Source organism: Vandammella animalimorsus (genome assembly GCF_002288875.1).
GTDB lineage: Bacteria > Pseudomonadota > Gammaproteobacteria > Burkholderiales > Burkholderiaceae_C > Lampropedia > Lampropedia animalimorsus.
In genome coordinates this window covers 858,588-916,258 of sequence record NZ_NTBH01000001.1, presented here as the reverse complement: position 1 = coordinate 916,258, position 57,671 = coordinate 858,588, and the positions used below count along the sequence as shown (strand labels likewise).

Here is a 57,671-nt window from a genome sequence, read left to right as displayed (position 1 = left end):
TTTCGTTGGGCAGCATCATCGAGCGAGGGGGAAACAGAGGCTGGCCGGAGCTTTCGCAGCCTTTCTTGTTGCACGGGATATGACACCAGCCATCCGAAAAGCCCTGGACAAACTCGGCCTGCAGCGTGATGTGGATCTGGTGCTGCACCTGCCGCTGCGCTATGAGGACGAGACGCGCATCGTGCCCATTGCCCAGGCCCGACAAGGGCAGGCGGTGCTGATCGAGGGCACGGTGCTGGCCTGTGAGGTGCAGCTGCAGCCGCGCCGCCAGCTGGTGGTGGCGATTGAGGACGCCAGCGGCAGCTGCCAGTTGCGCTTTTTGCATTTCTACCCTTCGCAGCACAAGGCCATGGCGCCGGGCAAGCGCCTGCGCGTGCATGGCGAGATGCGTGGCGGTTTCTGGGGGCGCGAGATGGTGCATCCCCAGTTGCGCAAGAGTGACGCGCCGCTGCCGCAGGCGCTCACGCCGGTCTACCCCGTTGGCAAGGGGCTGCCGCAGGCCTATTTGCGCCGCATGATCGCCACGGCGCTGCACCGCATGACGCTGGATGAAACCTTGCCTGCAGAGGTGTTTGCCGCGCTGGGGCCGCCGCCGGTGGCCGGCGGGCAGTGGTGGCTGCTGCGCCAGGCGCTGCAGTTTCTGCATCATCCTTCGCCCGACGTGGCCTTGCAGACATTGGAGGATCGCCACCATCCGGCCTGGCAGCGCCTGAAGGTTGAGGAGTTGCTGGCGCAGCAGCTCTCGCAATGCCGCATTCGCCAGGCGCGGGCGCAGCGCCTGGCGCCGCCGCTGCGGCCTGAGCCGGGCGGTGAGGGCGGCGAGGCCAAGGCCACATTGGCGCAGCAGCTGCTGGCGCAAATCCCGTTTGCGCTGACGGCGGCGCAGCAGCGCGTGGTGCGGGAGATTGCGCAGGACCTGGCCCGCAGCACCCCCATGCACCGCCTGCTGCAGGGCGATGTGGGCTCGGGCAAGACGGTAGTGGCGGCGCTGGCGGCCTGTGTGTGCATCGATGCCGGCTGGCAATGCGCGCTGGTGGCTCCCACGGAAATCCTGGCCGAGCAGCACTTTCGCAAGCTGGCCGATTGGCTCACGCCGCTGTTGGCCGCGCGCGGCCTGAGCGTGGCCTGGTTGGCGGGCACGCAAAAGAAAAAACAGCGCGAGCACATGCTGCAGACCATCGCCAGCGGTCAGGCAGCATTGGTGGTGGGCACGCATGCCGTGCTGCAGGAGCATGTGAGCTTTCAGCGACTGGGGCTGGTGCTGATCGACGAGCAGCACCGCTTTGGTGTGCAGCAGCGCCTGAGCCTGCGGCTGCGCAACCGCATCCCGGCAGGCGATCTGGCCGCCGCCCCAGCGGCCGCTGGGGCCCGGGGGACACCGGCGGGCCAAGCGCAACCCGTGCTGGAGCCGCACATGCTGATGATGTCGGCCACGCCCATCCCGCGCACGCTGGCCATGACGTACTACGCCGATCTGAGCGTCTCCACCATCGACGAGCTGCCGCCCGGGCGCAGCCCGGTGCTGACGCGGCTGATTGTCGAAGGGCGGCGCGAAGAGCTGATCGAGCGCCTGGCCCGCCAGCTGGCCCAGGGACGGCAGGCCTACTGGGTTTGCCCGCTGATCGAGGAAAGCGAGGCGCTGGATTTATCCAATGCCACGGCCACGTATGAGGATTTGCAGGCGGCCATGCCGGGCGTGGCCGTGGGCCTGCTGCACTCGCGCATGGCGGCGGCCGACAAGCAAGCGGTGATGGCGCGCTTTGCCGCGGGCGAGATTGCGCTGCTGGTGGCCACGACAGTGATCGAGGTTGGCGTGGACGTGCCCAATGCCTCGCTGATGGTGGTCGAGCATGCCGAGCGCTTCGGCCTGTCGCAGCTGCACCAGCTGCGTGGCCGCGTTGGGCGCGGCAGCACGCAATCGGCCTGCATCTTGCTGTATGCGACGGGCGAGAGCGGCCAGCTCAGCGACACCGCCAAGGAGCGCCTGCGCGCCATGGCCGAGACCAATGACGGTTTCGAGATCGCACGGCGCGACCTGCAAATTCGCGGCCCGGGCGAATTCATGGGCGCACGCCAATCCGGCGCGGCGCTGCTGCGCTTTGCTGACTTGGACAGCGATGGCCACTTGCTCGAATGGGCGCGCCAACTGGCGCCGCTGATGCTGACGCAGCACCCGCAACTGGCCGAGCGCCACATGCAGCGCTGGCTGGGCGGCAAGTGGGATTACCTGCACGCCTGAGCCCTTGCGGCAAGCGGCAACAAAGCGAAAGAAGAAGGAAGTGAGAGAGTGGGAAAAAAAGCCTGGCTAGTGCGCGCCGGGCAGGGCCTGGGCGCTTGGCTGGCAAAAACGACCTGAATGGCTTTGTCAAAAGCCTGGTCGCCCCACGATGACTGGTGGCGCCTGTCCCTTCAAAAGCAAGGGACGAGGGCAGGGGTTTCATCAAAAAAAGCCTGGCTACCAGATGCGCATGTCTGCGCGCCCTTGGCTGGCAAAAACGACCTGTTTGAGTCCTGAGTGTTGAACTCTTGGTCGCCCCACGATGAAACGGTTGGTGTTTGGGTTGGTGCTTGAGAATGCTGCAGTGCACTGACCAGTGCAAGGCGGTCGGCTGCAGTTTGTCTTACTTGGTCAAGATGAGCTTGCCCAGCTTGGTGGCTTGCAAGCGATAGATGGAGCCGTTGTGCTGAATGGCGACGGATTTCTGTCCCTTGAGAAGTTCCAGGCTGTCCAGCGCGGCGGCGGGCACGTGGCGTGCTGCTTGGCTGGCGGATTCGTTCGAGGGCTTCATGGCGACTGAGGTCATGGGAAAGGGTTCCGTTCAAGGCGCTGGGCCTGGCCGCCGGGTAAGACCCAGGAAGCCGCAGCGACAGAACATTCGTCTTGCTGTCAATGAGGCTAATGATAATAATTTTTATTAAGAATGCAAGAAGAAGTCCAAAAACCCCATTCAAATCTCGGGAATTTCCGGAGTGGCTGCGCACGGCCTTGACGCCGTTGGCCTGCCTGCCACGAGGCAGCGTGACTGACCAGGGGCGATGCTTTGCCGGGTGATGCTGGCTGATGGGGGCAAGGGCGCTGCTCAAACAAGCTCGTCCTGGCCCAGATAGCGCCACTGGCCCGGCGGCAGCTGGCCCAGCGTCAATCGGCCGATACGCACTCGCTTGAGGGCGCTGACCTGCAGGCCGACCTGCTCGCACATGCGCCGGATCTGGCGCTTCCTGCCCTCGCGCAGCACGAAGCGCAGTTGCTCCGGGTTTTGCCACTCGACCTGGGCCGGCTGCAATGCCACGCCGTCGAGCTCTAGGCCGTGGCGCAGCCGCTGCAACGCGGCCTCAGGCACGTGGGCCTGCACATTGCTGTCAATGCCTTGCCCATCGGGGCCGATGCAGCGCACCCGCACCAGGTATTCCTTGTCCACCGTGCTGTGCTCGCCAATGATGTGCCGCGCCAGGCGGCCATCCTGGGTCAGGATCAGCAGGCCGGTGGAGTCGATGTCCAGCCGCCCGGCCGGGGCAAAGCCCTTGAGGCTGCGTGGCGCACGCTGGCGGTGTTGCGGGTCTTGCTCCCAATGGTTGGCATCGGTGATCAGGCTCAGTGCGGGCAGATACCCGTCCTCGGCCTGGCCGCTGACGTAGCCCACAGGCTTGTGCAGCGCAATGCTGAGTTGCTGCGCTTGGTGGCGGCGTGCGGCCGGCGCTACATCGACTTGGTCGCCAGGCTGCACGCGCTGGCCCATGTGCGCCACCTGGCCATTGATGCGCACCCAGCCGCGTTCGATCCAGGCATCGGCCTCACGCCGTGAGCAGCATTGCGCATCGGCCAGGTATTTATTCAAGCGCGTGCCGTTGACGCCGTTGGCGGCGTTGGCCGGTGCTGCAGCCTGCTGCGGCGCTGGCGAAGTTGCAGGGCGGCTGGTGGGCGCAGGACGCCGCTGAGCTTGAGTTGGGGCGCTGGTGGAGGGCGCGCGCGTGGTCGGGCTGTTTTTGAGGCTGGCCTTGCGCGTTGCGGGCCTTGCGCTGGTTTGGGCGGAGCGAGGGCGGGATGGCTGCGCGGTATCAGGGCGCGCGCCGGGCTGGGCATTGGCCTTGGCGCGGGCGTGTGTGCCTGGGCGGGCGTCTGGGCGGGCGTCTGGGCGGGGGGCCGGCCGGGCTTGGGGCCGTGCGCCAGCGCGTGTCGTGGCGTCGGAGCGTGTGCCTGGCCGTGCACCGGTGTGTGCAGTGCGGTGCGCTTTTGCATTCGGCTTTGCATTGGCCATGCGCGCATCGGGCCGCGCTGCGGGGGCATTGCGTTCGGGCTGGCGTGGCTGGCGCTGCGCATTGGCGGCGGCGGGCGCGCTGCCTGCAGCGCGCCAGACGTTGCCTGCCGCTTTGCGCGCTGCGGCGCTGCGTGGCTTGTTGGCGCCTTGGCGGCCTGGGCCAGGCTGGCGGTTGGTCTGGGTGGGCTTGCGCTTGGGCGTTGCAGCGGTGGGCTGGCCAGGCAGGGACAGCGTGCGGCGGGCAGGGGCGTCGGACATAGGCAAAGCAAAGTGCTGGAAGATGGGCGGCGCGGCACGCGCTGGCCCTGAAAATTGGCTCGCACTGTAGCGGAGTTCTGCCGCGCAGACGCTGACGCGAAAGATTGAAAAAGGCGCTGCCATGGGCGGCAGAGTTGGCTGCAGCTTCGCTGCCACGGCTGGGGCTGCTTGGCTGGCAAATGCCGTTATGCTTGCGCGCTGCTCAGCTGACAGCTGTATTTCAGGCCCAAGCCCTGCCGCGGCAATCTTTTGCTTGTGTGCCCACTGCCCTCACCACGCCATGTCCCCCACTGCCCAGAAACCCCGCATTGCCTTGATCGCCGCCGTTGCGGCCAATGGCACCATCGGTCGCGATGGCGGCATGCCCTGGCACCTGCCCGAAGACCTGCGTCATTTCAAGCGCCAGACCATGGGGCGGCGCATCATCATGGGGCGCCGCACCTGGGAGTCGCTGCCGGGCCTGCTGCCTGGGCGCGAGCACATCGTCATCGCCCGTCAGCCGCTGGCCTTGCCGGCGGGCGCTTTCTGGGCTGGCAGCGTGCAGGAGGCGCTGGCCCTGCCGTTGCCGCAGCCGGGCCCTGGCGCATCTGGGCCGGGCAGCGCGGCGCACGGCCAGGCCGAGCCAGAGCGCGCCACGGTGTTCGTCGTCGGCGGCGCGCAAATCTATGCCCAGACCCTGGCGCTGGCCGATGATTTGTACCTGACCGAGATCGACGCCGACATCGAAGGCGATACGCACTTTCCCGACTGGGAGAGGAGCGCCTTCGAGGAGCAATCGCGCCAATGGCACGAAGCTCCGCTGCAGTCTGGTGGCGTGCCAGTGCGCTACGCCTTCGTGCACTACCGCCGCCGCCCGGCGGCTCAGGCAGCGACGGCCTTGTGATCAAGGGAAGGCGCGCGGCGCGCCCGTTTTTCTTGCTCAGAAAGGAAAGTCCATGTCTCAGCCTCCGTCCATCCTGGCGGTGTTCCCCGGTACCTTTGACCCCATCACCCGTGGCCATGAGGAGATGATCCGCCGCGCCGCGCGCCTGTTCGATCGTTTCATCGTGGCCGTGGCCGCCGGGCACCACAAGAAAACCCTGTTCACGCTGCAGGAGCGCATGGACATGGTGAGAGGTGTCTTTGCCGATGTGCCGCAGCTGAGTGTGCACAGCTTCTCCGGGCTGATGCGTGACTTTGTCGTTGAACAAGGCGCGCAAGTGATGGTGCGCGGCGTGCGCGGCGTGACCGACTTCGATTACGAGGTGCAGCTGGCGGGCATGAACCGCAAGCTCATGCCGGATGTGGAAACCCTGTTCATGGCCCCTGGCGAGCAATACCAGCATGTGAGCAGCACCTATGTGCGCGAGATCGCCACGCTCGGCGGCGATGTGCAGGCGCTGGTCTCGCCGCTGGTGTATGAGCGGCTGATGCAGCGCGTGCAGCAGCGCCGCAGCGAAGCGCTCTGAAGGCCAAACGCCAAACGCCGAGCCGAGCCGAGCGCCAAGAGGGATGGGCGCTCAAGCTGCCGCCTGGGCTGCAGTAGTTGATGGCGAAGGCGAAGGGGGCAGCGGCTCGCCCAGGTTGCGCAGCACGTCGCGCACCATTTGCACGCGGTCCTTGAGGGCGGGCAATTCGCGCTCGATGCGCAGCCGGTCGTTGCCGGCCAGCTTGATGTGGCGGTTTTTCTGGATCAGCTCGATGATGCGCAGCGGCTGCACCGGCGGGTTGGGGCGGAAGCTGATGACGATGGCCGCGGGCGAGGCATCGACTTTCTGCACGCCATAGGGCTCGCAGAGGATGCGCAGGCGGTGCGTGTCGATCAGCGCCTGCACCTGCTCGGGCGGCTTGCCGAAACGATCGACGATTTCTTCGAGCAGGCCGTCCACGGCTTCCAGGCTGCCGGCGGTGGCCAGGCGCTTGTAGAACGACAGGCGCAGATGCACGTCGCCACAATAATCGTTGGGCAGCAGCGCGGGCACGTGCAGGTTGATCTCGGTGGCCGCCTGCATGGGGGCCAGCAAGTCGGGCTCCTTGCCGCTCTTGAGTGCTTTGACGGCGTCGGCCAGCATCTCGTTGTAGAGCTGAAAGCCGATCTCCAGGATGTTGCCGCTTTGGTTTTCGCCCAGCACTTCGCCAGCGCCGCGGATTTCCAGATCGTGCATGGCCAGGTAAAAGCCGCTGCCCAGCTCCTCCATGTCCTGGATGGCGTCCAGGCGTTGCTGGGCCTGGCGGGTCAGGCTTTGTACGTCGGGCACCATCAGGTAGGCATAGGCCTGGTGGTGGCTGCGGCCTACGCGGCCGCGCAGCTGGTGCAGCTGGGCCAGGCCGAACTTGTCGGCCCGGCTGATGACGATGGTGTTGGCCGTGGGCACGTCGATGCCGGTTTCGATGATGGTCGAGCACAGCAGCAGGTTGTGGCGCTGGGCGACGAAGTCGCGCATGACGCGCTCGAGCTCGCGCTCGGGCATTTGGCCGTGGGCCACGGCGATGCGCGCCTCGGGCAGCAGCTCCTGCAGGCGCTCGCGACGGTTCTCGATGGTTTCGACCTCGTTGTGCAGGAAGTACACCTGCCCGCCGCGCTTGAGCTCGCGCAGCACGGCCTCGCGGATCACGCCCTGACTCTCGCTGCGCACGAAGGTCTTGATGGCCAGGCGCTTTTGCGGCGCAGTGGCGATGACCGAGAGCTCGCGCAGCCCCTCCAGCGCCATGCCCAGGGTGCGCGGGATGGGCGTAGCCGTCAGCGTCAGCACGTCCACCTCGGCGCGCAGCGCCTTCATGGCCTCTTTGTGGCGCACGCCAAAGCGGTGCTCCTCGTCGATGATGAGCAGGCCCAGGTTCTTGAAGTCGATGGAGGAGGACAGCAGCTTGTGCGTGCCCACGACGATGTCCACCGAGCCATCGGCCAGCCCTTTGGCGGCGGCGTTGATTTCGCGCGTGGTGCGAAAGCGGCTCATCTCCGCCACCTTGACGGGCCATTTGGCAAAGCGGTCGGCCAGCGTCTGGTAGTGCTGCTCGGCCAGCAGCGTGGTGGGGGCCAGAAAGGCCACCTGCTTGCCGCCGAGCACGGCCACGAAGGCCGCGCGCAGCGCGACCTCGGTCTTGCCAAAACCCACGTCGCCGCACACCAGGCGATCCATGGGCCGGGGGCTGAGCATGTCGCCGATCACGGCGTCGATGGCGGCTTTCTGGTCGGGCGTTTCCTCAAAGCCAAAGTCCTTGGCAAAAGTGGCGTACTCGGCCGCGTCCAGGCGGAAGGCATGGCCTTCGCGCGCGGCGCGGCGCGCGTAGATGTTGAGCAGCTCGGCGGCGGTGTCGCGCACCTGCTCAGCAGCCTTGCGCTTGGCTTTTTCCCACTGGCCGGAGCCGAGCTTGTGCAGCGGCGCCTCGTCGGCGGCCACGCCGCTGTAGCGGCTGATTTGCTGCAGCTGGCTCACGGGCACGTAGAGCACGGCCTGGCCGGCGTATTCCAGATGCAAAAACTCCTGCAGCGCAGCGCTGCCGTCGGGGTTTTTCTGGCCCATGTCCATGTTCACCAGGCCGCGGTAGCGGCCGATGCCGTGCTGGGCATGGACCACAGGGTCGCCGACTTTCAGCTCGGCCAGGTCGCGCACCATGTGCTCGACGCTGCTGGCCTGCTCGTGGCGTCTGCGGCGGCGCGTGGTGGGCGGGGCGTTGAACAGCTCGGTCTCGGTGACGAAGTCGATGCAGCCTTCACCCCAGCCGAAGCCGCGCTGCAGCGCGCTGGTGGCAATGCCGATTTTTTCGTCGCTGGCCTGGAATTCGTCCAGCGAATCGAAGGCCGGCGCCGGCAGCTGGCTGGCGCGCAGAAAGTCCGCCAGGCTTTCGCGCCGCCCGGCGCTTTCGGCCAGCACCAGCACGCGCTGGGGCGTGGTCCGCAGGTGTGACTGCAGGCGCATCAGTGGGTCGGCTGCGCCGCGCACGGCGGCAATGTCGGGCAGGGCGCTGAAGTCCGTGCGGTGGCGCTGCGCGCTGTCCTCGCTGGCTTGGTCAGCGGCTGGGCGCAGCGCCAGTTGCGCCAGTGGCTTGCACAGCGTGAAGAATTGCTCGCTGGAGAGAAACAGCGCCGCAGGCGGCAGCGCCGGGCGCTCCTCGTCCAGAGCCAGCAGACGGTGGCGCTCTTGCGTGTCCTGCCAGAAGACCTGCAGCGCATCGTCCAGCGCGCCGTGCAGCGCCAGCGTGGTGTGCTCGCCCAGGTAGTCGAATACGGTGGCGGTCTCTTCGAAGAACAGCGGCAGGTAGTACTCGATGCCGGCCGTGGCCACGCCGTTGCCCATGTCCTTGTAGACGCGGCTCTTGGTCGGGTCGCCCTCCATCAGCTCGCGCCAGCGGCTGCGAAAGCGTTGGCGCGCAGGCTCGTCCATCGGGAACTCGCGCCCGGGCAGCAGGCGGATGGCTTCGACCGGCTGCAGGCTGCGCTGGCTTTCGGGGTCGAAGGTGCGGATGGAGTCGATCTCGTCATCGAACAGGTCGATGCGGTAGGGCAGGGTCGCGCCGTTGGGGAATAGGTCAATCAGGCTGCCGCGCACGGCGTACTCGCCCGGCCCCACGACCTGGCCCACATGCTGGTAGCCGGCCATGGTCAGCTGGGCCTTGAGCTTGGACTCATCCAGGCGCTGGCCAGTCTGGAACTGGAAGGTGTAGCCAGCCAGGAAGGACGGCGGCGCCAGCCGGTACAGCGCTGTGGTGGCCGGGATCAGCAGCACATCGGCCTGGCCCTGCTGGATGCTCCACAGCGTGGCCAGGCGCTCGCTGATGAGATCCTGGTGCGGCGAGAAGCTGTCGTAGGGCAAGGTCTCCCAATCGGGGAACAGCACCAGCGCCAGCGATGGGTCGAAGAACGCCATCTCGCGCAGCAGGCGCAGCGCATCGCGCGCATCGGCAGTGATGACGGCCGTGCGCCGGCCCTGGGCCTTTTCGCGCGCGGCCAGCTGGCACAGCAGCAGTGCGTCGGCAGAGCCCACGGGCATGGGCATGGTGTAGCGGCGGCCGGGGCTGAGGCGGGGCAAGGTCATGGCTTGTGGGAATTGGGCGGCTGGCAGGTCTCACGCGGGAGGGCGGGCATTTTAGGCGGGCCTGCGGCGCAGCCCCGCCGCGCGCCGCGCCGCAGGCTGCAAGCGGCCCACAGTAATTTGTGAACAGGCCCTAGATGTCGTTTTCCAATAATTGGCTTGGATTCAAGCCCGATAGCGCCTCATCTACGCCATTGGCCGGCGCTTGAGTTCGCCGGGAAGTATTCCGAACTGTTTCTGGAACGCTGCGCCAAAATGGCTCAGGTTGGTGTATCCGACTTGTCGGCCTGCCTCTGCTGCACTGGTTTTGCCGGACTCGATGAGTTGCCATGCATGATGCATGCGTTCTTGCTGATAAAGCGCATGCACGGACATGCCGAACATGCGCTTGAAGTCTTGTTTGAGCTGGAATGTGTTCATGCCGCAGGCGCGGGCCAGCTCGGCAATGGTGGGGGCGCAGTCGATACGCGCCAATAGCAGGGCGCGCGCCAGTTCCAGGCGCTCGCGCTGGACGCGGGTAAAGACGTTGCGCCTGTCATCGATGGCGCTGTCGATCAGCAGGGCCAGCAATTCAAGACTCTTGGCTTCGCGCAGCAGGGCGCTGCTTGCCGTGGAAGTCAGGATGCCATCGAGCTCATGGGCGGCGCGCAACACCTTGGCATGTGCGGACTCGACACGCAGATTGCTGGCGCGGCGCAATCGCTCGGCGAACAGAAAACCCTGTTCACCCGCCAGCTCCGGCAGCGAGTCCAGGGGCAACAGCAGTCCAACCTGATGCGCACGGCCGCGCCACTGGGTTTTCCAGGGCACATCCGGCAAATAGCCGACCACGGTTTGGCGGCCAGATACGCTGAATTGGCGGCCATCAAGGTTGATGTCCGGCCCATCGCGCAGCCACACCGACAGATGCAGGCGGTTCTCGGAGTCCGTCACCGTGAGGCGCACGGGCTCCCGGTATTCGCTGCGACTGGCGAATGCAGACAAGCCGTACCGGGTGACATGGGCGCCGCTTTGTTGTGGCCCAGCCGGCCAAGCGTCAATCGATGGCTTGCTGGCGGAAGGCAGGTAGCTCGCCACGTCGATGAATGAGTTGAGCGACATAAAAAACTCCCGCTGCGGGTATGAAGGCTGCCTTTGAGGGTACGCAGATGCGGATGAGAATCACTAAATTTGAAGAGGTATAGATCAACTCTTCTCGGGTTTTCATCATGACATCCAACAAACGCACACCGCTCGCCTTATCGTTGTCGCTATCCCTTTTTGCTTCGCAGAGCGCCTGGGCGCAAACCGGCGATGCCAATGGGGAGTCGGAGGCCACCACGCTACCGGCTGTCACCGTCACGGCCACCAAGCGGGGAACCACCGCGTTCGACACGCCTGCCAGCGTGAGTGTGATTGATGGCGATGCGGTCGAGCGCGAAGACCTGCAACACCTGAACGATGCGGCGCAGCAACTGCCCAACGTCTATTTCACCGATTTCGTTGGCGGGCTGGGCACCATCATTATCCGGGGCATGGGCAATGGCGACGAAGAGTCGGATGTCGCCAGCATCGGGGTGCAAATCGACGGCGTACCGCTGCCGCTGACCGGCGTGATCGGAAACCTGTTCGATCTGGAGCAGGTTGAAATCCTCCGCGGCCCGCAGAGCCTGCTGCACGGTCAGGGCAATATCGGCGGCCTGATCGCTATTCGCAGCCGGGATCCCGGCATGACGTTCGCCGGTTCTGCACAGCTCAACTTCGGGACTGCCAACCGGCGGCGCGCCGGTCTGGGGCTGGATGTGCCGCTCGGGGAGCGGACTGCGGTACGCATCACGGCCGGGCGCGATGAAAGTGATGGCCATGTCAGAAACGTGACGCTGAACCGCAAGGACACAAGCGGCTGGGGCAGCAATTTCGCGCGCCTGAAGCTGTTGCACCATGATGATGCGGGCGGCGAGCTTCGGTTGGGTCTGCATCATTTGGACCGCAACGGCGGCAGCGACTTTTTCCTCAGGCAGGCGGGCGCCGGACAGCGGGAGTCGGTCGAAGGCGATAGCGGAACCAACGACATCAGCTACACCTTGTTCAGCGGCGAGTACACCCGCCCGCTGGATGCCGATACGCGCCTGACCGTGGCTGTTGGCGCCAGCGATGCCCGGTGGAGCTACTGGACGCCGGTCTCCTTGCTCGGAGCCACCAACGGCTTCGATCTCAAGCTGAAGGGTTACAACGCCGAAGCCCGCATCCAGCGCAAGGCCACGGCACAAAGCCCGTTCGACTGGATGGCTGGCTTTCATGCCTCGCGTACCGACATGAATCGCCCCTACTTGTACGACTACGCGCCGTTCTTCCGCAGCGCCACCGCCTCACAGGTGGACGGCACGACGGTGGCGCTGTTTGGCGAAGCTGGCTGGCATTTCGCGCCGAGCTGGCGCCTGGGCGCCGGGCTGCGCTTGACGCGAGACCGCCGTGAAATGGACTGGAGCAGCAACCAGAACGGCTCGGTCGAAAGTCTGGAACGCAAGGTCAGCAACACGGTGTGGTTGCCGCAGCTCGCGCTGGAATACCGCCCCGACGAGCAACAGTTTGCGTGGTTCAAGATGTCGCGCGGCTACAAGGCCGCAGGTTTCAACGTCTATGCGACCCAATCCGCAGCGGCCGGCAACCCCTACGAACCCGAGTACGCCCATCACGCCGAGATCGGTTATCGGGTCAAGGATGCCAAGCATCGCTGGGAATTTGGTGCGGCGGCTTTCTACTCCCGCCTGCGCAATCAGCAAGTCGTGATCGAGGGGCTGGGCGGCGCCACGATGACGGATAACGCAGGACGCTCGCACATTCAGGGCATTGAACTGGATGCCGCCTGGCGGCCAGCACGCGCGCTGGAACTGCGCGGCCACTTGGGTTACGCCAAGGCGGTTTATGACGACTATGTGCGTGGCGGCACTGACTACGCGGGTCGGCAGTTCTCGGCAACGCCGCGCACCAGCTTTGGCGCGTCCGCCGTTTGGCGGCCTGCCGAAAACTGGGAACTGGGCGTTGCCGCCCGCCGGATCGGCAAGGTCTATCTGCAAGCCAACGATCAGGCGGACAAGGCCTACACGCTGGTGGATGCGCACCTGTCCTGGTATCGCGGCAACTGGACGATGGGCCTGTACGGTAAGAACCTGACCGACGCGAAATACCTCACCCGGGCGATTGGCGATGGCCGGGGCGGCACTTTGGTGACTGCCGGTGCGCCGCGTACCGTGGGGGTTCGCTTGGCCTATGACTTCTGAGGAAGAACGCGGGCCAGCGGCGCTGGCGGCCGTGCGCGCCAGCGAGTACCGGGCGCTGGCGCTGATGTACATCACCCAGGGCCTGCCAGCGGGGCTGGCTTTTTATGCACTGGGGACGCTCATCCGCGCTGGCGGCTACAGCGTGGCGCATGTGGGTCTGGTCGGCCTGACCATTCTGCCCTGGGCGCTCAAGTTCCTGTGGGCGAGCTGGATTGACAATGCCTGCATCCGTTGGCGTTATCCGCGGGTGATCTTCATCGGCCAGACGGCTGCGGCGCTGACTTGCCTGGCATTGATGCCGCTGTCGATCGGCGCGCACCTTGGCTTGGCGCTGGCTGGCCTGGTTGCGCTCAACTTCATCAGCGCCACGCAGGATATCGCCACCAATGCCTATGCCGTATCGCGCCTGCAAGGCAAGGCCGCTGGCGTGGCCAATGCGATCCAGATCGCAGGCTTCATCGTCGGCATGCTGCTGGGTGGCGGCGGATTGTTGATCGTTCACGATCATTTGGGCTGGAGCGCCACGATGGCGATTCTGGCCGGTCTGATTGCCTTGATCGGTGTGCTGCTTTGGCTGGACAAACGCTGGCAGGCGCCGCTGGCCAGCGCCGAATCAAGTGGCCGCTCATGTGTCGATTCAAGCGCCGGTGCAGCCGCCAAGGTTCGGCTGCGCGATCTGCTGCGCCATCGTGATCTTGGGTGGGCGCTGGCGCTGGTTTTGCTGTTCAAGTTTCCCAGTACGGCCGTCAGCACCCTGATCCAGCCCTGGCTGGTGGATCGGGGGCTGGGTCTGGATGCCATCGGGTATATCCAGATGGCCGTGATGCTGGCGACCGCATGCGGGGGCGTCGTTCTGGGCATTCCGCTGGTGCAGCGGCTGGGCAATCGGCGTGCGGTGCTGGCGAGCTTTGCCATGGCGGCGCTGATGCTCGGGATGGCCTGGGGGCTGGAGTGGTGCGGCGTTCATGCCCAATGGGCTTACTACCTGGCTTTTTGCACGCAAGGGGTCTTCGAGGGCGCGCTGTTCGTGTCGGTCTGGGCAGTGTTCATGAACTGGTCTTCGCCACACTCGCCAGGAACGGATTTCACGGCCATGCAATGTGGTGAAAACATTGCCAACGCCATGGCGATCGGCGCCATTGGCGGGCTGGGCCAGATGCTGGGCTACGCCAACGCTTTTGCACTGGTGTGGGGCGCAGCGGGCCTTGTGCTGGTCCTGATCGCCCTGTGTCTGCCGCGTCTGGTTCTCCAGACCGAGGGGCGGGCATGAAGCCATCGATCACGGAATCGCCAGGTCCAAAATCCATTCCTGCGCCCGTGCGCTTTGGTAGCCTGATGCGCGTGGCGCCGTGGCTGCTCGGATCGGCGGTCATCACTGCCGTCGCTTCGGCGGCACTGAGCATCGCGCCGTTCTGGTTCATCTACCGCATCAGCGTCGAATTGTTCGGCGCGCAACCCGACATCGCCACGGTGCGGCGGCTGGCCTGGTGGGCCATGGGGTTGTTGCTGTTGCGCTGGGCGCTGATGGCGGTCAGCCATGTGTTCGCGCACACCGGCGCTTTCGCCATCCAGCACCGGCTGCGCATGGCGATGGCGCGGCGTCTTGGAGAAGTGCCGCTGTCGTTCTTTGCCGCGCGCGGCTCGGGCAGCATGCGCCGCACGCTGACCGATGATGTGAACAGCATGGAGGGCTTTTTCGCCCATATGGTGCCCGACGCGGTAGCCGCCGCTGCCGTGCCACTGGCGGCGGCCGTGCTGCTGTTCGTGGCCGACTGGCGCATGGCGCTGGCCGCGCTCAGCCCGCTGCCGGTGGTTCTGCTGGTGCAGTGGGGGTCGATGCGTGGCATGGGCGAGCGCATGCGCGAGTGGAGCGCCTTGCAAGAACGCATTGCCAACCAGGTGGGGGAGTACGTGCGCGGCGTGCATGTGGTCAAGAGCTTCGGGCTTGCGGCGCGCTCGTTCGGCGAGCTGTCCGATGCCGTGCGTGGCGCGGTGCGCTGGGTGGAAGACTATGTCCGGGGGAGCGCGCGCGGATGGGTGTGGTTCACCGGATTGCTGTCCGCCAATCTGGTGGTGGTGGCGCCTTTCGGCGCTTGGCTGCATGCGCGCGGCAGCCTCGACGCTCCCACCTATGTGCTGTTTTTGCTGGTGGCCCCGGCTGTCCTCGCGCCATTGCTGCGTTTGACCTTCGCCATGGGCGAGCAGATGCAGCGCGCCGAAGCGATGCGCCGTATCAGCGACGTGCTGGCTGCGCCGCCGCTGGACCAATCCCGTGCGGCGAAAGCGCCCGATGGCGCACTGGACATCCGCTTCGAGAAGCTGTGCCACCGCTACGGCCAGCGGCTGGCGCTCGATGAGGTGAGCTTCGAGGCCAAGGCCGGGCAATTGACCGCGCTGGTGGGGGCAAGCGGCTCCGGCAAGAGTACGCTGGTGCGGTTGGTGGCGCGGCTGTATGAGTTCGACTCCGGCAGCCTGCGTGTGGGCGGCGCGGATGTGCGCGAATGGCCGCTCGATGCGCTGCTGGCGAAGCTGGCCATCGTGTTCCAGGACGTGTTCCTGTTTCACGGCACGGTGCGCGACAACCTGAAGATCGCGCGGCCCGAAGCCAGCGACGCGGCCATCGAGGCCGCCGCCCGTGCCGCCTGCGCGCACGACTTCATCATGGCCTTGCCACAGGGCTATGACACGCCGCTGGGCGAGCGTGGCGCGCGCCTTTCGGGGGGCGAGCGCCAGCGGCTGTCGATTGCCCGCGCCTTGCTCAAGGACGCGCCCGTTCTTTTGCTGGACGAAGCAACCGCCAGCGTCGACGCCGAGAACGAAGCCTTGATCCAGCAAGCGCTGGATGCGCTGTGTGCGAATCGCACGGTGCTGATGATCGGCCATCGACTGCACACGATCATGCATGCCGACCACATCGTCGTGATGGAGGCCGGCCGCGTGGCAGGCCAGGGCAGGCACGAAACCTTGCTGCGCGAATGCAGCGCTTACCAGCGCCTGTGGCGCGACCATGAACAGGTCAGGGAATGGTCGCTGGCAATGCCCACGGATGCGGCGCAGCGGGAGGCCGGAACATGATCCGGGAACTGGTCCAGTCGGGCTTTCGCCTCTCGGGCACGCGTGATCCGCGCCTGATGCGCGGCCTGCGCTGGTCGGTCGTGGAAGGACTGTTCGCCGCCGCGCCATATCCATTGCTCTATCTGCTGCTGCACGCGGTGTTTACCGGCCGCATCACATCGGCGACTGCGCTGGGGTACGGGGCGGCGATGGCTGCCTGCCTGCTGGCGCGCATTGCCGCTGGCGCAGTCGGCATGCCGCTGGTGTTCAGCGGCGCCTACGCGATGATGGGCGAGGCGCGGCTGCGTGTTGCCGATCACCTGCGCCGCCTGCCCATGGGCTGGTTCGGCAAGCAGCGGGGCGGCGACCTGAGCGCGCGACTGACTTCCGATCTGGCGCTGGTCGAGAACCTGTGGTCGCACTTTCTTGGCGTGTTCGTTTCGGGCCTGGCGATGCCCGCTTTTTTGATGCTGTTTCTGCTGTGGCTGGACTGGCGGCTGGCCCTGATCGCGCTGGCTGGCATACCGTTGGCGCTGTTGGCGCTGGCCTGGACACAGCACGTTGCGGCGCGCACTGGCCAGCGTCTGATGGCGGCCAACGCCGCAGCGCAGTCGGCCTTGCTGGAGTATGTGCAAGGCATCGCCGTCGTGCGTGGTTACGGCCGCTTCGGCGATGCATGGCAACGCCTTGAAGCCGCGCTGGAGGAACATCACGCGGCCCTGCTGGCAGCCGAAACCAAACCCGCGCCGTGGCTGGTGGCCTACGGCTTTCTGCTGGAAACGGGGTATGTCAGTCTGGTGCTGGCTGGCGCGTGGTGGCTTGCGGGCGGCACGCTCTCGCCCGAGGTGCTGATTGCCTTTCTGGTGCTGGCGCTGCCGGTGTACCGCCAATTGTTCGAGGTGGGGCTGTCCGCCATGCTGCTGCGCTTTGCGCGGCGCGCTCTGGCGCGTATCGAAAACGTGCTGGCCGAGCAGGCTTTGGCCGAACCGGCACAGGCGGCCGTCCCGCAAGGCCATGACATCGTGTTCGACAAGGTGCGCTTCGCATATGAGCATCGCCAAGGCGGCGCGGCCGTTCTTGACAATGTGTCATGCGAGATTGCGGCCAACTGCCTGACGGCAATCGTTGGCCCGAGCGGCGCTGGCAAGAGCACGCTGGTGCATCTGATCGCCCGGCTGTGGGACGTGGATGCGGGCGCGATTCGGCTCGGCGGCGCTGATCTGCGCGAGATCGGCACCGACGCGCTGCATCGCCACGTGGCGATGGTTTTCCAGGACGTCCTGCTGTTCTCCGGTTCGGTGCTCGACAACCTGCGCATCGGTCGGCCCGACGCCAGCCGGGAAGAAGTCATCGCCGCCGCGCGGCGCGCTCAGGCGCATGACTTCATCAGTGCATTGCCCGATGGGTACGACACGGTGCTCGGCGAAGGCGGCGCGTCGCTGTCCGGCGGCGAACGCCAGCGCATCTCCATCGCCCGCGCCCTGCTCAAGGACGCGCCGGTGCTGCTGCTGGACGAGGCCACGGCCAGCGTCGATCCGTCGGCCGAAGCGCAGCTCCAGCGCGCCATTGCCGAACTGGCGCAAGGCCGGACAGTGGTCGTGATTGCACACCGGCTCAAAAGCGTGCGCCACGCCGACTGCATTCTGGTGATGGATCACGGACGCGTGGTGGAGCAGGGGCGGCATGACGAACTGCTGGCGCTGGGCGGCCTGTATGCGCGTCTGTGGTCACGGCAGCAGGTGGCGCAGGACTGGCGCGTTGGCACGGCGCAGCGCTCTTCTTGAAAAATCTCCCTCCCCAATCCCCCCCAAGACGCCGATGCGGTTTATGTGCTGCACGCCTTCCAGAAGAAGACGCAGAAGACAGCCCAGTACGATCTCGACCTAGCCGCCAGGCGTTACAAAACGATAGGAGTGTGAGCCATGAAAAAAACACAAGACGCCCGCTGGGAGGATGCCAGCCGCACACAGGGTAGCGGCAATGTGTTTCTCGACTTGGGCTTCAAGCCGGCCGAGGCGGAGGTGATGCGCCTGCGCGCAGAGGTGATGATTCTGACCGCTCAGCACCTCAAGGACAAAGGCTGGACGCAGGCCGAAGCGGCTCGCCATTTGGGCATCACGCAGCCCAGGGTTTCGCGCCTGATCAAGGGCAAGGTGGAGGATTTCAGCCTGGACATACTGGTGACGCTGGCTGCGCGCGCGGGGCTACGACCCCAGTTGCACTTGGGCTGATGGCTGTATCAGACGGCTCCATCATATTGGCGTGCACAGTATGGATTGGGGCGATGGTTTGGCCTGCCCATTGATGGTGGTCTGTGCCTCCGTGCAGGCTCTGCGCCAAGTCTCTGAGATTATCCTCATGGGCCTTCTTGCGCTGCGCTCATTCTCAGGCGAGGGCAGCCCACAGTAACCTGGGGGACAGCGCCCTAGGGCTTGCCCTTATGCCTGCATTGCCACGTGACGCTAATACTGTGTGCATTCCCATGGATGCCATGGGCTTCACACAACGACGGAGGTATTTGCCATGAACAACACGCTTCGCACCGCTACTTTGGCCGCGGCTCTGGCCTGTAGCGCGCCGCTTCTGGCTCAGCAAGGAGAGACGGTGAAGATCGCCTGGATCGACCCGCTCTCCGGTCTGATGGCAGCGGTGGGCAACAACCAGATCAAGAGCTTTCAGTACGTGGCCGAATACTTCAACAGCCACCCTGAGCTCAATCCGGCGGGCGTGAAGTTTGAGGTGCAGGGCTTTGACAACAAGCTCAGCCCGCAGGAGACGGCCAGTTTGCTCAAGGCGGCCATCGATCAGGGCTTCCGGTATGTGGTGCAGGGCAATGGCTCGGGGGCTTCGCTGGCCATCATCGAGGCGCTGGAGCGCCACAACGCGCGCAATCCGGGCAAGGAGGTGCTGTTCATCAACTATGCAGGCGTGGATCCAGACCTGACCAATGCCAAGTGCAGTTACTGGCATTTCCGTTTGGATGCGGACACCTCGATGAAGATGAAGGCCATGACCGATTTCATCCAGGCCCAGCCCGAGGTGAAGAAGGTGTTTCTGATCAACCAGAACTACGCGCATGGCCACCAGGTGGCCAAGTACGCCAAGGATTTGCTCAAGCAAAAGCGCCCGGACATCGAGATCGTTGGCGAGGATTTGCACCCGCTGGCGCAGGTGCGCGACTTTGCGCCCTATGTGGCCAAAATCCGCGCCTCGGGGGCCGATGCAGTGGTCACGGGCAATTGGGGCTCGGATCTGGCCTTGCTGATCAAGGCGGCCAATGATGCAGGGTTGGAGAACGTCAAGTTCTTCACTTATTACGCTGGCGTGACCGGCTCGCCCACGGCCATGGGGGCGGGAGCTGAGGGCAAGGTCTATGTCGTGAGCACCAGCCACATGAATTTGCCGGGGGCGGTGGGCGAGATCGTCAAAGGCTTTCAGGAGCGCACCGGCGGCGACATGTACACCGGCAGCGTCTACAACGCCTATGCGCTGCTCTCCGGGGCCATGGCCAAGGCGCAATCGACCGACCCGGTCAAGGTGGCGGCGGCCTTGGAGGGGTTGCGCGTCAAGGGCTTCGATCAGGAAATCGAAATGCGCCGCGACGACCACCAACTGCAGCAGGGCCTGTATCTGGCACGCTGGAGCAAGGCCACGCCGCAGGCGCCGTATTCGATGGAAAAAACCGGCTACTCTTCGCACCCGGTCAAGTACTTCAGCCTGCAGGAGACCAGCACGCCCACGACCTGCCAGATGAAGCGCCCAGGGGGCTGATTGGCCCGCTGCCTGGATTGCTGCTGTGCCGTCCCCAGTACCGCCGCGCGCCACTCTGGCGCGCGGTTTGTCGTTGTTTCACCATCGTTTGCCGCGCGCCCGCCCATGACTTCTTCTTCCGTCTCGCAGCCCAGCGCCAGCGCCGCCCCTGGCGCGCAGTTCGATCTCATCGTCATTGGTGCGGGCACGGCCGGCTCGTTGCTGGCCAACCGCCTCAGCCGAAACGGCCAGCGGCGCGTGTTGTTGCTGGAGGCTGGCGGGCGCGACGACTACCACTGGATCCACATCCCAGTGGGCTATCTGCACTGCATTGGCAACCCGCGCACCGATTGGCTCTACCACACCGAGCCCGATCCAGGGCTGAACGGTCGCGTGCTGCGCTACCCGCGCGGCAAGGTGCTGGGCGGCTGCTCCAGCATCAACGGCATGATCTATATGCGCGGCCAGGCGCGCGACTATGAGCAATGGGCGCAGCTGACGGGCGATGATTCCTGGCGCTGGCAGGCTGTGCTGCCGCACTTCATGCAGCATGAAGACCATTACCGGCTTGATGCCGCAGCGCCGCAGGCGCCAGCCAGCTTTGCGAGCAGCCACGGCGGCCAGCGCCACCCCCAGGCAGCGCAGCTCGGGCGCGAGTGGCGCGTGGAAAAGCAGCGCCTGCGCTGGCCCATCCTGGATGCCTTTGCTCAGGCTTGCGTGCAGGCGGGCATTGCGCGCAGCGAGGATTTCAACCAGGGCGATAACGAAGGCGTGGGCTATTTCGAGGTCAACCAACGCAGCGGCTGGCGCTGGAATGCCGCCAAGGCCTTTTTGCGCCCGGTGCGCCAGCGGCGCAACCTCAGCATCTGGACGGGCGCGCAGGTGCAACGCCTGCTGCTGGAGCGTCAGCCCGATGGCAGCCTGCGCTGCAGTGGCGTGCAGGTGCTGCGCGGTGGCCAGAGCCTGGCCTTGCAGGCGCGCGCCGTGGTGCTCAGCGCTGGCAGCATTGGCTCGCCGCAGATCCTGCAGCTCTCGGGCCTGGGCCCGGGCGAGCTGCTGCAGCGCCACGGCATCGCCGTGCAGGCCGACCTGCCCGGCGTGGGCGCCAATCTGCAGGACCATCTGCAAATCCGCTCCATCTACCAGGTGCAGGGCGCGCGCACCCTCAACAGCCGCGCGCGCCATTGGTGGGGCAAGGGCCTGATCGGGCTGGAATATGCGTTGCGCCGCAGCGGGCCCATGAGCATGGCGCCCTCGCAGCTGGGCGCGTTCACGCGCTCATCGCCGCAGTACGCGCACGCCAACATCCAGTACCACGTGCAGCCGCTGAGCCTGGACGCCTTTGGCGAGCCGCTGCATCGCTTTGACGCGCTCACGGCCAGCGTTTGCAACCTCAACCCCAGCTCACGCGGCAGCGTGCGCATCCAGTCGGCCGACTACCGCCAGCCGCCGGCCATTGCGCCCAACTACCTCAGCACAGAGGAAGACCGCCAGGTCGCTGCCGACAGCCTGCGCGTGACGCGGCGCATCGTCGCCCAGCCGGCCCTGGCGCCATACCGCCCGCACGAGTACAAGCCTGGCGCGCAGTACCAGAGCGACGAAGAGCTGGCGCGCCTGGCCGGCGATATCGCCACCACCATCTTCCACCCCGTGGGCACTTGCAAGATGGGCCGCGACGGCGACCCTCTGGCCGTGCTCGACCCCCAGCTGCGCCTGCGCGATGACCGGGGCGGCCGCGTGCATGGCCTGCACGTGGTGGACGCCAGCGTCATGCCCACCATCACCAGCGGCAATACCAACAGCCCCACGCTGATGATTGCCGAAAAAGCCGCCGCCCAAATCGAAGCCCAGCTGGGCTGAGCGCTGCTGAGCGCCTGGTGCAAGGCCAGCCGCAACGGCTGACCGCACCTGAGGAGGGTGATTCGGAAACAATCAGCAGGCCCTTCCCTTGCCCCTGCAAAAGCCAGCTTGCTGTGCCTTGGCGCGCCTTACCGTGTTCGGCGCAATCAGGGTTCTTGCCTATGTGCCCAGGCATGTTACGGGTTTGGGCTGTGGTTCAATCGCGCACTGTTTCGACGAGCAGACCTTCCCCGGGCCGTCTGTGGCCGTGAAGGCTGTCGTTTCCCCCTAAACACAGGCGAGGTTTTTTGATGCCAATCGAACGCGAATACGGAAAAGAACATCCTTACTGGCCCTTGGGGCCGTTCAAGGTCAGGCTGCCTTTCATTCATTACCGCTGGGAATTCCCGGAGATGATCCAGGCCTTCCTGATGTTCGTGGTCAGCCTGGGCATGATCCCGCTGCTGCAGCAGTACCTGGGCCTGCCCTACGAGGCGGCGCTGGCTGGCGTGGTGATTTGCGGCATCGGCTTTATGCTGCCGGCGCTGCTGGGCGTGCCGCTGGTGCCCGGCTGGATCACGCCGGCCATTCCCGTGGTGCTGCTGTATCTGCAGAACTTCCAGCCGGGGCCGGAGGCCGTCAAGGCCATGGTGGCGCTGCAGATCGAGGTGTTTTTGATCTTCCTGATCCTGGGCATCACCGGGCTGGGCAACAAGCTGGTGACGCTGATCCCCAACTCGCTCAAGTGCGGCATCATCATTGGCGCTGGCATTGCCGCCATGATGGGCGAGCTCAAAGCCGGCGGCCGGGTTTCCAACGCGCCCGTGTCCATTCTGATTGGCGCCATGATCGCCGCCTACATCCTGTTCTCGCTCTCGTTCAAGAGCGTGGTGCTGCGCAACCGTCTGGCCAAGATCATCTCCAACTTCGGCATGGTGCCTGGCATCGTAGTCGCCATGCTGATCGGCTGGGCCATCAAGGAGTTTCCGTTGCCCAACATCGAGTGGGGCATCACCAAGCCGAACTTCGGCCTGCTGTTCGATCACCTGGCCTTCAACGTCGGTTGGCCCACTTGGGATATGTTCCTGCTGGCCGCGCCCACGGCCGTCATCGCCTATGTGATTGCCTTTGGCGACATTCTGGTGGGCTTCACGCTGGTCAAGCGCGCCGACCACCAGCGCCCCGACGAGGTGATCGAGACCAACGTCACGCGCGTGCACCTGGTCACGGCCATCCGCAACGGCATGCACGCCATCTTCGCCCCCTGGCCCGGCCTGGCCGGCCCGCTGTGGACGCCCATCCAGGCCACCACCGCCGAGCGCTACGCCCTGGGCCGCAAGGCCATGGACAGCATCTACAGCGGCCAGGGCACGTTCTGGATCTCGGGTTTTCTGGCGCTGTTCGCGCTGCCGCTGGTGAGCATGTTCAAGCCCGTGCTGCCGCTGGCGCTGTCGCTGACGCTGATCCTGACGGCCTACATCTGCATCATGGTGGGCATGGAAGAGTTGAAGGACTCGGCCGAGCGCGGCGTGGCCGGCATCGTGGCCGTGACGCTGGCCATGCCTGACCCCAAGGCCACCATTTACGCCATCGCCGTGGGCTTGGTGCTGTATTTCCTGATCGAGCGCCAGAACGCCGCCGAGCGCCAGCGCGACGACCTGTCCATCATCACCGACGACACCGCCGCCATCGAAGCCGGCAGCGAACGCGGCAAGGCCAACCCGGACGTCGCGCCGCGCTGAAATCCTCGCAGCGCAGAGGCCGCCCTCGCGGGCCGTCCGCCAAGGCCTTGAAAGGCGGGCCTCAACTGAACAAAGCCAGATGCGGCAGATTGCTGCGTCTGGCTTTTTGCTTGTTTGATTGCGACTTCCAACTTCTGCGGCGTCATTGCCGCTTACGGGATGATGTTTGGCGATGCATGTAGGCGCGCGCATGAGCCGTCGCAGGCAAAGCGCTGAATGTCATCAAGAACATCGCTGCAAATGGTGATGAGGGGCGGCGCATCAAGCTGTCCACTAGTCACCCCGGTGGAGCCATAGATCGCTTGGCAGTGGTGGAAGTGTTTGGCTTGTTGGCAAACTCAATGTATCGAAAGAAGAGTTTTGCAAGACTCCAGTGCGGTATGCACACTTTCCATGGCGCAGCATGCATGGATTTTGTTCCTTGCTGGCGTCACATGATTGAGCACCAGCTCATTGGGGGAACAACCTCTTTGTCGCGGATTGCCTAACGCCCCAGCCCAAGGCTGAGATTCGGTCCTCTTAAACAACTGCCATGTATATCACCGCATTAACTTCGCGCGCTTCTCGCCAGTACAGATTGAAGGCAGGATTTACTCTGGTTGAGTTACTGACTGTCATCGCCGTACTTGCGGTGCTTGTCGCCATTGCTGCGCCCAATTTCACGCCGATGATAGAGCGCTGGCGAGTGCGTCAAGCCAGCGAACTCCTGCAATCGAGCGTGTATTTTGCGCGCTCCGAAGCTATTAAACGCGGTGGCGCTGTAATCACAAGCTTGACTGGTGGAGCGTGCAGTGGCTGGAATTGCGGCTGGCAGGTTTGTGCAGATACAAATACTGACGGCGCCTGCGACACCGGCGAGCCTATCCTGCAACGCTACGATGCGCCCAACAGGCTCACCATTTCGCGTGTCGCTGGCACTGGGGAAATCAGAGTCGATTCCAGAGGATTCTTCAATAGTGCAGCGAGTTTCAGTGTGGTGCCCACAGGCAAAACCCTTGCCGACTGGGCGGCCCTGGGGGTTTGCGTCAACGCCAGTGGGATTGTGCGTGTCGTTACTCCCCAATCGGGCGGAATTTCTTGCAGTTGAGTAATGCCATGAAGCAGCCTATTCCAAATTCTCCAACTTCTTTTTCGCGCCAAAGCGGCGTTTCGTTGATCGAAGCGCTGGTGGCCGTGCTGGTCACAGCCTTGGGTATTCTGGGTATTTTGGGTATGCAGATGCGCACCATGGTCAACACCCAGACCGCCGTGCGGCAAGCCCAGGCCATTCGCCTGATTGAAAACCTGAGCGAGCGCATGCGCATGAACCCCAATTCGTTTGCGCAGGGCACGGCGAGTAATTACGTCATCGGTTGGGATCAGGACGGCACAGCGGTTGATTGTTCTGCTGGATGTGGCTCTGCCGATTTGGCGCGATCCGACATCGAAAAATGGAAAAGCGATGTTCGCGCCGCTTTGCCATTGGCCAATGCCAATGTGTTTTTGGTCAACGATGAAGCCAGTGTCAGCGCCGGCAACCGTCGTCAGATTGGCGTCATGATCTCCTGGCGGGAGAGCCAATCTGCAGAAAACGCCAGCGATACAGCCTTCAATCGGTACTTCCAGCTCAGCAGCAGGAATGCGGCTGGGGAAACCATCACTTGCCCGGCTGGCCGCACCTGCCACTTGCAATTCATTCAATTGTCTGCACGCTGCACCGCAAACACCAATTCGGGCACGGCCCGCCCATATTGTGGCGACGGCAGCGTAAAAAGAATCTGAAGCTGGTTTTTTGACATCTGCATTGGATTGGATATGTTGCAAAACTCTTTGAATCTCGCAGGGGGCCAAGTGCAGCGTTGGCCTGCCCCCGGGCTGCGCCAGCAGGGTGTGACCCTTGTGGAACTGATGGTGGGCGTCACCATCGGTATGTTGGTCGTGGCCGTGGCCATGGGGGCTGTGTTTATCTCGCGCGGGGCCTCCACCACAGTCAGCGAGGCTGCGCAGCTGCAGCAGCAGGCCTCCTACGCCTTTCGTGTATTGGGCCAGCAAATTCGCCAGGCAGGCTCGCTGGAGCTTGATCTGGATGCCGAGACCAATCAGGGCACAAGCACAACCTTGTCGGCTGGCACCAAAGTGGCCTTTCTGGAGGACTACGACCAATGGAGCGAAATCATCAATGGCGTGGAAACGCCAAACAGCACGCAATTTGCACTGACTGTGGGCCACCAGAACTATGCCGAACTTTTGGGCAATACCGCGGGCGATGTTGGCAGCCAGTTTCGGGATTGCCTCGGTGCCGGTGGGACGCCGACAGGGGGCGCTTACCCCAGCATCATCAGCCGTTTCTCTGTGCGCAATGGGGAGCTGGTTTGCAGTGGCACGGCAGGGCAGGGCCAGCCCGTCATCCAGAACGTGGCCGATTTTCAGGTCCGGTATTTCATCCAGTCGGGCGCAGCAACTGGCAACCCTCAAATTGCTCGCGTTGCAGCCTCTGCCGTGACCGATTGGGCCGATGTGGTGGCTGTGGAGGTGTGCCTGGATATGGTGGGCACGCAGGTTTCCGATGTGCCTAACGAATCCCGTTACCGCAACTGTCAGGATCAATCGGCGCCTTACGGCGACCGCATCCATCAGGTGTATCGCAACGTTTTTCAGCTGCGCAGTCAAGGCGTGCTGGGCAGTTGAAAGCCCTAGGCTGGAATCACTTCATTCGCTGTAGCCATGACGACTATTCATCATCACATCGTTTCTCGTCCGGCAGTGCGCCAGCGCGGCGTTGCGCTGTTCATCGTACTGGTGATGGTTTTGCTGGGCATGCTGCTGGCCCTGTGGGCTTCGCGCTCGGCGCTGTTCAATCAGATGGTGGTGGGCAACGATGCCGATTACCAGCGTGCATTTGCTGCCGCCCAGGCCATGCTGCAGGATGCAGAACTCGACATTCTGCGCGAAAGCCCCGATGGCTCAATCTGCACGAAAGATGCCAGCGTGCCTCAACGCTGCCGGGCCGGCGCTACCCTGTACCCCCCACAAGGGGCGGAGGAGATCACCCCGCTGCTGGCCCAGCTCAGCGGCGCGGGCGCTTCGCAATGCATGCACGGCCTGTGCACCAAGCGCGGCACTACCGCATACAAAGGCCAGAACTTTTGGAGCGACGCCACCTTGCTGGCCGCCATGCAGCAAGCCAATGTGGGGGCGCGCTATGGCCAATTCACCGGCGCCACTGCGGGCAGCAACACCGATGAGATTGGCGCTGCCGGCAGCGCCATCCTCAACCAGAGGGGCGATGGCAATGTCGGCGCCTGGTACTGGATCGAGGTGCTGCCCTATACCGATGCGGCCCAGAGCGCAGGCCTGATCGTGGGCGGGGCGGCCAACCTGGTGCCCTTGAGCGTCGATCCGCTGGTGGTGTACCGCGTCACTGCCATTGCCTACGGCCGAAAAAATGGCACCCGCGTCGTGCTGCAGCAGACTTTTGTGCCTCAAAAACTCAAAGATTAATTTCCCGTAGTGGAGGATTCTCATGTTTAAGAAAACCGCCCTTTATCAAGCAGTTCTTTCTCTGCTGGCTGTGACAGGCGCGTCGCAGTTGATGGCCGCGCCTTTGGAGCTGGCTGATACGCCCCCCGGTACGGGTTTTAAACCGCCTAAGCCTAATGTGATTTTGTCCTTGGATAATTCAGGGAGTATGTCTTGGGATATTGATGGATGTCGAACGGTAGACTCAATCCCAATTTATGGTGGAGGGGTCGTTTATAATGGCGTTGTTTATGTGCGAAATAACGCTGGGGAGTCCCAGTGTCGCTATGAACTAAACTCTGGCGGTTATGCAACAAGGAATCAAGTTGGTAGTTGGGGGCGGTTTAGGTTGTATACCTTGCCCGGTCAGGGGTCTCAGAGATTTTTCAAGGCAGATCCTGGTCAATCGCGCATTCGCACGTTGAAAAGTTCGCTTGCAACGGCGATGACCAATGTAGTGGCAGATGGCTCCATCCGAATGGCATGGCAGTCCATGCACAACAATGGTGAAACCTTTGATGCCAGGAGCCTGACGCAAGGCTCTCTGAATTCTATGAAGCTGTTTGAAGGTACACATCGCAGTACATTCCAAGCTTATCTAAACTCGTTGAGGCCGAGTAGTGGTACACCTTCGCACCGTATGATGCAACAGGCGCATAACTATATGTCCAGTGCGCAAGGGGTCAATAGCCCATGGGCAAAAAATCCTGGTGTGGCTGCTGAGCCTTATTTGGGATGCCGTCGTGCCTATCACATTTTTTTGACCGATGGTTCATGGAATAGTCAGTGGCCAGCGATTTTGCCTACGGGTAATTTGGATAATGACGGTGTGTCTAATATTGGGGGGACGCCCGAAAGCTACAATCCCAATGCTGGCTATGCAAAGGTATTTCGCGGTGAAGAGTCGGGTACGTTGGCTGACTGGGCTTTCAAAAGCTGGATTACTGATTTGCAGCCCTCAATAAGAAATGAGGTGGCGCTTTTGCCAGATTATCTGAACGCGCCCTCTGAAACTACGGTGGGCAGTGTTGTGGTGCCCAGATTCTGGAATCCGCGTTACAACCCAGCGACTTGGCAGCATTTGATCACTTTCTCTATTGGCTACAGTAGGTCTGCCTATGAGTGGGCGCCATTTCCGCAATTTGACCAGTCTTGGGTCACGGCGGACCCTACCGTCCTGGCCGACAATTACGGTGGTGATTTCAACCGGTTGTATACAACTACGCAGAGTTGGCCTGTGCTTGAGGTAGGTGTGACGGCAGATCGATCTTCGACGCGTCCCTCCGACTTGTGGCATATGGCGCTGAACAGCCGGGGCAAGTTCTATCCTGTTGATAGCGGAGAGCGCCTGACAGCGGCCTTTACCGAAATCTTTAAGCGCATCAGCGCCGATACCCAGCCCGGTACCACAGCCACGGCGGCCAGCGGCAGCAACAACGTGTTCACCGATGTGGGCCTGTTCACATCCACTTTTGACTCGGCCAGGGCCTGGAAGGGTTATGTCGAGGCTTGGACTTTGAACACCGAAGGCCAGCGCAGCCCCAACATGACGTGGGGCATGAATGGCACCAATCCGCGCAATACGGCCGACATGTTGGATGATTTGACCGAGGATCAAATCAAACAGCGCTTGATTCTCACCACCAACGATGCGACTGGGCAAGGCGTGCCCTTTGTCTGGCGTACTGCGAGTGGCAGCCAGCCGCTCAGTCAGGCGCAGCGCGACGCTTTGTCGGGCGGGGCAGGGGCGGCCGACCCTGATGAGGGCAAAAAACGCATCGACTTTTTGCGTGGCAGCCGCACGCTGGAGACAGATGCCAACTACCGCACGCGCCAGTCGCGCCAGGGCGATATTGTCAATTCCAGCATTTGGTACGTGGGCAAGCCCGCCAGCGGCTATGGCGATGCCAGCTACCTGCAATTTGCCAAGAACAACCGCCAAAGCGCCGATGACGCCATGATTTACGTGGGCGGCAACGATGGCATGTTGCATGGCTTCTCGGCCAAGGATGGCAGGGAGCGCATTGCCTATATACCCAAGGGCATTGTGCCGGGCCTGCGTGAGCTGACCTTGCCCAGCTATACGCACAAGTTCTATGTCGATGGTTCGCCGTTTGCGGGCGATGCCAAAATTGGTGGCTCTTGGAGAACCGTGCTGGTGGGCACCCTGGGCGCGGGCGGGCGCGGCTACTTTGTGCTGGATGTGACCAAGCCCGACGATTTTTCTGCCAACAACGCTGCCAGCCTGGTGCTGCTCGATGCCACGGAAATCCCGCGCAATTTGACGGGCGCGCCCGACCCCACAGGCGTGGATGCGGACCTGGGCCATATTTTCAGCGCGCCAGTCGCGCACGAAACCTACCCCATGCGCGCCGCGCAAGTGGCACAGATGAACAACGGTCGTTGGGCCGTCGTGCTGGGCAATGGCTACAACAGCGCCAATGAGCAGCCGGTGCTCTACATCCAGTATTTGGATGGCGACAAGAGTGTGCGCAAGATCGAGGCCATCACCAGCTCAGCCACAGCCACGGTTGAAAACAAGAGCGAGAATGGCCTGTCTGCCCCGCGCCTGGTGGACATCAATGGCGACGATAGGCCCGATGTCATCTACGCTGGCGACCTCAAGGGCAACCTGTGGAAATTCGATGTGAGCAGCGATTCGCCCAGCGACTGGGGCGTGGCCTTTGGCGGCCAGCCCTTGTTCACGGCCTGCAAACGCACGGACGCTGGCCAGGTCAGCAACCCCTGCGTGCGCCAGCCCATCACGGCCGCGCCCACAGTGCGCGCTCACCCCAAAGGCGCTGGCATGATGGTGGCGTTTGGCACGGGCCGCAATCTGACCATGGAGGACCGATCCGCCACTGAAACACAGGCCATTTATTCGGTGCTGGACAACACCCGTTACAAGCCGCGCACCTCTGCCTCTGCCAAGCTGCTGCAAGTGCATCCGGGCGGGACTGAGGGTGGCGCCACCATTCCTGCGCCGCAGGCTTTGCCGGCCGCGACAGCGCTGGTTGCCCAGAAGGTGGCAAGCGCTACGACACACTCGGGCGTGGGCGTCAGCGCCGGCACCGACTTCTGGGCCACCAGTGGGAATGAGGTGGATTGGAATAACCCAGCGACCAAGGGCTGGTTCCTCAACCTGCCCGCCAGCGGCGAGCGCCTGTTGCAAACCATGCCCTTCTACGACGGCAGCAACATCCTGGCCGTGAATACCCAGGTTCCGGCGCGGGGCTCGGGCGATCTGGAGGATGAGACCTGCTCGGCCGTGCCTGAGGCGGGCAAGCGCTACCTCACCATGCTCAACATCATGACGGGCAAGCCGCCTTCGGTGCAGCTGATGGATTTGAATGGCGATGGCTTCTACAACGGAGATGACAACAACGTCTCGCGCATGTCCCTGTTGCCCGACAGCATGACGGCCATCAAAACCGATCGGAACACCGTGGTCACCAGCTCTGGTGGTGGCCAGCCAACACCCCAGGAAAACAAGCTGGCCTTGATGCCCATTCAGGCCTTGCGCCCCAGCTGGCGCCAGCTCCAATAACGCCGCACATCACGGAGGCTTGCATGGCATTCATACAGACTTCTTTGCGCGCATCGCGCCAATCGGCACCCATGAAATCTCAGGGCTTTACCTTGATTGAATTGATGATCGTCGTGGCGGTGGTGGCCATTCTCTCGGCCATCGCCTATCCCAGTTATCAAGAGTACGTGCGCCGTGGCCACCGGGCCGAGGCCAGGGCAGGCTTGCTGCAAGCCGCCCAGTGGATGGAGCGCGCCGCCACGGCACAGGGTACGTACCCGCGGACGGGGCAGTTCCCGGCAGGACTTCGGGCTGTGCCCAATGGGCGCTACACCATCGCATTGAACTCCACCGATGGGGCCAGCTTCACGCTGACGGCCACGCCTCAAGGCGCTCAGTCGGGGGACAGGTGCGGCGCCTATACCTTGAGCAATACGGGCTTGCGTGGCGCCAATGGAAGCACCAGCGGCGCGATCGTGACCGAGTGTTGGGGGAAGTGATCGCGCGCCAACGCGCCTTCTTGTTCCAGAGCAAAAAGCCGGCGTGATGCCGGCTTTTTGCATGCCTGCATGAGCGTCAGGGCGGCGGCGGCTGGGCTTGAGCAGCAATCTTCAAGCCTCCATGGCTGCGGCACGCTGTATTCAGTCCTCGGAGGAGTGGGCCTGGATGTCCGCCCAGCTCAGCCCGAAGCGGGCCAGGTATTTGCGCAGGCGGTCGCTGTCGTTGGCGGTGCTGCGCCGGGTGCGCGAGTGGTTGAAGAGCTGGCGGCCGGCGTCTGCCAGGTTGGCGCTGCGCTGGCACAAGGCGATGACGGCGCGCAGTTGCAGGCGGTCGAACAGGTCCAGCGCGGCCAGCCGTTCGGGCCCGAGCAGGGCGTGCAGCAGTGCGTCTTCGTCGTGGCCGTGGTTGGCGGCAGTGCCATCGGCGTCATTGCCAGCGGGCGCGGCATCGGCACCGGCTTCGGCCTTGCCGTGCCACAGCCATTCGAGGCGGGCGATTTCGGCTTCGACCAGGGCGCTGCCGATGCGGCCGCCTTCGGCCAGGGTGGCCAGGCGGGTGATGCTGGCGGCCAGGTCGCGGAAGTTGCCGCGCCAGGGCGCCCTGGGCGATTGGGCAAAGGCGAGATAGCGCGCCCGCGCCTCGCTGCTCAAGCGCGCCAGGTGGCCGTCTTCGCTGGCGTGGCGCGCGAGCAGGTGGTCGATGTTGGGCTCGATGTCCTCGGGCCGCTCGGCCAGGCCGGGCAGGTGGTAGGTCCAGAGGTTGATGCGCGCGAACAGGTCTTCGCGGAAGCGCCCGGCGGCTACCTCGGCGCGCAGGTCGCGGTGGGTGCCGGCGATGAGCTGGAAGTCGCTTTCCACCTCCTGGTCGCTGCCCATGGGGTAGAAGCGTTTTTCTTCCACGGCCTTGAGCAGCATGGCCTGTTCGTCCAGGCCCAGCTCGCCGATCTCGTCCAGAAACAGCACCCCGCCATCGGCGCTGCGCAGCAGCCCGGCGCGGTCGGCGGCGGCGCCGGTGAAGGCGCCGCGCTTGTGGCCAAACAGGGTGGAGGCGGCGCCATCGCCGCGCAGGGTGGCGCAGTTGACCTCGACAAAAGCGCCCTGCACCTGGTGGCGGGCCTTTTTCAGTTCGTACATGCGCCGCGCCAAGTGCGATTTGCCCGCGCCGGTGGGGCCAACCAGCAGGATGGGCGCGCGCGAGCGCACCGCCACGCGCTCGATTTCGTCGATCAGCGCATTGAAGCGCGCATTGCGCGTGGCGATGCCGCTTTTGAGGTGCGCGCGTGCCTCGCGCTGGGCCTGGCGAAAGCGTTGGGCCAGCGCGTCGTAGCGCGAAAGATCCAGGTCGATCAGGGTCAGGCTGCCGGGCTGCTCGCCGTTTTGCCGCCGGGGCGGGCTGGTTTGCAGCAGCACGCCGGGGATGAAGCGCGCCTCCACCAGCAGGAACAGGCAGATCTGCGCCACGTGCGTGCCGGTGGTGATGTGCACCCGGTAGTCCTCGCGCGCGCTGTCGAAGGGGTAGCTGCGCGCCCAGTCGTACAGCCCGGCATAGACCTCGCCGAAGTCCCAGGGGTCGTTCAACTCCATCGGGACGAGGTTGACCTGGGTCGCGGGCGACAGCTCGGCAATGTCGGCCAGCACGCGGTCTGCCAGGCGCTGATAGCGGCTGGCGTAGAACAGCTCCAGCCTGTCCACTGGCCAGGCCGCCTGCTGCACCAGCGACACCGTGGGCCGCCATTTCTCCCACCGGCCCTTGCCGCCGCCTGCATCAAGCTGTGTGCCCAGGTAGCCGATGACGACGTTTTTCTTGCCCATATCGAAAGTAGATTAAAAGCTAGAAATGGCGAATTGATTATCCAATATTCTATTTCGAACCACGCGGTCAATCGCTGAGATGGCCTTGTGCATTTTGGGCTGAAAAAAATTTTTCTTTGAAATCAATGGCTTAAAAACATTTTTAGCCCATCTGGGGCGACTTGGCACGGCCTTTGCAATCCAACAAAGCGTCAGACGTGAGTGCCTGTCGCTCGCAGGCCAGGGTTGGGGCCAAAGGCCCGCCCTGCCGGTGCTGGTGGCCGCCCGCTGAGGCTGATGAGGCCGACATGGGCGTTGCGCATCCGGTATGCCGCGCGGCGCGAGCGTCTGACACGGCATGGGCGTGGAAGCCGACGTTTCGTCCCCGGTTCGACTCCGGGCATGCCTCCACTGGTAGCTCAGTTGGATAGAGCAACGTGCCGATAACACGTGTGTCGCGGGTTCGACTCCCGCCCATCCTTCCCCAGCCGCAAGGCTGGCTACAAGTGAAACGGTCGCAAGACCACCCGCCGAACCGTGGCAGGCCGGGCAGGGCAGGGCCTTGGGGGCTTGAACTGCACCGGCCAGCCACACGCCCTGGCGGCTTTGCGCTGGCAGCGCCCGGCTGCGTGTTCTCGCACGTGGCCAGGCGCAGGCCGCGGGGCCGTGGCGGCATGGCCAGCCGGGCCGGATGCGCGTGTTTTTTCGCGCCATCCCACCCCGGCCCGCCATGCCCCGCCCCCGCGCCACGCCAGCCCGTCGCCAGAGCCTGTTCAAAGACTTTGAACAGGCCCTCGGGCAGGTTCGGCACCTTTTGATGTTGTTGTTGCGAGAGAGAAGAAAACCATGAAAACCTACGGCTACAAGACCTTCCAGGTGAACAAAAACGAGCGCGGCCTGTTGCTGCGCGGCGGCGACTTCGCGCGCGTGCTGGGCCCCGGCAAGCACCGCATCTGGGCCTTGGGCGAGGCGCTGCAGGTGCAGCGCTTCGGGCAGGACGCGCCAGCCTTCACCCACCCGCTGGCCGACTACCTGATGGCGCACGAGCCCGAGGTGCTGGCCCAGCACTTCGTGCGCGCCGAGCTGGGCGAATCGGAAGTGGGCTTGCGCTACGAGGACGGCCTGCTGGCCGAAGTGCTGCCTCCCGGCACCCGCCGCCTGTACTGGAAGCACCTGCACGAGGTGCGTGTGGAGGTGCTGCCGCTGCCGGCTGACGCCCGCATCGCGCCCGAGCTGGCCGCGCGCCTGCAGCAACTGGCCGAGCGCCGCGGCCCGGCCAGCCTGGCTGGCGGCGTGCTGCTGACGCAGGTGCCGCAGTTCCACACCGGCCTGCTGTGGCTGGACGGCCAGTTGCAGGCCGCGCTGGCGCCCGGCGTGCACGGCTTCTGGCGCTTTGGCCGCAGCCTGGCGGTGGAGGTGGTGGACCTGCGCGCCCAAACCGCCGAGGTCGCCGGGCAGGACATCCTCACCCGCGACAAGGTCGGCCTGCGCCTGAACCTGGCCGCCGTGTGGCGCTATGCCGATGTGCAGGCCGCCTTCGCGCAACTGCCCAAGCCGGCCGAGCACGTCTACCGCGAGCTGCAATTCGCGCTGCGCGCCGCCGTTGGCCAGCGCACGCTCGATGCCCTGCTGGACGACAAGGCCGCCATCGACAGCGCCGTGCTGCAAGCCGTGCGCGCCAAGCTGGCCGGCTGCGGCATCGCGCTGGAGAGCGTGGGCGTCAAGGACATCATCCTGCCCGGCGAGATGCGCAGCATCCTGGCGCAAGTGGTCGAGGCCGAAAAGGCCGCCCAAGCCAACGTCATCCGCCGCCGCGAGGAAACGGCGGCCACCCGCTCCCTGCTCAACACCGCCAAGGTCATGGAAGACAACCCCGTGGCTCTGCGCATGAAAGAGCTGGAAACCCTGGAGCGCGTGGCCGAGCGCATCGACAAGATCTCCGTCGTCGGCGGGCTGGATCAGGTCTTAAACGGGCTGGTCAAGCTGCGTTGAAGGGAGGTTGAACGTTGAACGTTCGGCGTTCAACCTGCCCCGACAGTTTTTTTGACACACAAAGGATTTCAGGGCGCGCTGGCACAGAAGGGAGCGCCACTGCCAAAAATGTTTGTGAACAACCGGCAGTCCGGGTAACACCGGGTGCGGCAGGCAAGTTGGTTGGCGATCAAGGTTGAGGATGCAGGTGCTGGCTCCGATGACGGGTCTGTCACTGGCGCGCGTTTCCAATCGCCGACTGGGCCAGTGGAGCTAAGGCAACGCTGAATAAGTCTCTCGCGCACGGCGTATCCCTGTCTGGGGCGGTCTGCTGCGTTGCAAAGCCTCGCAATAGCGGGGGCTATTGCTGCGGTTTGCGCCTTGCATCCCATCCCCACACAGGGATACGCCGCACTGCGGGGACTGATTCAGCGTTCCCTTAAACACCCTGGTTGCTGCATTGATGCGGGTTCGAATCCCGTCGCGCCCACCAACACCCACAAGAAAAACACCATGAGGCACGCCCATGAAAAGCGTACGAAAACCCAAGCGCACCACCGCGCCAGACTGGACGCCACAGGGCATGGGGCTGGCAGAAGACAAATACCAGGCAGCCTTGCGCTACCTGTTCGACCGCCCCGTGCCTGCCCGGCATGGGCAAGAGTGGTACTGGAACTGGGATGGAACGGAGGCCCCGTTCGACGCCACCCCGCTGGAGTGGACGCGCATCCAGACCGTGCTGTTTGCCAACGCGGGGCGCGACTTGGCACCCTACAGCGACGAGCAAATCGGCATGGGCCTGCACCATGTCATGAGCAACGATGCGGGCGATATTCCACTGGCCGCCATCGACCCCAGCGTACCGCTGGCCGAAGCCATGCGCATGATGCAGGCCTTCCCCAGGCTCTGGCAGGACTGCATCGGCCCGCGCCTGGCGCATGTGCGCACCGCCATCGGCCATGAGCCAGGACGGCTGGGCTTTGTCTGCTACATGTGGTTCGACGTCTGGCCCACTTTCTACCTTGCCAGACAGGTTCTGCTATGGCGCGATGCGATGTGGCACGTGCTCTCGGCCATGCTGGACGTGCCTTGCCGCGCCGTGCAAATCGCCGCCTTGCATGGACTGGGGCATGAGGGAGAGCATCTGCAACGCGAGCGGGAAATCCATGCGCGCATCGACGGCTTCATTCAATCACTGCGCGGCCAGGACCAGGAACTGGCCGACTACGCCCGCGCCGCCCGGCAAGGCATGGTGCAGTGAGCATTCATCAATACCGGAGCAAAGTGATGCCCTATATTTGTCGCATCCCGGACGATTGCATGGACAAAAAGCGCTATCCGCTATTCATTGCTTGTAATGAGCCAGCGCTTCAACAGCGCGCAAGACCTGCAGCAAACGCTGCTGCGCTACGTGGCCTTGTACAACCACCAACTGCCACAGTCTGCCCTCAAGGGTCAAACGCCCCTGCAGGCCATGAAACTGTGGTATCGAGGGCGGCCTGATCTGTTCAATAAGCGACCGATATGATCGGGTGGGATTTGAGACCTAGGGGCTGTTCACGCCGTTTCCGACCAGAAAATTACTCCAAATCGATCAAATACACCCCAGAATCCACCAAAATACCCGAGAAAGCACGGTCAACTTCTCGGATGGTGCAGTGCTTCATTAAAACTTGCGTGCCGTCAGTCGACTTCTTTTCTTCTTGACCCAGCACCTTATTGTTCAATGATATTTGATTGAGTGGAGATTCCGAGCAGCGAATGCGCTCATCCAGCGCACTGTTCCAAACCCCCATCTGCACGGATCTCAAAAAATCACTGCCCGATTGAAACCCAAACATCAATGCGGCATCCCCACCATTCACCTTGTAGCACAGCTCATAATATGGAGCTTCATACAGGTTTTTGGATTCCTGTGCGACCCCAAAAATTTTCTCCACCTCAGCTCGGGTGGTTTTATTCAAAACCAATGATTTGTCATTGACTTTGACTTCCTGAACGCATTCCTGTGATGCAAATACCATTGAAGAGAAAAACCCCAAAAAAACAATCAGTACCCTCATCGAACCACCTCCAATAAGTCACCACTTCTGAGCCGGTCACGCACCTCGCGCGGCATGATGATGCATCCTTCAGAAGCATCATTGGCTCGGTTGTCGCCATGAATTTGAAAGGCTCCGAGGTCACCGGCAAATCGCCCGCTTGGGCAAACCCGCGAACTCACCTGTATTCCGCATTTTCATCATGCTCCGTCTCACCTTCCTCGGCACCTCCTCTGGCCTGCCCACGCGCTGGCGCAATGTGTCGGCCCTGGCCGTGCAAGTGCCCTTGGCCGGACCGGGCTGGTATTTGGTGGACTGCGGCGAAGGCACGCAGCAACAATTGTTGCGCACACCGCTGGCCCTGCGCGATTTGGCCGGTGTGTGCATCAGCCACGTGCATGGCGACCACTGCCTGGGCCTGCCCGGCCTGCTGGCCAGCGCGGGCATGCACGGGCGCAGCCAGCCTTTGATGCTGGTGGCCCCGCTGCCGGTGTGGCAGTGGTGGCAGGCCACGCAGCAATGCACGGGCACGCACCTGCCCTATCCGGTGCACTTCATACCGGTGGAAAGCCTGCGCGCGCAGTCGCTGGATCTTCCCAGCGCCTCCGGCCAGGCGCAAGCCCATGTGCAAACCTATGTGCAATTGCGCCTGAGCACGCACGCGCAGCGCCACCGCGTGCCCAGCCACGCCTTCCGCTTTGATTTGCACCAGCAGCTGCGCCAGATCGACGCGCCCGCCCTGCGCGCGGCGGGCCTGCCGCCCGGCCCCGCCTGGGGCCAGCTGCAAGCCGGGCAAGACGTGCGGCACGCCGACCGCACCCTGCGCAGCGCAGACTTTGTGCGCACCCACACCCGCCGCCTGGCTGCCGTGATGGGCGGCGACAACGCCGACGCCCGAGTGCTGCGCGCCGCCTGCCAAGGCGCGGCCCTGCTGGTGCATGAGGCCACCTACAGCCGCGCCGCGCTGGACAAGGTTGGCCCTGCCTACATGCACAGCGCCGCGCACGACGTGGCCGCCTTCGCCCAGTCGGCGGGCCTGCCCGGCCTCATCCTCACCCACTTCAGCGCCCGCCACCACAGCGACGCGCAGCAAGCCCTGCTGATGCAGGAAGTGCAGGCCGCCTACCAGGGCGCGGCCTTTCTGGCACGGGACTTTGACGTGTTCACCCTGGACTTTGACGGGGCCTTGCGCCACATCCCATCGGGGGCTCACGCATGAAAAGCAGCAACAAGCAAAGGCGCGCCCAGCAGCAACAGCAACGGCTGGCGCGCACGCAAGACTGGCCAACGCGCAAGAGGCCCGCGCCCTCATCGCCCAAGCCGCGCGCCAGGGCGAGGGTGTGGCACTGGTCGACCAGGCCGTGCTGGCCCAGCACAACAACGCCACCTTTCTGCCCGGCTACTACATCGACCAACCCTTTCACCTGCTGCCGCTGCGGCGCGCAAGAGGTGTGGACCGCCAAGCAGCAAAAGTGGTGGTACGAAGTGGCGTACGGCCCCATCTACAGCGACGCCAAGCATTGCCGTACCTGCCGCGACTGCTCGCATTGGTAATTTGCAGCGTTAAGCGGTGAAAGTAGCGGCAAGAAACCCGCAGTAAAGAAACAGCCATGAACACCATGTCTTCCGCCTTGGCGGCTGCCATTGAACACGCCTACCGTGTTTTCAGCGCCTGCCCGCCGCCTGCCGGGCCGCTGGATGTGTGCATGCCCTGCTGCGTGGAGCCCGAGATGGAAGAGCAACTGCGTCGCCTGCCGCTGCGCCAGCTCACGCCCAAGCACCTTTATGAATACAACAACTCGGCCAAAAACGATGTGCAGAGCATCGCCGAGGTGGGCTATTTCCTGCCCCGTTTGCTGGAGCTGATTGCGCAAGGTAAAGAAGTGCATCACAGCACCGAGCTGTATCTGGACCGCCTGGGCCGCTGCCCGGCGGACAGCCTCAGCCCCGAGCAATGGCAGGCCGTGCAGGCCGTGGCGCAAGCCATGTGGGCTCAATCACTGAATCGCTACCCGTGGGAAAACGAATCGACACAGATTGGCTACACGCTGTTTGACACGCTGCTCATGTGGCACAAAGGCGGGCTTGACATCCAGCCCTTGCTGGATCTTTGGCTGCATACCGACACCCCACAGGCCACGCTGCAATACGCCGATTCGGCTTGGTTTGGCTATTGGGACGAGGGCTGCATCAGCAACGCCTTTGCCGATGACCAGCCCGAATACCAGCAGCGCATGACCGCATGGCTCAGCGACGAGGCGCACTGCCTCACCTTCGCACGCCGCCTGCTGGTGCTGGATTTGGCGCGAGCGCCTGACGTGGACAAATGGCGCTGGGGCGACTACTTCACGCCAGAGCAGCGTACGCAATGCCTGATCGACGCCATGACGCAAGGTCTTTCTGACGACGCCCTGCGCCAACTGCTGAACTGAAAAAGAGAAACCCATGAAAAACCAAGAAAACCTGAATGCCGAAACCATCCAGCAAGAGGGCAGGCGCTTCGTCTGAGCGCGACCATTGCCGATTGCCCTGAAGCGCTCGCCTTGGTCCGGTGAAGTTTGCTATCGCTTCAATCACCGTGGGCAAGACCTCCAGCCCTTGCTGCACAAGCTGGTGGAGCACGCTTCAATTCAGAGCATCAACCCCGTTCTGATTCGCAGAAGCCAGCAATTGCACGCCCCCGGCGTCAGTGCATCAAGACTTTCAAGCCATCAAAACAAGCGTTATGACCATATCTGCCGACATCATTCCCTCCACCGATACCGTGCGCGGCGTTTTGCTGGGCCTTGCCTTGGGTGACACGTTGGGAGCGCCGTATGAGGGCGGACTGCTGGCGCGCGGCCTGTGGGCGCTGCTGGGCCGCACGCCCGAGGGGGTGCGTCGCTTTACCGACGACACGCAAATGAGCCTGGATTTGGCTGAATCCTTGCTGGCCTGTGGCAGCCTGAATCAGGACGATCTGGCGCAGCGCTTTGCCCGCAGCTACCAGTGGCGGCGCGGCTATGGGCCTGGCGCAGCCAAGGTGCTGCGCCGCATCCGCGCGGGCCAACCTTGGCAGCAGGCCAACCGCAGCGTTCACCCTCAAGGCTCATGGGGCAATGGCGCAGCCATGCGCGCGCCCGTGCTGGCGCTGTGGCCTTTTGTCACCGAGCAGGCGCTGGCGCAGGCCGCGCGCCAGTCGGCGCAAGTGACCCATGCCCACCCGCAGGGCATGGCGGGGGCAGTGCTGCTGGCCCTGGCGACCCGCGCCCTCATGACGCCTGGCACCAACGCTGACGCCGTATTGACTGCCGCCCGCGGCGCCTTGTCGGATGCCGAAGCAGAAGCATTCGATCCCGCCTTGCGCACCGCTGCCGCCTGGCTGGCCCGGGGCGATGCGCCTACCCCGCGCCAGGTGGCGCGCATGCTGGGCCACGGCATCACGGCCCGCACCTCTTGCGTGACTGCGCTGTACCTGGCGCTGCGCCACCTTGAACAGCCTTTCGAGGCGCTGATCCTCTTTGCCACGGCCTGCCGGGGTGACACCGACACCATTGCTGCCATGGCCGGCGCGCTGTGGGGCGCCCGGCGCGGCGCCAAGGCCTTGCCTCCGCTGCGGCTGGAGCAGCAAGACCGCCTGGAAGATGCCGCTGGGCGCTTGCAGCGCTGCTGGCTGGACGCTGCGGCTTGAATGAATCATTGACGGCAGAGCGCCGCATCGACGAACCATCGCTTGCCCGAAGCGGGCCTGCCAGCGGCACGCACCCTGCAAAGACGGATGCACCCACCTGATCCACACACAACAACAGAATCACCCATGCGCACCGAACAACACACCGAACAAAGCATCGCGAACACTACCGCCGCCGATGACGCCGCCGCTGCCCGTCTCGCCCGCCGCCTGGCCGCCGCGCAATCGCGCCATGCGGCTGCTGAAGAAAAGCCGCAGCCCGAGGTTGTGGAAATCCGGGGCGAACACGGCAGCCACCTGCACGTGCAGCAAGGCAGCGCCGCGCCCATCAAGATGTGGACGCAGGGCGTGCCGGTGGAGGACGAGGCGCGCCAGCAACTGCTCAACGTCGCCAGCCTGCCCATCGTGTTCAAGCACGTGGCCGTCATGCCCGACGTGCACTATGGCATCGGCGCCACCATCGGCTCGGTCATTCCCACCGTGCGCGCCATCATCCCCGCCGCCGTGGGCGTGGACATCGGCTGCGGCATGATGGCCTGCAAAACCACGCTCACCGCCAGCGACCTGCCCGACAACCTCGGCCCCTTGCGCTCGGCCATCGAAAAAGCCGTGCCGCACGGCATGACGCCCAAAAAATACGGCCGCGACAAGGGCGGCTGGGAAACCCCGCCCGAGGAAACTGACGCCGCCTGGGCGCGGCTGGTGGATGAGTTCAACGCCATCTGCGACAAGCACCCGCGCATGCGCAACACCAACAACCACAAGCACCTGGGCACGCTGGGCGGCGGCAACCACTTCATCGAAATCTGCCTGGACGAGGCGCAAAGCGTGTGGATCATGCTGCACAGCGGCTCGCGCGGCGTGGGCAACGCCATCGGCACCCACTTCATCGAGCTGGCCAAGAAAGATGCCGAGCTGCACCAGCGCAACCTGCCCGATGCCAATCTGGCCTACTTCGAGGAAGGCGCGCAGTACTTTGGCGACTACGTGCAGGCCGTGGGCTGGGCGCAAAAGTTTGCCGCCGCCAACCGCGAGGTGATGATGACGCGCGTCATCCACGCGCTGCGCAACGTCATCGCCAAGCCCTTCGACACGCACGTGGAAGCCGTCAACTGCCACCACAACTACGTGCAGAAAGAAACGCACTTCGGGCAAGACGTGTTCGTCACCCGCAAGGGCGCGGTCAATGCCGAAAAAGGGCGGCTGGGCATCATCCCGGGGAGCATGGGCGCCAAAAGCTATATCGTGCGCGGCAAGGGCAACCCTGACAGCTTCAACAGCTGCAGCCACGGCGCAGGCCGCACCATGAGCCGCACCCAGGCCAAAAAGCAATTCACCGTGGCCGACCAGATCGCCGCCACCGCCGGGGTGGAATGCCGCAAGGACGAGGCCGTGATCGACGAAATCCCGATGGCCTACAAGGACATCGACGCGGTGATGGCCGCCCAGCGCGACCTGGTGGACGTGGTGCACACGCTCAAGCAGGTGCTGTGCGTGAAGGGGTGAGAGAAAGCCCAAAGCCCATGCCAGTCCTTCCATCGCTCCGGCGCTTTTCCCGATCCACCCAGGCGCGTGCTCGGGCTTTTGCCCAATGGATGCGCGCCGCGCTTTGCCCGCAATCCCCCGTGCCAGCCGAGCGCCACAGTTTGTTGACCGAACTGCTCAGCCCCGATGGGCGGGTGCGTGAGCGCGCCCTGAAGCGCATCACGCCAGGCAATGCCGATGCCGCCATCTGGCAAGCCGTGCTGCTGCGCCTGAACGACTGGGCGCCGCAAGTGCGCGCTGCCGCCTGGCAGGCCTTGCAGCGCTTGCTGCCGCAATGGGACTTTGCCACCGCGCTGCAGGTCTTGCCCGCCTTGCGGGCGCTGGAGCGCGGCCAGCGCGCGCACCACGGCGATGCGCTGGAGCTGGTGCGCCACAGCCTGCGCAAAAACCTGCAAGACATGGATGCCGCCCAGCGCCAGTCATTGCATGTCTTGGTGCGGCGCGGCGCGCCTGCGCAGGCCGTGTTTTGCTTTGATGCGCTGCTCGACTGGGCGCTGCATGCGCCGGGCGCCCAAGCCCTGGCCCAGGTGCTGGCCCAGGTGCTGGCCAGTGGCCTGGTCGCGCGCCAGCCGACCATCACCCGCCGCGCCGTGCAATGGGTGCACAAGCTGCCCAGTGCTGAGCTGCGCCAAAGCCTGTACGAACAAGCCCTGCGCACGCCCCATATCCGCACCCGTTTGAGCGCGTTGCGCGCATTGAGCCTCACGCTGAGAGCCGCGCACGGCAGCGCCGCCGCGCCAAGCCCGGGCAACGGGCAAGCCCTCTGGCCCAATTGGTTGCAAGCGGCCCTGCTCGATGCCAGCCCCAGCGTGCGTTATCTGGCGATTCAGTTGTGCGGTGGCCCCGGCGAAGATCTGCTGGCCCATGCCACGGCCACCTTGCACAGGCCCGATGCCCTGCCGCGCCAGCGCGCCGCTGCGCTGGGTTTGTTGGCCGATCTGGCCCTGCCGCAAGGCCGCCCGCTGGCGTTGGCCGCGCTGGATGATGCGTCGGTCCGTGTGCGCTGCGCCGCCTACGCTGCGGCCTACCGCCTGCAAGCGCAAGCGGCCGACGCGCTCACCCTGCGCGCGCTGCAAGACCCTGCGCGCGCCGTGTTCCGCGTCGCCCGCCTGCACACCGAGCGCAGCGGCAACGCGCCCACGTTAGAGATGCTCTGGCCACACATGCGCGGCGAAAGCGCCGAGCACTGGCTGCGCCTGCTGAAGCTGAGCCGCCTGGGCGATGCGTGGAACCACTGCATCGTGCTGCTGAGCGTGCCCCGCGCTGCGTTGGGCGATGAGGCCCGCGCTGCGCGCCTCTTCCAGCCCTTGGCTGCGCGGTGGCTGGCGGTGGTGAACCTGCATTGCTTCGTGCAGCCTACCGATGCGCAGCGCCAGCGCATCCGCGCGCTGCTGCCTGTTGCGCCCCTGCCGCAGCTGTTTGGCAGGGCCAAGCTGTTTGCTTTGGAGACAGTGGTCAAAGACCTGCAGCTGGACAGGCCCTGATCAGGCGGTTCAAAGCCACTGCACGGCAAGCAAGAAAGCGGGGTGAGGCGGGCTTGCAGCGGCGTTGCAAAGCATTGCCGAGCCAATGGATCGACTGCGTGTTGCTGCTGGCGCTCCGCCCCAATCGCTGGCTGCCCATTCGCATCGCAATTCAGGCTTCAGTCGATGGCGCTGGGGGCCTGGCCAGCATGGGCGCGCTGCAGCAGGGCGCGCAGTGCGTGGCGCGCTTCAGGGCCTACGGGGCGCGGGTTCCAGTAGGGGTTGGCGACGGCCAGGTCTGCGGCGCGCTCCAGATCTTGCTCGCGCATGCCGATGTCTTGCAAGGCCGTTGGCGCTCCGTTCTCGCGCGCCAATTGCTGCAGCCCTTGGGCGGCTGCGAGTGGGTCATCGGCCTCAATGCCCAGGGCGCGCGCGATTTTGCGCATGGCCTGTGGGGCAGCGGCTGCGTTGTAGGCGATGGCATGGGGCAGCACGACGGTATGCACTGGGGCATGCGGCAGGTTGAAGCTCCCGCCCAGGGTGTGGCAGAGCTTGTGGTGGATGGCCATGCCTACGCTGCCGAGTACGGAGCCGCACAGCCAGGCGCCATACAGGGCCTGGGCGCGTGCATCGAGGTGTGCCGGGTTTTGGCGCAGCTGGGGCAGCGCTGCTGCAATGGCCCGGATGCCTTCTTCGGCCATGAGGCTGGTGATGGGGGTGCCGTCCTGGGCGTAAAGCCCTTCAGCCGCATGGGCGATGGCGTTGATGCCGCTGGTAACGCTCAAGTCAATTGGCAAGCCCACTGTCAGCTCGGGGTCGTAGATCACGGTTTGGGGCAGCACGCGGCGGTCGCGCCCGGTCTTCTTCACGCCGTTTTCGGTGATGCCCCAGATGGGTGTCATCTCGCTGCCGGCATAGGTGGTCGGGATGGCGATGATGGGCAGTGCGCTTTCCAGGGCGATGGCTTTGCCCAGGCCGGTGGTGGAGCCGCCGCCGATGGCCACGGCGCAGTCGGCGTTGAGGCGCTGGGCTTCCTGGCGCGCGGCGCGTGCCGTTTCGATGGGCACGTGCATGACGGCCTTGGCAAATACGCCAGCGGCGCGCTGGCCCAGCAGGCTGGCTGCGCGCTCGGCCATGTGCGCTTGCTCCGGGGTGGACAGCACCAGCGCCCTTTGCAGGCCCAGGCGCTCGATCTCTTCGGGCAATGTGGCCAGCGCCCCTGCGCGGAAGACGACGCGGGTGGGCGCAGGCTCATGGATGAAGGACAGCATGGCGCGTTCACTCCAGCGAGAGGTTGCGTTCGCTGATCAGGCGCTGCCACTTGGCGTATTCGTCCGAGAGTGCCTGGGCAAATTGCGCCGGGGTATTGGCGATGGGCTGCAAACCCTGCTCTGCCAGGCGCGCCTTGATGTCGGCGCTGTTGAGCGCGGCAGTCACCTCGGTGTGCAAGCGATCAATGATCGCACTGGGCGTGCCGGCAGGCGCCAACATGCCAACCCAGGATTCGACATGGAAATCCGGGTAACCGCTCTCGGCGACGGTGGGCACATCGCGGTAGGCATCGACGCGTTTGGCGCCCGTTTGCGCCAGTGCGCGCAGCTTGCCGGCGCGCACGTGCGGCTGTGCGAGCACGGCCGAGAGGAACATCATTTGCACCTGCCCACCCAGCAGATCCTGTTGGGCCGGCCCACCGCCCTTGTAGGGGATGTGCGCCACGTCGATCCCGGCCACGCTCTTGAACCATTCGGCCGTCAGGTGATTGCTGCTGCCCGCGCCCACCGAGGCGTAATTGAGCGTGCCAGGCTTGGCCTTGGCCAGGGCGATCAGCTCTTGCAAGTTGTTGGCGGGCACGGAGGGGTTGACCACCAGCACGAGCGGGTTGCTGGCCATCTGCGTCACCGGCACCAGATCCTTGCGACTGTCGAAACCCAGGTTCGGATAGACCAGCGGGTAGGTGGTGAAGGCATCAAACACCATCCCCACCGTGTAGCCGTCGGGTGCGGAGCGTGCGACCTCGCGCACGCCCACGGTTCCGCCTGCGCCGGCGCGGTTGTCGATCAGCACCGTTTGGCCCAGTGCCGCTTGCAGGCGCGGCTGCAGCAGGCGCGCGACGCCATCGACCGTCCCGCCGGGCGGGAAGGGCACGACGATGCGAATGGTTTTTTGAGGCCATGCCGGCGGTGCGGCCAGGGCCGTGTTGGCGGCCAAGGCCAAGGCAGTGGCTGCCAGAAGCAGTTTGCGGCGCTGGGATGAGGCCAGAGTGTTCATAGCATGCTCCTTCAACGTGAATACCAGGGGGCAATCTGTGCGTCGACGTTCACCCACACGCTTTTGACCTGGGTGTACTCGTGCATGGCGTCAAATCCCATTTCCCGGCCGTAGCCGCTTTGGCCGTAACCGCCAAAGGGCGAGCCTGGGTTGACGCGCTTGTAGCTGTTGATCCAGACCATGCCGGCGTATAAATCGCGTGCAAAGCGGTGCGCGCGCTGCAGCTGGCTTGTCCATAGCCCGCTGCCCAGGCCGTAGTCCGTGCTGTTGGCAATTTCGAGCGCCTCTTCATCCGTGCGGAAGGTCAGCACGGTGACAAAGGGGCCAAAAACTTCTTCCTGGGCAATGCGATCGCGCAAGGACTTCGCGCGCATCACGGTGGGCTCGACGTAGCAGCCCGCGCCCAGGCTGCCGGTTGGGGCGCGGCCGCCAGTGAGCACCTGGCCGCCTTCCTGAAGCCCCACATCCACATAGCTGAGCACGCGATCGCGGTGTGTGGCGCTGGTCAGCGGGCCCATCTCCGTTTGCGGGTCCAGCGGATTGCCAAGGCGTATCGAGCGCGCCAAGGCGATGAACTTCTCCAGGAATTCATCGGCAATCTTCTCGTGCAGGATCAGCCGCGAGCCCGCAATGCATGCCTGGCCTTGGTTGTGGAAGATGGCCCAGGCGCTGCCGTTGACGGCCGCGTTCAGATTGGCATCTTCAAAGACGATGTTGGGCCCTTTGCCGCCCAGCTCCAGCTGCACTTTCTTCAGGTTGCCGGCGCTGGCCTGCACAATCTTGCGGCCAGTGGCGGTGCTGCCCGTGAATGCCACTTTGGCAATGCCCGGGTGCTGCGCGATCGCCTCGCCAGCTTCTTGCCCCAGGCCTGGCAACATGCTGACCACCCCATCGGGCATGCCAGCCTCAGACATCAGCTCGGCGATCTTCAGCGAGCTCAGCGGCGTGACCTCTGCCGGCTTCATGACGATGCAGTTGCCCGCTGCCAGGGCCGGCGCCATTTTCCAGCTGGTGAACATCAGCGGGAAATTCCAGGGCACGACCTGACCGACGATGCCCAGCGGCTCGCGCAGCGTGTAATTCAGAAAGCCCGCTTCGACGGGAATCGTCTCGCCCTGGAACTTGTCTGCCATCCCCCCGAAATAGCGGTAGCAGGCGGCCGTGCGCGGCACGTCCAGCGCGCGCGAGTCGCGAATTGGATGGCCTGTGTCGAGTGATTCGAGCCTGGCCAGCTCCTCGGCATTGGCCTCGATCAGGTCAGCCAGGCGCAGCAGGATGCGGCCGCGGTCTGCCGCAGGCATGCGGCTCCATTGGGGGTAGGCCGCCTGGGCTGCCGCAACGGCGCGGTCAACGTCCTCGGCATCGGCCATGGCCACATCGGCAATGGGCGTGTTGTCGTGCGGATTCAGCGTCGGCAGCGTTTTGCCCGACGCCGCATCGACAAAGCGGCCATTGATGAACAATTGGTGCCTGATGGCTTGCTTCAGGCCAGCGGCCGCAGCCACGTCTGCGGTGCTCTTGGTCATGCTTTCGTCTCCTTTCGTCCCAGAGCAAAAGAGCTCTTGATGCGTCGGACTTTAGGAGGCAGACAGTCTTTGCAGAAGCCAGCAAAGCAAGGTCAGATTGTTCTTTTCTATCGAACAATCATGCGGGTTTTCCCTGTGACTGACCTGCAAAAACACCGTGCTGGGAAACGCGATTGGGGGCTGGGATGGAGCGCGGGCGCGATGCAGGGCCTGCAAGAATCCGCAGATGCATGCGCCTCAGCGATGCACTCGGGCCGTGCATCACACGCTCTAGGCTTCAATGATTTCCTCAGGGATGATTCCAGAGGCCAGAAGCTGGGCATCCCAGGATGGCAAGTGCGGGAATCTTGCCGTGACGTAGTCGAGAAACAGCTTCAGTTTGACGGCATTGCGCGAGGTGGGCGAGAACACCGCCGCCAGGGTCAAGGGCTTCAGCAGGTCATGGGGCAGCACAATCTTCAGCCGCCCATCGAGCAGGGCGGGCCAGGCCACGAAAGTAGGCAGGCAGACAATGGCCGAGTGCTCCAGCGCAAAGTTGTAGAGCAGGTGCACGCTGTTGGTCAGCAGTGCCGGGGCCATGGTCAATGTGCTCTCTTGCCCATTGCGATAGAACGCCCATTTGTCGCGGCTGGCGTATCGGGAGTAATACGCGATGCGGTGCTGGTGCAGATCCTGGGGCTCCTGCGGGGCGCCGTGCTGGGCCAGGTACTTGGGCGTGGCGCAGAAGAAGCGCCGTATCGGAAAGAGCGGCCGGCTGACCAGATCCAGGGAAGTGACGGGGTGGATTTGCATGGCGCAGTCCACGCCGGACTTGACCAAATCAATCAGCTCGTCACCCACGCCCAAATCAATGTGTATGCCAGGGTAGGCCTGCTGGAAGTCGCTGATGACAGGGGCGAAATGGCCTTGCACAAAACCCGTTGCAGCGTGGATTTTCAGCGTGCCTTGAGGGTTGTCGTACACATCGCGCATCTGGTCGATCAGCTCGTTGGCCTTGGCCACCAGCTCGGTGCATTCGCCAAGAAAGGCATGCCCGATCTGCGTCAACTGCACATTGCGTGTGCTGCGAAAGAACAAAGGCGCGCCGACGTGAGCCTCCAGTTGCTGGATTCGCGTGGTAACGACTGAGCGGGCCACGCGCAGCTGCCGGGCCGCTTCGGTGAAGTTCCGCGTCGCGGCAACGCGGACAAATGTCTCGATGTTCTGTAGCCGATCCATACGCTCTAAGATTCTGAACAGGCTCTGAAGGCCTGTCCGCGATCTTCGCACGGGCGCATGGCGAGCATGAGGCCAAGTGGGCAGCAAAGTGCTCAGCGCGACAGGCGCTGCCTGCCAGGGCAGGGGCCGCGCCAGGGGGGAGATTGGGTTTGCGAAGCGGTTTTTGACCGAAAACACCGCCGCAACACGCCATCTCAACAAGCCTACAGTCCCAGCACGCGCGCCAGCCAGCCTTTGCGCGGCGCGGCTTCAGCGGCAAAGGCTTCCTCGGCGGCCTCCAGATCCTGTCCCGCCTCCAAAGGCTGCGTGGGCAATTGCGTGGCGGGCTGCTGATCTCCCAGCAATCTGCGCTGGTAGGCTTGCACAGCCTCCACATAGCCGTGGTCCTCGTTGCGCACGTGGTTGAAAAGCCAGCGCGAGAGCATATCGTGCAGCTCTGCGCTCACATCCTCGCCGCTGTCAAAGCGCCGTTGCATTTCAGTCACCTTGCGCGTGAACAGTTCATGCACTTTTTTGTGCGGCCCGGTGAAGATGTAGCCGGCCTCCTCGATCAGGGTCTCTTCGAAGGCAAAGTGCGAGATGGTGTAGTCCACCATTTCTGCAATCACCTCGCCCAGACGCTGGCGGTCGTGCGTTTGCCGCGCTTCGTGCAGCATGTTGATGTACTCGACGATGCGCCGGTGCTGCCTGTCGATTTCGACGATGCCGGTATCCATATCCGGCGTCCACTGGAGAATGCTCATGGCGATGGTCTGATCGTGAAAATGTGGAGACGCTCACGCTGATGAATGCGGTTGCCTAGTATGAACAGGCTTCATGCGGGGCATTCTCTTACATTTTTTTGACGATTGGTCGATGGCATAGTGCCGTGCAGGGAGACCGCTTGGCATGCCGGGGGCCCTTCCCTTTGGCCCTCCTTTGGGCCTTGTCCTGCGCCGCCAGCGCCTGCCCCAGCGCTGGCCTTGAGCGTTTGCAGAAGCGGGCATTGCCGCACAATCGCCTGCCATGACTGCAGCCGCCCATCGCCCAACCGTTTGCCCGCAGCCCGTATTGGACACCGCCACCTTGGTGCTGATGGCTTGCGCCTGCGGCCTGTGCGCAGGGGCCAATTACTTCAACCAGCCGCTGCTGCACTCCATGGCCTTGGGCTTGAACATCAGTGATGCCACGGCCGCCCTGACGGTGACGCTGGCCCAGCTGTCCTATGCCGCAGGGCTGTTGCTGCTCGTGCCCCTGGGCGACATGCTTGAGCGACGCCGCCTGGTGGTGGGCCTGATGCTGCTGGCCGCTGCGGGCATGTTGATCAGCGCCTTGGCAGGCAGCTTCGTGCAGCTGGCCCTGGGCACGGTGATGACGGGCCTGTTCTCCGTTGCCGCCCAGGTGCTGGTGCCCATGGCGGCCAGCTTTGCTGCGCCAGGTGCGGGCGGGCGGGCCGTCGGGCTGGTCATGAGCGGCTTGCTCGTGGGCATTCTGGCTGCGCGCAGCGTGGCGGGCCTGCTCTCGCACTGGGGCGGCTGGCAAGCCGTGTACTGGGCAGGGGCGGCTGCGACCGCCGCCATGGCCGGGCTGCTCTGGCGCAGGCTGCCGCTTGCGCATCCGGCGCAGCGCATGCGCTACGCGGCCGTCATGGCCTCCTTACTGGCCCTGCTGCGCCAGCAGCCGCGCCTGCGCAGCCGGGCCTTGATTGGCGGCCTGGGCTTTGCCGCAGTCAGCACCTTGTTCTCCACCATGGCCTTGCTGTTGGCTGGACCTGGCTACGGCTTCAGTGACGCACAAATTGGCCTGATCGGCCTGGCAGGCATTGCTGGCGCACTCATGGCCAATCTGGCCGGGCGGCTGGCCGATCGCGGCCTGGTGTGGCGCACTACGCAGGCTGGCGCGTGGCTCATGCTGGCCGGCTGGGCCGTGCTGTCGCAGGGCGGCGCCAATCTGTGGTGCTTTCTGGCAGGCCTGCTGATGGTGGATGCGGCATTGCAGGCGCTGCACATCAGCAACCAGAACGTGATCTATGCGCTGGCGCCCCAGGCGCGTTCGCGCGTCAACGCCATTTACATGACGGGCTACTTCATGGGCGCATCGCTGGGCTCGGCCCTGGGCTCATATGCCTGGCAGCGCTGGGGCTGGGCAGGCGCCAGTGCCACAGGCCTGGCATTGGGCCTGGTCACGCTGGCTGCCGTGGCCTGGGATCGTGCCCTGGAGCGGCAGGCCATGGCATGACGCCAAGCCACGCATGGCCAGTGCGGGCTGGCCGCTCCGCTGGTTGCCGGGGGCAATCTCACCAGCGCCAGCTCACGCTGGCCGTCACCTTGCGAGCCTCTCCGTAGAAGCACCCGTAGGTGCAGCTGGCGATGTAGCGTTTGCCGGTGAGGTTGCTCACATTCAGCGCCAGGCGCCAGGGGCCGTGGTCGTAGCCGATCATCGCGTCCAGCACGGTGTAGGCGGGCACGTGGGCGCCCATCCACACGCCGCGCGTGCTGCCCACGTGGCGCAGGCCCGCGCCCACTTGCAGCCCGTTGAGCAGCCCGGGCAGACCTTGGTCGGCCAAACGGTAATCGCCCCACAGCGAGAGCTGCTGGCGCGGCACGCCGCCGCTGCGCTGGCCCACTTCCTCGGGCGTGAGCGGGCTGCTTTCAATGGTGCGCGCGTCGGTGTAGGCGTAGGCGGCGATCAGGTTGGCGCGCTTGCCGATGGCGGTGCGCGCCTCCAGCTCCAGCCCGCGTGAGCGCACTTTACCCAGCTGCACGGAAAAGTCGGGGTTCAGCGGGTCGCCCACCAGGTTGTTGCGCTTGGTCAGCTGGTAGAGCGATGCGCTGAGCAGGGTGCGGCTGCCCCCCGGCTGGTAGCGCAGGCCCAGCTCCCACTGCTGGCCGCGCGTGGGCTTGAAGCGCGCGCCGGTACGGTCGGTGCCCGCCTGCGGCTCGAAGGACTGGCTGAAGCTGGCAAAGGGCGCCCAGCCGTTGCCCGCCAGATAGACCAGCCCGGCGCGGCCAGTGAAGGCGCTGGTGCGCTCGTTGTCGGCGCTGCGCTCGCCGGTGAAGAAATTCCATTCACTGTGGCGCACGCGGTCGTAACGCCCGCCCAACAGGGCCACCCAGCGCTGGCCAAACTTCATCTGGTTTTGGGCGTACAGGCCCAGGCGGCGGGTTCTGGTATTGGGCGAATAGCCGGTGCTGGCTTCGCGCTCGGCCACGGTGCTGCCGTAGCGGGGCGTGAACACGTCCAGCGGCTGGGTTTGCAGGTTGTATTGCTCCAGGTCATCGTGCTGGCGCAGGCTGTCCAGCCCGATCAGGCTGGTGTGCTGCACGCCGCCGCTGCGCCACTGGTATTGCAACGAGGTGTCGCTGGTCAGCGATTGGTTGCGGTCGTAGCGCTCGACGCCGTAGCGGTTGATTTGGCGCAGCGCGTCATCGGCCCAGCCGTCGTCGCCCACATTCATGTATTGGCCGTCGCCCTTGAAGTAGCGCAGGTTATGGCGCAGCTTCAGCGCGGGGCTGAAGGCGTGCTCGAACTGGTAGCCGAGCGCGTACAGGTCATGCGCGTAGCGGTCAAAGTCCGGCTCGCCGATGAATCTCTCGCGCGGGATGCGGCCATTGGGGTTGGGCAGCAATGTGCCTTCAACGGGCAGGCCGTAGAGATAAGCGGTTCGGTCGTGCTGGTAGTGCGCCAGCAGGGTCAGTGCGGTGTTCGCGCTGGGCTGCCATTTCAGTGCCGGGGCAATGAAACGGCGCTTATCGGGAATGTGATCGACGAAGGTGTCGCTGTCGCGCAGCAGGCCGGTCAAGCGCCAGGTCCACACGCCGTCCTCGGTGAGCTTGCCGCCAAAGTCGCCCGCGATCTGCTTGCGGCTGAAGCTGCCCAGCTCGGCGCGCAACTCGCGCAGCGGCTCGGCGCTGGGGCGCTTGCTCACCGCATTGAGCACGCCGCCAGGGCCGCTCATGCCGTAGAGCACCGAGGATGCGCCCTTGAGCAGCTCCAGCCTCTCCATGCCATACGGCTCCATGCGGCCGCTGTAGTCCTGCACTTTGTACTTGAGGCCATCCATGAAAAGACTGCCAGCGCCCGCACCGGCGCTGAAGCCGCGAATGAAGAAGCTGTCCGTGGTGCGGTCGCTGCCCTCGCTGCGATGCACCCCGGCGACGTAGCTCAGGGCCTGGTTCACATCTTCGGTCTGACGCATCTCCAGTTCCTGTGCGCCGATCACGCTGATGGACTGCGGCGTTTCCAGCAGCGGCGTGTCCGTCTTGGTGGCCGTGGCGCTGCGGCGCGCGGCGTAGCCCAGCACCGGGCCGGTGGCGCTCTCGGGCGCGGCCTGCACGGTGACGGCAGGCAGGGTTTGGGCATCGCCTGCGCTGCTTGCGGCGGCGGCTTGCGCAGAGGGCGGGGCGGGCTGGATCGTCCAGGTCTGGCCCTGCTGGCGCGCTTGCAGGCCGGTGCCGCGCAGCATTTGCGCCAGCGCCGCGGCCACGCCGGGCGCGCCTTGCACGGTGGCGGCCTGTTTGCCCGCCACCAGCTCGGGCGCGTAGGCCAGCGAGGCGCCGCTGCGCTGCGCCAGCGCAGCCAGGCTGTGCGCCAGCGGTTGGGCGGGCAGGTGGATGGCAGCGGCCGCTTGCGCGGCGCTGGGGGCTGTGGCGGGGGCCGTGGCCGGGTTGATTGTTTGGGCCTGGGCAGCAGGCCAGGCGGCCAGGGTGCAGGCCAGCGCGGCTGCGGTGGCGGCGGCGCGGGGGCGGAACGGGGCAGCAAGCATGGCGGTTGTCGTCCTTCGTCAAATGGGCAATGGGCGCGCGTGCGCGCGGCGAGGGGGCGGGTTGGGGCTGTGTTCACGGCCTCGGCACGGTTGGAGCAGCGGGCGAATGGGGTGGCCTGCCGCGTGGCATGCCTTGTCCCAGCGGCTGCTTGCCAGCGCGTGCCAAGACGGTGGGCTGACGCCGCAACCCGCCCGGTTGACCAGCCCAAAACGGGCCGTCATGGGTGTTGACGAACGACGCGGGCGTTTCCCTCAGGTTTTTTGTAACAGCGCGGCAGGCACCCCCAAGCGCGAGGGTTTGCGGCGCTGGTGCGCTGTGGCGGAGGGCCGCTGGCGCGGCCGCTTACCGCTGCGCGCGCGGATGGCTGCGCGGAGCAATGTGCCAGCCCTGGCCCTGGCGGCGCACGGTGACGGGCAGCACGGCGGGCAGGGATTGCAGCCAGTCGTGGGCGTGGCGCACGGGCACCTGGCCGCTGATGGCGAGCGAGGCCACGCGCGCATCGAGCTCGATGGGGGCGGCGTCTTCGCGCTGGTAGCGGGCCAGGCGGGCGATGGCGTGGGCCAGGGGCTCGGCGTGAAAGCGCAGGTGGCCGTGGCGCCAGGGGGCGGCGTGCTGGTCGGCGTCATCACCAAGGCCGGCGGCATTGCTGGCGGGCAGTTCGATGGGGGCGGGGCTGGCGGCGTGCAGGCGCAGGCCCTGGCCGGGGTGCAGCTCGCGCTGGCTGCGCGGCTGGCCATCGGCGTCCAGCCATTCAACGCGCACGCGGCCCTGGGCCACGCGCACGTCGATGCCGGCGGGGGCCATGTCCACGCTGAAGCGGGTGCCCAGCACGGTGATGCGCACGCGCGGGCGAGCATCTGGGGCATCGGGGGCGGCTTGGGCGATGCCGGTTGCGGCAGTGTCTGCGGTGGCGCTTGCGGAAGTCGTGGCGGCGGGCTGGGGCGGCAGGGCGGCCTCGACGACGAAGGGGCGCTGGGGGTCGTGGGCCACTTCGGCAAACAGCGCGCCGTGCAGCAGTTGCACGTGGCGCAGGGCGCGGCGGTAGGTGATGTGGGCGCGGCTGGCGGCGTCGAGGGTGAGGGCGCTGCCGTCGGGCAGGGCCTGGCGGGCGAGCTGGCCGCGCGGGGTGTGCAGCGCCAGCTCCAGCAGGGGGCGGGCGGCGGCGGATTGCCATACCCGCCAGCCCAGCAGGCCGCTGCCGCTGAGGGCGGCCAGGCCAAGCAGCGCGGTGAGCGAGCGGCGGCGAGTAGCAGGAGCGGGAGGGGCGGTCTTGACGGGCTGGGCCGCGTTGGCGTGCTGGGCGTGGCGGGCTTGGCTGGCGGCGTGGCCGCCGGGGTGTTCGCCGCGCCAGTGCAGCAGGGCGGTGTGCAGGCGGGCGTTGGCCTGTTGCAGGTCGCGCTCGATGGTGGCGAGGCTGACGCCGTGGCGCGCGGCCAGCTCGCCTTGGGGCGTGCCGTGCAGGCGGTGGGCGAGAAAGGCTTGGCGCGCGCGTTCGGGCAGGGCGTGCAGGGCGGCCTGCACGGCATCGAGCGCCTGGCGGTACATCAGGGATTCGGCGGCGTCGGGTTGGGCCTGCCAGGGGGCGATGGCGGGGGCGTGGCCGCCGTCGTTATGACCATCGCCATCGCCGTTGCCGTTACTGTGGCTGCCTTGGCGGGGCAGGCCGCAGCGGGCGGCGGCCTGCCGCTGGCGCAGGTGGTCGAGCGTGAGGTGATGCGCCACGGCGCTGAGCCAGGCGGCGGGCTCGCGCAGTTGGCGCGCGGCTTCGCCTTGCTCCAGCAGGCGCAGCCAGGCGTCTTGCACCAGATCGCGCGCGTCTTCGGCGCAGCCGGTGCGCCGCTGCACCTGTTTTTGCAGGCGTGCCGTGATGGCGCGAAAGCCCGCCGGGGCGGGCCAGTTGGGGGCGTCGAGCGTGGGCGGTGGGGGCATGGGGTGCAATTATCAATGCGAATCATTGCTGTTTTCGCGCGCTGCACCCCATGCGGGCGCGACTTTTGAGCAGCGCCCTGGTCGCTGCGCTCAGTCGCCCATGAAGCGGTAATCCTCGATGGGGACGGGCTCGTCGCCGAGGTGGTTGATGCTCAGCCAACCCAGGCTGCCGTCGCTGGCCTGGATGAGCAGGAAGTCGCGGTAGTCGTCTTCCTTGCGCGGGCGGAAGGCGTCGTGCAGCAGCACCTGGAGTTTGTCGCCCTTGGCGATGCGGGCCACGGGCTCGCCCCCTTCGGGCTGGCTGCTGAGGGTGATGGGCGCCAGTGCCGTGCTTTTCAGGCCCACGTAGTAGAAGGCCTGCGCCACTTCGGCCAGCTGGCCATCGTCTTTCAGGCGGTATTTGCTGAAGGTCTGGTGGTGGCGGTTGATGTGGGTGCTGCTGTAGAGCGTACCGTTGCCGGGGAAGTAAAAGGTCTCCCCGCCCAGCATGCGCCCGGCGCCGAGCTGACCATCGGCGCGTTGCTTGAGGTCGGCCGCGTCGAGCAGCTCGCAGTAGGGGTCGGCGCTCGGGCCAGGGCCGCATTCGAGCCGGTAGTTGCGATCATTGGCGGCAAACTGCCCTTGCAGCAGCACGTAGCTGTCCTCGTTGCTTTGCGCCGCCGGCGTGAGCGGCTGGATGCGCTGCGGGTTGTAGTGCAGGGCAAAGGGCGGCAGGCCTTCGATCTTCAGGCCCTCGGGGATGGGGCTGAGCTTTTTCAGTTGGCTGAAGTCCTCGCTGTCGCGGCTGTCGGCAGCGGGCTGGGCGTCGGCGGCAATCCAACCTGTCAGGCCAAGGCTGGTCTTGACCAGGTAATGCGCTTTGTCGGGCGTAGCCAACAACACGGTCAGCGGGGCCTGGGCGGGCACGGTCGTCACCGGCGTGCCCTTGCCTGGCTGGCTGCTCAGCGCCAGCGGGGCCTTGGCTGTGGTCGCCTGGCCGACGTAGAGGTAGGGCGCCTTGCCCGTGCCGCTTGCAGCGGGGGCGATGGCATCGGCAAACAAGGCCTGCTGCGCCAGCGCAGGCAGGGCGGCCGCGCACAGCGCTGCCAGCAGCATGGGTTTTTTCATGGCTTGTCCTCTGATCCTCTGGTGGTGAAATGAGAGGGCCTGGTTGTACACCAAATCGCGCCTTGGGCCTTGGCAGGGGGCGCAGCCGTGGGTGTGGTTTGGATATATCTGTTGCAGAATGTGCGGCGTTGGGCTTTTTTATTTAGAGCGTGCTATGCACTTTGCGCTCTCGCGGGGGGCAAAAAGTGCATAGCACGCTCTAGAGAAGCCCAGGGCGTGTCGATGAACAAACAAGGAGCCTGGATGTACCTGCTTGCCATTTCTTTGATCCTGCTGGCCATGAAGTACTTTGCCTTCGGGCCGGTGGCCGATTGGCCTTGGTGGTGGATTGCCGTGCCGTTTGGCCTGACGGCGCTGTGGTGGGCTTGGGCCGACTGGTCTGGCTACACCAAGCGCAAGGTGGTCGAGAAGGAGAATGAGCGCAAGCAGGCGCGCATTGCCCGCGACCGCGAGCGCCTGGGCCTGATCGTGCGCAAGGGTAAGAAGTGAGGCCTTGAGCCGCTTCCCGCGCCCGCCTCGCAAACAGCCCATGCGGCCTGCTGCCCATGGGCTGTGTCGTTTTGTGTTGGTGTGGCGCTGTCGCATCTGGCAGCGCCTGAGGCCCGCCGCGTTTTGCGCAGCGAGCCCAGTGTGCTGCAAAATCCGGGCATTTTTTGGGCCGCTGCTCGGGCTATTGCCCGGGTGGCCGACTGGCCCTACCGATGCTGCCTGTTTGCAAAAATTGCTTCATGACCGATACCGCCACTTTTGCCGATACCGCCGAACACCAGAGCGCTGCCAGCGTGGTGCGGCGCGAGGATTACCGCCCGCCCGCATTCTGGATCGACACGGTGGATCTGAGCTTTGACCTCGATCCTGCCAAGACCCGCGTGCTCAACAAAATGCGCGTGCGCCGCAACCCCGATGTGCCGGCCCAGCCGCTGCGGCTCGATGGCCAGGAGCTGAACCTGGCGCGCGTGCTGGTCAATGGCCAGGGCGCGAGCTTCAAGATGGAGGGCGAGCAGCTGGTGCTCTCCAACCTGCCCGAGGGGGCAGAGCCTTTCCAGCTGGAGATTTTCACTACCTGCCAGCCCGAGAAGAATACCCAGCTCTCGGGCCTGTACGTCAGCCAGGGCACCTTCTTCACGCAGTGCGAGGCCGAGGGCTTTCGCCGCATCACCTACTTTTTGGATCGGCCCGATGTGATGAGCGTCTTTACCGTGACGCTGCGCGCCGACAAGGCGGCCTACCCGGTGCTGCTGTCCAACGGTAATTTGCTGGAGCAAGGCGAGCTGGATGACGGGCGCCACTTCGCCCGCTGGCACGACCCCTTCAAGAAGCCCAGCTACCTGTTTGCACTGGTGGCCGGGCAATTGGTGGCGCGCGAGCAGGCCATCACGGCGCGCAATGGCAAGCAGCACCTGCTGCAGGTGTATGTGCGTCCGGGCGACCTGGAAAAGACCGAGCACGCCATGCGCTCGCTCATGGCCAGCATCGCCTGGGACGAGGCGCGCTTTGGCCTGCCGCTGGATCTGGAGCGCTTCATGATCGTCGCCACCAGCGACTTCAACATGGGCGCGATGGAGAACAAGGGCCTGAACATCTTCAACACCAAGTTCGTGCTGGCCAGCCAGGCCACGGCCACCGATCAGGACTTCGCCAACGTGGAAAGCGTGATCGGCCACGAATACTTCCACAACTGGACGGGCAACCGCATCACCT

Annotated in this window: 44 protein-coding genes, 1 tRNA gene and 2 pseudogenes (1 of these 47 only partly in view); 31 read left to right on the top strand and 16 right to left on the bottom strand. The window is 64.8% G+C overall.

Annotation, left to right across the window (positions count from 1 at the left end):
* Nucleotides 1-79: 79 nt before the first annotated feature.
* Nucleotides 80-2,239: an ATP-dependent DNA helicase RecG gene (gene recG / locus CLI93_RS03845; protein ID WP_095542753.1), complete on the top strand. Its 2,160-nt coding sequence runs from the start codon at nt 80-82 to the stop codon at nt 2,237-2,239.
* 382 nt (nt 2,240-2,621) lie between these two features.
* Here the strand turns inward: recG and hemP are convergent, their stop codons facing one another.
* The 3 genes and pseudogenes from hemP to CLI93_RS15655 all read right to left on the bottom strand — a co-directional run.
* Nucleotides 2,622-2,789 (bottom strand): hemin uptake protein HemP, encoded by a 168-nt coding sequence (gene hemP / locus CLI93_RS03840; protein WP_238944989.1) that lies wholly within the window; start codon nt 2,787-2,789, stop codon nt 2,622-2,624.
* A gap of 291 nt (nt 2,790-3,080) precedes the next feature.
* The gene (locus CLI93_RS15660) at nt 3,081-3,737 is read right to left on the bottom strand and encodes a pseudouridine synthase (RefSeq protein WP_476726706.1); all 657 of its coding nucleotides are present in this window, start codon (nt 3,735-3,737) and stop codon (nt 3,081-3,083) included.
* Between the two features lie 27 nt (nt 3,738-3,764).
* Nucleotides 3,765-4,256, bottom strand: a pseudogene (locus tag CLI93_RS15655) (hypothetical protein); the annotation flags it as partial.
* 538 nt (nt 4,257-4,794) lie between these two features.
* Here CLI93_RS15655 and CLI93_RS03830 point away from each other — a divergent pair.
* Together CLI93_RS03830 and coaD are read left to right on the top strand one after the other, a co-directional pair.
* Nucleotides 4,795-5,397, top strand: a complete 603-nt coding sequence (locus tag CLI93_RS03830) for a dihydrofolate reductase (RefSeq protein WP_095542755.1) — start codon at nt 4,795-4,797, stop codon at nt 5,395-5,397.
* A gap of 52 nt (nt 5,398-5,449) precedes the next feature.
* Entirely contained in the window at nt 5,450-5,962 is a 513-nt protein-coding gene (gene coaD / locus CLI93_RS03825) for a pantetheine-phosphate adenylyltransferase (protein ID WP_095542756.1), read from the top strand.
* Nucleotides 5,963-6,013: 51 nt separating this feature from the next.
* Here coaD and mfd read toward each other — a convergent pair whose 3' ends face one another.
* The 3 genes from mfd to CLI93_RS15085 all read right to left on the bottom strand — a co-directional run bounded on the left by mfd (nt 6,014) and on the right by CLI93_RS15085 (nt 10,733).
* Nucleotides 6,014-9,529 (bottom strand): transcription-repair coupling factor, encoded by a 3,516-nt coding sequence (mfd, locus tag CLI93_RS03820; RefSeq protein ID WP_095542757.1) that lies wholly within the window; start codon nt 9,527-9,529, stop codon nt 6,014-6,016.
* Nucleotides 9,530-9,712: 183 nt separating this feature from the next.
* Entirely contained in the window at nt 9,713-10,510 is a 798-nt protein-coding gene (locus CLI93_RS03815; protein WP_172425520.1) for a helix-turn-helix transcriptional regulator, read from the bottom strand.
* 52 nt (nt 10,511-10,562) lie between these two features.
* Nucleotides 10,563-10,733, bottom strand: coding sequence for a hypothetical protein (locus CLI93_RS15085; protein ID WP_172425519.1), 171 nt, complete (start codon nt 10,731-10,733; stop codon nt 10,563-10,565).
* Between the two features lies 1 nt (nt 10,734).
* Here CLI93_RS15085 and CLI93_RS03810 point away from each other — a divergent pair, with 1 nt between their 5' ends.
* From CLI93_RS03810 to CLI93_RS03740, 15 genes are all read left to right on the top strand, one after another.
* On the top strand, nt 10,735-12,786 hold the full coding sequence (locus CLI93_RS03810; protein WP_095542759.1) for a TonB-dependent receptor: 2,052 nt from the start codon (nt 10,735-10,737) through the stop codon (nt 12,784-12,786).
* Entirely contained in the window at nt 12,776-14,056 is a 1,281-nt protein-coding gene (locus CLI93_RS03805; protein ID WP_095542760.1) for an MFS transporter, read from the top strand. The genes CLI93_RS03810 and CLI93_RS03805 overlap by 11 nt, the downstream gene beginning before the upstream one ends.
* 47 nt (nt 14,057-14,103) lie before the next feature.
* Entirely contained in the window at nt 14,104-15,861 is a 1,758-nt protein-coding gene (locus CLI93_RS03800; protein WP_238945846.1) for an ABC transporter ATP-binding protein, read from the top strand.
* Complete coding sequence (locus CLI93_RS03795) at nt 15,858-17,624, top strand: ABC transporter ATP-binding protein (protein ID WP_095542761.1); 1,767 nt, start codon at nt 15,858-15,860, stop codon at nt 17,622-17,624. Before CLI93_RS03800 ends, CLI93_RS03795 begins: the two co-directional genes overlap by 4 nt.
* 3 nt (nt 17,625-17,627) lie before the next feature.
* Nucleotides 17,628-17,759 carry a type II toxin-antitoxin system RelE/ParE family toxin gene (locus tag CLI93_RS03790; RefSeq protein ID WP_095542762.1) on the top strand — a complete coding sequence of 44 codons (132 nt, stop codon included), beginning with the start codon at nt 17,628-17,630 and terminating at the stop codon, nt 17,757-17,759.
* A gap of 3 nt (nt 17,760-17,762) precedes the next feature.
* Entirely contained in the window at nt 17,763-18,071 is a 309-nt protein-coding gene (locus CLI93_RS03785; RefSeq protein ID WP_095542763.1) for a helix-turn-helix domain-containing protein, read from the top strand.
* 292 nt (nt 18,072-18,363) lie between these two features.
* On the top strand, nt 18,364-19,611 hold the full coding sequence (locus CLI93_RS03780; RefSeq protein ID WP_095542764.1) for a branched-chain amino acid ABC transporter substrate-binding protein: 1,248 nt from the start codon (nt 18,364-18,366) through the stop codon (nt 19,609-19,611).
* Nucleotides 19,612-19,716: 105 nt separating this feature from the next.
* Nucleotides 19,717-21,450, top strand: a complete 1,734-nt coding sequence (locus tag CLI93_RS03775) for a GMC family oxidoreductase (RefSeq protein WP_095542765.1) — start codon at nt 19,717-19,719, stop codon at nt 21,448-21,450.
* A gap of 290 nt (nt 21,451-21,740) precedes the next feature.
* Nucleotides 21,741-23,171: a solute carrier family 23 protein gene (locus CLI93_RS03770; RefSeq protein ID WP_095542766.1), complete on the top strand. Its 1,431-nt coding sequence runs from the start codon at nt 21,741-21,743 to the stop codon at nt 23,169-23,171.
* 532 nt (nt 23,172-23,703) lie between these two features.
* Complete coding sequence (locus tag CLI93_RS03765; RefSeq protein ID WP_095542767.1) at nt 23,704-24,258, top strand: GspH/FimT family pseudopilin; 555 nt, start codon at nt 23,704-23,706, stop codon at nt 24,256-24,258.
* A gap of 8 nt (nt 24,259-24,266) precedes the next feature.
* On the top strand, nt 24,267-24,932 hold the full coding sequence (pilV, locus tag CLI93_RS03760; protein ID WP_095542768.1) for a type IV pilus modification protein PilV: 666 nt from the start codon (nt 24,267-24,269) through the stop codon (nt 24,930-24,932).
* A 33-nt stretch (nt 24,933-24,965) separates the two neighbouring features.
* Complete coding sequence (locus tag CLI93_RS03755) at nt 24,966-25,838, top strand: PilW family protein (protein ID WP_095995676.1); 873 nt, start codon at nt 24,966-24,968, stop codon at nt 25,836-25,838.
* 36 nt (nt 25,839-25,874) lie between these two features.
* Nucleotides 25,875-26,651 (top strand): pilus assembly PilX family protein, encoded by a 777-nt coding sequence (locus CLI93_RS03750; RefSeq protein WP_095543482.1) that lies wholly within the window; start codon nt 25,875-25,877, stop codon nt 26,649-26,651.
* Between the two features lie 22 nt (nt 26,652-26,673).
* On the top strand, nt 26,674-30,216 hold the full coding sequence (locus tag CLI93_RS15330; RefSeq protein WP_095543481.1) for a pilus assembly protein: 3,543 nt from the start codon (nt 26,674-26,676) through the stop codon (nt 30,214-30,216).
* 71 nt (nt 30,217-30,287) lie between these two features.
* A complete protein-coding gene (locus CLI93_RS03740; RefSeq protein WP_095543480.1) occupies nt 30,288-30,695 on the top strand; it encodes a type IV pilin protein in 408 nt (135 codons plus the stop codon).
* A 141-nt stretch (nt 30,696-30,836) separates the two neighbouring features.
* On the opposite strand, the gene rtcR is transcribed toward CLI93_RS03740, so the two are convergent.
* A complete protein-coding gene (rtcR, locus tag CLI93_RS03735) occupies nt 30,837-32,507 on the bottom strand; it encodes an RNA repair transcriptional activator RtcR (protein ID WP_095543479.1) in 1,671 nt (556 codons plus the stop codon).
* Nucleotides 32,508-32,899: 392 nt separating this feature from the next.
* On the opposite strand from rtcR, the gene CLI93_RS03730 reads away from it, so the two are divergent.
* From CLI93_RS03730 to CLI93_RS14710, 4 genes and pseudogenes are all read left to right on the top strand, one after another.
* Nucleotides 32,900-32,973 (top strand) — tRNA-Ile (locus CLI93_RS03730).
* 359 nt (nt 32,974-33,332) lie between these two features.
* On the top strand, nt 33,333-34,478 hold the full coding sequence (locus CLI93_RS03725; RefSeq protein WP_095543478.1) for a slipin family protein: 1,146 nt from the start codon (nt 33,333-33,335) through the stop codon (nt 34,476-34,478).
* Between the two features lie 505 nt (nt 34,479-34,983).
* On the top strand, nt 34,984-35,718 hold the full coding sequence (locus tag CLI93_RS03720) for a hypothetical protein (RefSeq protein ID WP_095995675.1): 735 nt from the start codon (nt 34,984-34,986) through the stop codon (nt 35,716-35,718).
* 102 nt (nt 35,719-35,820) lie between these two features.
* Nucleotides 35,821-36,007 (top strand): annotated as a pseudogene (locus CLI93_RS14710) (IS481 family transposase); the annotation flags it as partial.
* 30 nt (nt 36,008-36,037) lie between these two features.
* On the opposite strand, the gene CLI93_RS03715 reads toward CLI93_RS14710, so the two are convergent.
* The gene (locus CLI93_RS03715; protein ID WP_143326982.1) at nt 36,038-36,520 is read right to left on the bottom strand and encodes a hypothetical protein; all 483 of its coding nucleotides are present in this window, start codon (nt 36,518-36,520) and stop codon (nt 36,038-36,040) included.
* Nucleotides 36,521-36,701: 181 nt separating this feature from the next.
* Between CLI93_RS03715 and CLI93_RS03710 the strand changes: the two genes are divergently transcribed.
* From CLI93_RS03710 to CLI93_RS03685, 6 genes are all read left to right on the top strand, one after another.
* Nucleotides 36,702-37,718, top strand: a complete 1,017-nt coding sequence (locus tag CLI93_RS03710; RefSeq protein ID WP_095995673.1) for a ribonuclease Z — start codon at nt 36,702-36,704, stop codon at nt 37,716-37,718.
* Entirely contained in the window at nt 37,715-38,053 is a 339-nt protein-coding gene (locus CLI93_RS03705; protein ID WP_238946609.1) for a zinc-ribbon domain containing protein, read from the top strand. The genes CLI93_RS03710 and CLI93_RS03705 overlap by 4 nt, the downstream gene beginning before the upstream one ends.
* Before the next feature lie 56 nt (nt 38,054-38,109).
* Nucleotides 38,110-38,931, top strand: a complete 822-nt coding sequence (locus CLI93_RS03700) for a hypothetical protein (RefSeq protein WP_143326981.1) — start codon at nt 38,110-38,112, stop codon at nt 38,929-38,931.
* Nucleotides 38,932-39,224: 293 nt separating this feature from the next.
* Complete coding sequence (locus tag CLI93_RS03695) at nt 39,225-40,169, top strand: ADP-ribosylglycohydrolase family protein (protein ID WP_095995671.1); 945 nt, start codon at nt 39,225-39,227, stop codon at nt 40,167-40,169.
* A gap of 333 nt (nt 40,170-40,502) precedes the next feature.
* Nucleotides 40,503-41,675: an RtcB family protein gene (locus CLI93_RS03690; protein WP_095995693.1), complete on the top strand. Its 1,173-nt coding sequence runs from the start codon at nt 40,503-40,505 to the stop codon at nt 41,673-41,675.
* A gap of 17 nt (nt 41,676-41,692) precedes the next feature.
* Nucleotides 41,693-43,198: a hypothetical protein gene (locus tag CLI93_RS03685; protein WP_143326980.1), complete on the top strand. Its 1,506-nt coding sequence runs from the start codon at nt 41,693-41,695 to the stop codon at nt 43,196-43,198.
* 158 nt (nt 43,199-43,356) lie between these two features.
* Here the strand turns inward: CLI93_RS03685 and CLI93_RS03680 are convergent, their stop codons facing one another.
* The 5 genes from CLI93_RS03680 to CLI93_RS03660 form a co-directional block, all read right to left on the bottom strand.
* Nucleotides 43,357-44,448, bottom strand: coding sequence for a maleylacetate reductase (locus tag CLI93_RS03680; RefSeq protein ID WP_095995669.1), 1,092 nt, complete (start codon nt 44,446-44,448; stop codon nt 43,357-43,359).
* Nucleotides 44,449-44,455: 7 nt separating this feature from the next.
* Entirely contained in the window at nt 44,456-45,445 is a 990-nt protein-coding gene (locus CLI93_RS03675; protein ID WP_095995668.1) for a tripartite tricarboxylate transporter substrate binding protein, read from the bottom strand.
* An 11-nt stretch (nt 45,446-45,456) separates the two neighbouring features.
* Entirely contained in the window at nt 45,457-46,920 is a 1,464-nt protein-coding gene (locus tag CLI93_RS03670; protein WP_095995692.1) for an aldehyde dehydrogenase family protein, read from the bottom strand.
* 321 nt (nt 46,921-47,241) lie between these two features.
* Nucleotides 47,242-48,189, bottom strand: a complete 948-nt coding sequence (locus tag CLI93_RS03665) for a LysR family transcriptional regulator (RefSeq protein ID WP_095995667.1) — start codon at nt 48,187-48,189, stop codon at nt 47,242-47,244.
* 203 nt (nt 48,190-48,392) lie between these two features.
* The gene (locus tag CLI93_RS03660; RefSeq protein WP_095995666.1) at nt 48,393-48,932 is read right to left on the bottom strand and encodes a bacteriohemerythrin; all 540 of its coding nucleotides are present in this window, start codon (nt 48,930-48,932) and stop codon (nt 48,393-48,395) included.
* 262 nt (nt 48,933-49,194) lie between these two features.
* Between CLI93_RS03660 and CLI93_RS03655 the strand changes: the two genes are divergently transcribed.
* Nucleotides 49,195-50,406 carry an MFS transporter gene (locus CLI93_RS03655; protein WP_238946608.1) on the top strand — a complete coding sequence of 404 codons (1,212 nt, stop codon included), beginning with the start codon at nt 49,195-49,197 and terminating at the stop codon, nt 50,404-50,406.
* Nucleotides 50,407-50,464: 58 nt separating this feature from the next.
* On the opposite strand, the gene CLI93_RS03650 is transcribed toward CLI93_RS03655, so the two are convergent.
* The 3 genes from CLI93_RS03650 to CLI93_RS03640 form a co-directional block, all read right to left on the bottom strand.
* Nucleotides 50,465-52,933, bottom strand: coding sequence for a TonB-dependent siderophore receptor (locus CLI93_RS03650; protein WP_095995665.1), 2,469 nt, complete (start codon nt 52,931-52,933; stop codon nt 50,465-50,467).
* Nucleotides 52,934-53,276: 343 nt separating this feature from the next.
* Nucleotides 53,277-54,863, bottom strand: coding sequence for a sigma-70 family RNA polymerase sigma factor (locus CLI93_RS03645; RefSeq protein WP_095995664.1), 1,587 nt, complete (start codon nt 54,861-54,863; stop codon nt 53,277-53,279).
* 90 nt (nt 54,864-54,953) lie between these two features.
* A complete protein-coding gene (locus CLI93_RS03640) occupies nt 54,954-55,970 on the bottom strand; it encodes a hypothetical protein (protein WP_095995663.1) in 1,017 nt (338 codons plus the stop codon).
* Between the two features lie 243 nt (nt 55,971-56,213).
* Here CLI93_RS03640 and CLI93_RS03635 point away from each other — a divergent pair, with 243 nt between their 5' ends.
* Nucleotides 56,214-56,459 carry a TIGR04438 family Trp-rich protein gene (locus CLI93_RS03635; protein WP_095540538.1) on the top strand — a complete coding sequence of 82 codons (246 nt, stop codon included), beginning with the start codon at nt 56,214-56,216 and terminating at the stop codon, nt 56,457-56,459.
* Nucleotides 56,460-56,698: 239 nt separating this feature from the next.
* Nucleotides 56,699-57,671, top strand: the 5' portion of a protein-coding gene (gene pepN, locus CLI93_RS03630; RefSeq protein ID WP_095995690.1) for an aminopeptidase N. Its footprint extends 1,751 nt past the window's final position; only the first 973 of its 2,724 coding nucleotides appear in the window; its start codon is at nt 56,699-56,701; its stop codon lies off the right edge, out of view.

Excerpts from the sequence above, each read along its gene's own strand:
- recG (WP_095542753.1), top strand. The coding sequence starts at position 80 with ATGACACCAGCCATCCGAAAAGCCCTGGACAAACTCGGCCTGCAGCGT.
- hemP (WP_238944989.1), bottom strand. The coding sequence starts at position 2,789 with ATGAAGCCCTCGAACGAATCCGCCAGCCAAGCAGCACGCCACGTGCCC.
- CLI93_RS15660 (WP_476726706.1), bottom strand. The coding sequence starts at position 3,737 with ATGGGCCAGCGCGTGCAGCCTGGCGACCAAGTCGATGTAGCGCCGGCC.
- CLI93_RS03830 (WP_095542755.1), top strand. The coding sequence starts at position 4,795 with ATGTCCCCCACTGCCCAGAAACCCCGCATTGCCTTGATCGCCGCCGTT.
- coaD (WP_095542756.1), top strand. The coding sequence starts at position 5,450 with ATGTCTCAGCCTCCGTCCATCCTGGCGGTGTTCCCCGGTACCTTTGAC.
- mfd (WP_095542757.1), bottom strand. The coding sequence starts at position 9,529 with ATGACCTTGCCCCGCCTCAGCCCCGGCCGCCGCTACACCATGCCCATG.
- CLI93_RS15085 (WP_172425519.1), bottom strand. The coding sequence starts at position 10,733 with ATGAAAACCCGAGAAGAGTTGATCTATACCTCTTCAAATTTAGTGATT.
- CLI93_RS03810 (WP_095542759.1), top strand. The coding sequence starts at position 10,735 with ATGACATCCAACAAACGCACACCGCTCGCCTTATCGTTGTCGCTATCC.
- CLI93_RS03805 (WP_095542760.1), top strand. The coding sequence starts at position 12,776 with ATGACTTCTGAGGAAGAACGCGGGCCAGCGGCGCTGGCGGCCGTGCGC.
- CLI93_RS03795 (WP_095542761.1), top strand. The coding sequence starts at position 15,858 with ATGATCCGGGAACTGGTCCAGTCGGGCTTTCGCCTCTCGGGCACGCGT.
- CLI93_RS03785 (WP_095542763.1), top strand. The coding sequence starts at position 17,763 with ATGAAAAAAACACAAGACGCCCGCTGGGAGGATGCCAGCCGCACACAG.
- CLI93_RS03780 (WP_095542764.1), top strand. The coding sequence starts at position 18,364 with ATGAACAACACGCTTCGCACCGCTACTTTGGCCGCGGCTCTGGCCTGT.
- CLI93_RS03775 (WP_095542765.1), top strand. The coding sequence starts at position 19,717 with ATGACTTCTTCTTCCGTCTCGCAGCCCAGCGCCAGCGCCGCCCCTGGC.
- CLI93_RS03770 (WP_095542766.1), top strand. The coding sequence starts at position 21,741 with ATGCCAATCGAACGCGAATACGGAAAAGAACATCCTTACTGGCCCTTG.
- CLI93_RS03765 (WP_095542767.1), top strand. The coding sequence starts at position 23,704 with ATGTATATCACCGCATTAACTTCGCGCGCTTCTCGCCAGTACAGATTG.
- pilV (WP_095542768.1), top strand. The coding sequence starts at position 24,267 with ATGAAGCAGCCTATTCCAAATTCTCCAACTTCTTTTTCGCGCCAAAGC.
- CLI93_RS03755 (WP_095995676.1), top strand. The coding sequence starts at position 24,966 with ATGTTGCAAAACTCTTTGAATCTCGCAGGGGGCCAAGTGCAGCGTTGG.
- CLI93_RS03750 (WP_095543482.1), top strand. The coding sequence starts at position 25,875 with ATGACGACTATTCATCATCACATCGTTTCTCGTCCGGCAGTGCGCCAG.
- CLI93_RS15330 (WP_095543481.1), top strand. The coding sequence starts at position 26,674 with ATGTTTAAGAAAACCGCCCTTTATCAAGCAGTTCTTTCTCTGCTGGCT.
- CLI93_RS03740 (WP_095543480.1), top strand. The coding sequence starts at position 30,288 with ATGAAATCTCAGGGCTTTACCTTGATTGAATTGATGATCGTCGTGGCG.
- rtcR (WP_095543479.1), bottom strand. The coding sequence starts at position 32,507 with ATGGGCAAGAAAAACGTCGTCATCGGCTACCTGGGCACACAGCTTGAT.
- CLI93_RS03725 (WP_095543478.1), top strand. The coding sequence starts at position 33,333 with ATGAAAACCTACGGCTACAAGACCTTCCAGGTGAACAAAAACGAGCGC.
- CLI93_RS03720 (WP_095995675.1), top strand. The coding sequence starts at position 34,984 with ATGAAAAGCGTACGAAAACCCAAGCGCACCACCGCGCCAGACTGGACG.
- CLI93_RS03715 (WP_143326982.1), bottom strand. The coding sequence starts at position 36,520 with ATGAGGGTACTGATTGTTTTTTTGGGGTTTTTCTCTTCAATGGTATTT.
- CLI93_RS03710 (WP_095995673.1), top strand. The coding sequence starts at position 36,702 with ATGCTCCGTCTCACCTTCCTCGGCACCTCCTCTGGCCTGCCCACGCGC.
- CLI93_RS03705 (WP_238946609.1), top strand. The coding sequence starts at position 37,715 with ATGAAAAGCAGCAACAAGCAAAGGCGCGCCCAGCAGCAACAGCAACGG.
- CLI93_RS03700 (WP_143326981.1), top strand. The coding sequence starts at position 38,110 with ATGAACACCATGTCTTCCGCCTTGGCGGCTGCCATTGAACACGCCTAC.
- CLI93_RS03695 (WP_095995671.1), top strand. The coding sequence starts at position 39,225 with ATGACCATATCTGCCGACATCATTCCCTCCACCGATACCGTGCGCGGC.
- CLI93_RS03690 (WP_095995693.1), top strand. The coding sequence starts at position 40,503 with ATGTGGACGCAGGGCGTGCCGGTGGAGGACGAGGCGCGCCAGCAACTG.
- CLI93_RS03685 (WP_143326980.1), top strand. The coding sequence starts at position 41,693 with ATGCCAGTCCTTCCATCGCTCCGGCGCTTTTCCCGATCCACCCAGGCG.
- CLI93_RS03680 (WP_095995669.1), bottom strand. The coding sequence starts at position 44,448 with ATGCTGTCCTTCATCCATGAGCCTGCGCCCACCCGCGTCGTCTTCCGC.
- CLI93_RS03675 (WP_095995668.1), bottom strand. The coding sequence starts at position 45,445 with ATGAACACTCTGGCCTCATCCCAGCGCCGCAAACTGCTTCTGGCAGCC.
- CLI93_RS03665 (WP_095995667.1), bottom strand. The coding sequence starts at position 48,189 with ATGGATCGGCTACAGAACATCGAGACATTTGTCCGCGTTGCCGCGACG.
- CLI93_RS03660 (WP_095995666.1), bottom strand. The coding sequence starts at position 48,932 with ATGAGCATTCTCCAGTGGACGCCGGATATGGATACCGGCATCGTCGAA.
- CLI93_RS03655 (WP_238946608.1), top strand. The coding sequence starts at position 49,195 with ATGACTGCAGCCGCCCATCGCCCAACCGTTTGCCCGCAGCCCGTATTG.
- CLI93_RS03650 (WP_095995665.1), bottom strand. The coding sequence starts at position 52,933 with ATGCTTGCTGCCCCGTTCCGCCCCCGCGCCGCCGCCACCGCAGCCGCG.
- CLI93_RS03645 (WP_095995664.1), bottom strand. The coding sequence starts at position 54,863 with ATGCCCCCACCGCCCACGCTCGACGCCCCCAACTGGCCCGCCCCGGCG.
- CLI93_RS03640 (WP_095995663.1), bottom strand. The coding sequence starts at position 55,970 with ATGAAAAAACCCATGCTGCTGGCAGCGCTGTGCGCGGCCGCCCTGCCT.
- CLI93_RS03635 (WP_095540538.1), top strand. The coding sequence starts at position 56,214 with ATGTACCTGCTTGCCATTTCTTTGATCCTGCTGGCCATGAAGTACTTT.